The organism is Novosphingobium colocasiae (genome assembly GCF_014652555.1).
In the GTDB taxonomy this organism is placed as follows: domain Bacteria; phylum Pseudomonadota; class Alphaproteobacteria; order Sphingomonadales; family Sphingomonadaceae; genus Novosphingobium; species Novosphingobium colocasiae.
Genome location: NZ_BMZA01000018.1, coordinates 1 through 50,366 on the forward strand (window position 1 = coordinate 1; position 50,366 = coordinate 50,366).

At 66.9% G+C, this 50,366-nt stretch carries 38 protein-coding genes, 1 tRNA gene and 1 pseudogene; 22 read left to right on the forward strand and 18 right to left on the reverse strand.

Features of this window, described 5'->3' with window-relative positions; genetic code table 11:
• Window positions 1–142: 142 nt before the first annotated feature.
• The 6 genes and pseudogenes from IE122_RS16020 to IE122_RS16040 form a co-directional block, all read right to left on the reverse strand.
• Window positions 143–1,672, reverse strand: coding sequence for an efflux transporter outer membrane subunit (locus IE122_RS16020; RefSeq protein WP_229814287.1), 1,530 nt, complete (start codon window positions 1,670–1,672; stop codon window positions 143–145).
• Complete coding sequence (locus tag IE122_RS16025) at window positions 1,669–2,790, reverse strand: ABC transporter permease (RefSeq protein WP_189622264.1); 1,122 nt, start codon at window positions 2,788–2,790, stop codon at window positions 1,669–1,671. Before IE122_RS16025 ends, IE122_RS16020 begins: the two co-directional genes overlap by 4 nt.
• A gap of 4 nt (window positions 2,791–2,794) precedes the next feature.
• Window positions 2,795–3,922 (reverse strand): ABC transporter permease, encoded by a 1,128-nt coding sequence (locus IE122_RS16030; protein WP_229814290.1) that lies wholly within the window; start codon window positions 3,920–3,922, stop codon window positions 2,795–2,797.
• The gene (locus IE122_RS16035) at window positions 3,919–5,082 is read right to left on the reverse strand and encodes an ABC transporter ATP-binding protein (RefSeq protein ID WP_444544223.1); all 1,164 of its coding nucleotides are present in this window, start codon (window positions 5,080–5,082) and stop codon (window positions 3,919–3,921) included. The genes IE122_RS16030 and IE122_RS16035 overlap by 4 nt, the downstream gene beginning before the upstream one ends.
• A gap of 108 nt (window positions 5,083–5,190) precedes the next feature.
• A pseudogene (locus IE122_RS18640) lies at window positions 5,191–5,604 on the reverse strand (ABC transporter ATP-binding protein); the annotation flags it as partial.
• Between the two features lie 83 nt (window positions 5,605–5,687).
• Window positions 5,688–6,698: an HlyD family secretion protein gene (locus tag IE122_RS16040; RefSeq protein WP_229814292.1), complete on the reverse strand. Its 1,011-nt coding sequence runs from the start codon at window positions 6,696–6,698 to the stop codon at window positions 5,688–5,690.
• Window positions 6,699–6,780: 82 nt separating this feature from the next.
• Between IE122_RS16040 and IE122_RS16045 the strand changes: the two genes are divergently transcribed.
• Window positions 6,781–7,461, forward strand: a complete 681-nt coding sequence (locus IE122_RS16045) for a TetR/AcrR family transcriptional regulator (protein ID WP_189622266.1) — start codon at window positions 6,781–6,783, stop codon at window positions 7,459–7,461.
• A gap of 11 nt (window positions 7,462–7,472) precedes the next feature.
• Here IE122_RS16045 and IE122_RS16050 read toward each other — a convergent pair whose 3' ends face one another.
• Window positions 7,473–8,774: a chloride channel protein gene (locus tag IE122_RS16050; RefSeq protein WP_189622301.1), complete on the reverse strand. Its 1,302-nt coding sequence runs from the start codon at window positions 8,772–8,774 to the stop codon at window positions 7,473–7,475.
• A gap of 242 nt (window positions 8,775–9,016) precedes the next feature.
• Entirely contained in the window at window positions 9,017–9,622 is a 606-nt protein-coding gene (locus tag IE122_RS16055) for a hypothetical protein (RefSeq protein WP_189622267.1), read from the reverse strand.
• A gap of 347 nt (window positions 9,623–9,969) precedes the next feature.
• On the opposite strand from IE122_RS16055, the gene IE122_RS16060 reads away from it, so the two are divergent.
• The 3 genes from IE122_RS16060 to IE122_RS16070 all read left to right on the forward strand — a co-directional run bounded on the left by IE122_RS16060 (window position 9,970) and on the right by IE122_RS16070 (window position 13,652).
• Entirely contained in the window at window positions 9,970–11,532 is a 1,563-nt protein-coding gene (locus IE122_RS16060; protein WP_189622268.1) for a phospholipase D-like domain-containing protein, read from the forward strand.
• Window positions 11,529–12,137, forward strand: a complete 609-nt coding sequence (gene folE, locus IE122_RS16065; RefSeq protein WP_189622269.1) for a GTP cyclohydrolase I FolE — start codon at window positions 11,529–11,531, stop codon at window positions 12,135–12,137. Before IE122_RS16060 ends, folE begins: the two co-directional genes overlap by 4 nt.
• A 69-nt stretch (window positions 12,138–12,206) precedes the next feature.
• Window positions 12,207–13,652, forward strand: coding sequence for a hypothetical protein (locus IE122_RS16070; protein ID WP_189622270.1), 1,446 nt, complete (start codon window positions 12,207–12,209; stop codon window positions 13,650–13,652).
• Window positions 13,653–13,808: 156 nt separating this feature from the next.
• Here IE122_RS16070 and IE122_RS16075 read toward each other — a convergent pair whose 3' ends face one another.
• Window positions 13,809–14,288 carry a peroxiredoxin gene (locus IE122_RS16075; protein ID WP_189622271.1) on the reverse strand — a complete coding sequence of 160 codons (480 nt, stop codon included), beginning with the start codon at window positions 14,286–14,288 and terminating at the stop codon, window positions 13,809–13,811.
• Between the two features lie 262 nt (window positions 14,289–14,550).
• Here IE122_RS16075 and ahcY point away from each other — a divergent pair, with 262 nt between their 5' ends.
• The 8 genes from ahcY (at window position 14,551) to trxA (ending at window position 27,550) form a co-directional block, all read left to right on the forward strand.
• Window positions 14,551–15,960 carry an adenosylhomocysteinase gene (gene ahcY / locus IE122_RS16080; protein WP_189622272.1) on the forward strand — a complete coding sequence of 470 codons (1,410 nt, stop codon included), beginning with the start codon at window positions 14,551–14,553 and terminating at the stop codon, window positions 15,958–15,960.
• 88 nt (window positions 15,961–16,048) lie between these two features.
• Entirely contained in the window at window positions 16,049–18,415 is a 2,367-nt protein-coding gene (locus IE122_RS16085; RefSeq protein WP_189622273.1) for a sensor histidine kinase, read from the forward strand.
• The gene (gene tsaE / locus IE122_RS16090) at window positions 18,412–18,870 is read left to right on the forward strand and encodes a tRNA (adenosine(37)-N6)-threonylcarbamoyltransferase complex ATPase subunit type 1 TsaE (RefSeq protein ID WP_189622274.1); all 459 of its coding nucleotides are present in this window, start codon (window positions 18,412–18,414) and stop codon (window positions 18,868–18,870) included. The genes IE122_RS16085 and tsaE overlap by 4 nt, the downstream gene beginning before the upstream one ends.
• Complete coding sequence (locus tag IE122_RS16095) at window positions 18,870–19,868, forward strand: aminoglycoside phosphotransferase family protein (RefSeq protein WP_189622275.1); 999 nt, start codon at window positions 18,870–18,872, stop codon at window positions 19,866–19,868. Before tsaE ends, IE122_RS16095 begins: the two co-directional genes overlap by 1 nt.
• Window positions 19,865–20,620 (forward strand): nucleotidyltransferase family protein, encoded by a 756-nt coding sequence (locus tag IE122_RS16100; RefSeq protein WP_189622276.1) that lies wholly within the window; start codon window positions 19,865–19,867, stop codon window positions 20,618–20,620. The genes IE122_RS16095 and IE122_RS16100 overlap by 4 nt, the downstream gene beginning before the upstream one ends.
• A complete protein-coding gene (gene addB, locus IE122_RS16105; protein WP_189622277.1) occupies window positions 20,613–23,624 on the forward strand; it encodes a double-strand break repair protein AddB in 3,012 nt (1,003 codons plus the stop codon). The genes IE122_RS16100 and addB overlap by 8 nt, the downstream gene beginning before the upstream one ends.
• Window positions 23,621–27,145 carry a double-strand break repair helicase AddA gene (gene addA, locus IE122_RS16110; RefSeq protein WP_189622278.1) on the forward strand — a complete coding sequence of 1,175 codons (3,525 nt, stop codon included), beginning with the start codon at window positions 23,621–23,623 and terminating at the stop codon, window positions 27,143–27,145. Before addB ends, addA begins: the two co-directional genes overlap by 4 nt.
• 84 nt (window positions 27,146–27,229) lie before the next feature.
• Window positions 27,230–27,550, forward strand: coding sequence for a thioredoxin (gene trxA, locus IE122_RS16115; RefSeq protein WP_189622279.1), 321 nt, complete (start codon window positions 27,230–27,232; stop codon window positions 27,548–27,550).
• A 240-nt stretch (window positions 27,551–27,790) separates the two neighbouring features.
• Here trxA and IE122_RS16120 read toward each other — a convergent pair whose 3' ends face one another.
• Genes IE122_RS16120 through argJ form a run of 3 tightly spaced genes read right to left on the reverse strand, consistent with a single transcriptional unit; the run spans window position 27,791 to window position 30,452 of the window.
• Window positions 27,791–28,603 (reverse strand): inositol monophosphatase family protein, encoded by an 813-nt coding sequence (locus tag IE122_RS16120; protein WP_189622280.1) that lies wholly within the window; start codon window positions 28,601–28,603, stop codon window positions 27,791–27,793.
• A complete protein-coding gene (locus IE122_RS16125) occupies window positions 28,600–29,223 on the reverse strand; it encodes a glutathione S-transferase family protein (RefSeq protein WP_189622281.1) in 624 nt (207 codons plus the stop codon). Before IE122_RS16125 ends, IE122_RS16120 begins: the two co-directional genes overlap by 4 nt.
• A gap of 2 nt (window positions 29,224–29,225) precedes the next feature.
• Window positions 29,226–30,452, reverse strand: coding sequence for a bifunctional glutamate N-acetyltransferase/amino-acid acetyltransferase ArgJ (argJ, locus tag IE122_RS16130; protein ID WP_189622282.1), 1,227 nt, complete (start codon window positions 30,450–30,452; stop codon window positions 29,226–29,228).
• 105 nt (window positions 30,453–30,557) lie between these two features.
• Here argJ and IE122_RS16135 point away from each other — a divergent pair, with 105 nt between their 5' ends.
• From IE122_RS16135 to IE122_RS16150, 4 genes are all read left to right on the forward strand, one after another.
• Complete coding sequence (locus IE122_RS16135) at window positions 30,558–30,836, forward strand: hypothetical protein (protein ID WP_189622283.1); 279 nt, start codon at window positions 30,558–30,560, stop codon at window positions 30,834–30,836.
• Window positions 30,837–30,971: 135 nt separating this feature from the next.
• Window positions 30,972–33,710 (forward strand): preprotein translocase subunit SecA, encoded by a 2,739-nt coding sequence (gene secA / locus IE122_RS16140; RefSeq protein WP_189622284.1) that lies wholly within the window; start codon window positions 30,972–30,974, stop codon window positions 33,708–33,710.
• A gap of 308 nt (window positions 33,711–34,018) precedes the next feature.
• Entirely contained in the window at window positions 34,019–36,751 is a 2,733-nt protein-coding gene (locus tag IE122_RS16145; protein WP_189622285.1) for an autotransporter family protein, read from the forward strand.
• Window positions 36,752–36,859: 108 nt separating this feature from the next.
• Window positions 36,860–37,690 carry a DUF2889 domain-containing protein gene (locus tag IE122_RS16150; RefSeq protein ID WP_229814295.1) on the forward strand — a complete coding sequence of 277 codons (831 nt, stop codon included), beginning with the start codon at window positions 36,860–36,862 and terminating at the stop codon, window positions 37,688–37,690.
• Between the two features lie 95 nt (window positions 37,691–37,785).
• On the opposite strand, the gene IE122_RS16155 is transcribed toward IE122_RS16150, so the two are convergent.
• The 3 genes from IE122_RS16155 to IE122_RS16165 form a co-directional block, all read right to left on the reverse strand.
• Window positions 37,786–38,532, reverse strand: a complete 747-nt coding sequence (locus IE122_RS16155) for a GIY-YIG nuclease family protein (RefSeq protein WP_189622287.1) — start codon at window positions 38,530–38,532, stop codon at window positions 37,786–37,788.
• A gap of 12 nt (window positions 38,533–38,544) precedes the next feature.
• Window positions 38,545–39,717 carry a DNA cytosine methyltransferase gene (locus tag IE122_RS16160; protein ID WP_189622288.1) on the reverse strand — a complete coding sequence of 391 codons (1,173 nt, stop codon included), beginning with the start codon at window positions 39,715–39,717 and terminating at the stop codon, window positions 38,545–38,547.
• A 205-nt stretch (window positions 39,718–39,922) separates the two neighbouring features.
• Window positions 39,923–39,999 (reverse strand) — tRNA-Pro (locus IE122_RS16165).
• 288 nt (window positions 40,000–40,287) lie between these two features.
• Here IE122_RS16165 and yajC point away from each other — a divergent pair.
• From yajC to secF, 3 genes are all read left to right on the forward strand, one after another.
• A complete protein-coding gene (yajC, locus tag IE122_RS16170; protein ID WP_189622289.1) occupies window positions 40,288–40,620 on the forward strand; it encodes a preprotein translocase subunit YajC in 333 nt (110 codons plus the stop codon).
• Between the two features lie 79 nt (window positions 40,621–40,699).
• Window positions 40,700–42,313, forward strand: coding sequence for a protein translocase subunit SecD (gene secD / locus IE122_RS16175; protein WP_189622290.1), 1,614 nt, complete (start codon window positions 40,700–40,702; stop codon window positions 42,311–42,313).
• Window positions 42,314–42,325: 12 nt separating this feature from the next.
• Entirely contained in the window at window positions 42,326–43,312 is a 987-nt protein-coding gene (secF, locus tag IE122_RS16180; RefSeq protein WP_189622291.1) for a protein translocase subunit SecF, read from the forward strand.
• A 118-nt stretch (window positions 43,313–43,430) separates the two neighbouring features.
• Here the strand turns inward: secF and IE122_RS16185 are convergent, their stop codons facing one another.
• The 3 genes from IE122_RS16185 to IE122_RS16195 form a co-directional block, all read right to left on the reverse strand.
• Entirely contained in the window at window positions 43,431–44,645 is a 1,215-nt protein-coding gene (locus IE122_RS16185) for a glycosyltransferase (RefSeq protein WP_189622292.1), read from the reverse strand.
• Between the two features lie 24 nt (window positions 44,646–44,669).
• Entirely contained in the window at window positions 44,670–45,242 is a 573-nt protein-coding gene (locus IE122_RS16190; protein ID WP_189622293.1) for a helix-turn-helix domain-containing protein, read from the reverse strand.
• A 279-nt stretch (window positions 45,243–45,521) separates the two neighbouring features.
• Complete coding sequence (locus IE122_RS16195) at window positions 45,522–47,318, reverse strand: ABC-F family ATP-binding cassette domain-containing protein (RefSeq protein ID WP_189622294.1); 1,797 nt, start codon at window positions 47,316–47,318, stop codon at window positions 45,522–45,524.
• A 323-nt stretch (window positions 47,319–47,641) separates the two neighbouring features.
• Between IE122_RS16195 and IE122_RS16200 the strand changes: the two genes are divergently transcribed.
• From IE122_RS16200 to IE122_RS16210, 3 genes are all read left to right on the forward strand, one after another.
• A complete protein-coding gene (locus IE122_RS16200; RefSeq protein ID WP_189622295.1) occupies window positions 47,642–47,974 on the forward strand; it encodes a hypothetical protein in 333 nt (110 codons plus the stop codon).
• Window positions 47,975–48,060: 86 nt separating this feature from the next.
• Window positions 48,061–48,738: a response regulator transcription factor gene (locus tag IE122_RS16205; protein WP_189622296.1), complete on the forward strand. Its 678-nt coding sequence runs from the start codon at window positions 48,061–48,063 to the stop codon at window positions 48,736–48,738.
• A 103-nt stretch (window positions 48,739–48,841) separates the two neighbouring features.
• Window positions 48,842–50,167, forward strand: coding sequence for a sensor histidine kinase (locus IE122_RS16210; protein ID WP_229814297.1), 1,326 nt, complete (start codon window positions 48,842–48,844; stop codon window positions 50,165–50,167).
• The last annotated feature ends 199 nt before the right edge of the window (window positions 50,168–50,366 follow it).

The following is a 50,366-nucleotide window of genomic DNA, read 5'->3' on the forward strand; positions in this document are numbered from 1 at the left end:
GGCAGCACCTGTCTGAGGTGTTGCACTTCGTTTGTGAACTCAGAGGGTCCCGCTTCTTTTCGCGCCCGCACGGGAGAAAAGCGGGATCCCGGGGCAAGCCCGGGATGACGAAATCAATGCCACTTGCTTCAGTTCCAGATGACTAGGGTGAGGGCGCGTTGGCAGTCGTCGGGCCGTTGCCCAGCGCCTTGTTGATCGCGACATATTGCCGGGCCAGGCGGCCGTCGCTTTGCGCCAGATCGGCCTGCGCCTGTAGCCAGGCGGCGTGCGCGCTCCCGACCTCGATCGAACTCACCGCGCCCGCCCGGTTGCGGGCCAGCACCAGCGCATGGGCATCGCCGGTCGCGGCGGCGCGGGCCTTGAGGCTGGCGTTGGTCTGGCGTTCGGCGGCATAGGCGGTCAGCGCGCTGTCGATTTCTCCCCAGGCCTGGAGGACGGTCTTCTGGTAACCGACAGCGGCCTCGCGCTGTTCCAGCTTGCGCAGTTCAACCACCCGCTTGCGCCGCCCGCCATCGAAGATCGGCAGGCTGATCGACGGGCCGATCGCCCATGAGCGGCTGGCCCAGTCGAACAGGCTGGCCTGCCGAAAGCTTTCAAGGCTGAAGCTGCCGCCGATGCGGATCGACGGATAGAGATCGGCCACCGCGACGCCCACTTGCGCGGTCGCGGCGTGAAGCCCCGCTTCGGCGGCGCGGATGTCCGGACGGCGGCGGGCTAGGTCGGACGGTACGCCGAGGGCGAGGGCAGGCGGGGCCAGCTCTGCCGCCGGTCGGGGGCGGAGCAGATCGTCGAGCGCGCCGGGATGCTGGCCGAGCAACAGCGTCAGCCGGTTGCGCCCCGCCGTTTCGGCAGCGATCAGCGCCGGCAACTGCGCTTCGGCCTGCTTCAGCGTGGCGCTCTGCTGGTCGAGGTCGATCCCGTTCTGCGCGCCGCCCTGCATCCGGGCGCGCACGAGCGCGGTCTGATCGGTGAGCGTCGCGATCAGATCGCGGGCGAGGGCGATCCGGCGTTGCTGTTCGCGCAGCTCGAAATAGGTCTGCGCCACATCGCCCACGATGCTGATACGCGCCGCATCGAGCAGCGCTGCCTTGCCCTGCGTCTGCGCCCCGACCGCTTCGATCGAGCGGCTGACGCGGCCCCACAAGTCCGGCTCCCACCCGGCATCGAACCCGCCCTGATAGAGCGTGAAGGGATCGCTGAGGAACTTGGCCAGGGCATCGCGATTACCGCCGGCGATGGCATCGAACAGGCGGGTGGACGCGCCGTTCTCGCTTTGCCGGATGCGGGTGGCACCGGCGCTGGCGTTGACCTGCGGCAGGGCCTGAGAGGAAACTGCGCCCTGTTGCACCCGCGCCTGTGCGAAATGCAGCGCGGCCGTTTCCAGATCGGGACTGCCCGCCAAGGCGCGGGTTTCCAGCTCATCCAGCACCGGATCGCCGAAGTTGCGCCACCAGTCGGGCCTGAGGTCGGTTGCGAGGTCCGCCGGGAGCGGGGTAGCTGCGTCCCCACTGTGCCACTCCGTCCAGTCCTGCGGGGCCGCCGGGGCCGGGGCTTTGAAGTCCGGCCCGACGGTGCAGCCGGCGAGCGCAAGGGCCAGCAGCGATGCGGCCAGCCATAGTGGGGGGGAAGGCGAAGCGATGCGCGCCATGATGGGGGTCCCGTGGTCGATCATGAAAGGCGGTGGCGGAAAAGCCAGGCGGCGAGCGGCAGGGTCACCACCATCACGCCCAGTTGCGGTACGAAGTCCCACGCCACGTCGGAAAGCCCTGCGCCTTCGAGGATCACTCGGCGGACGAGGTCCATGGCGAAGCGCAAGGGGTTGGCATAGGTCGCGATCTGGAGGAATTCGGGCATGTTGCTGACCGGGGTAATCAGCCCGGACAGCAGCATCAGCGGCATCACCACGAAGAAGGTGTACAGCATCGCCTGCTGCATGTTCAGCGCTATGGCGGATATCGCAAGGCCGATCCCCACCGCCGAGGTCATGAAGCTGAGCATGCCGAAATAGAACAGCACCAGCGAGCCGTTGAACGGCAGATGGAACCACAAAGTGTTGATCGCCATCACCAGCGTTGATTGCATCAGCCCGACCAGGATCGATGGCACCGCCTTGCCGATCAGGATCTGCGCCGGGGTCAGCGGGGTCACCAGCAACTGGTCGAACGTGCCCTGTTCCCGCTCGCGCGAGACCGAGAGCGCCGCCACCATCAGCACCTGGATCATCGCCAGCCCGGCGACCATGCCAGTGAGGATGTTCCACCGCGATTCGAGGTTGGGGCTGAACCACGCGCGCCGGACGATCTCGACGCCCCCGGTCGCGCCGGAGCCCGCGTTGTCGCGGTTGAAGCCGTTCACGATCGAGGCCAGGTACGCCCCGGCCATCCCCGCCGTGGTCGAATTGCGGCCATCCAGAATGACTTGCAGCGGGGCGGGCTGCCCCGCTTCCAGCTTGGCGGCGAAATCGGGGGGGATGGTGATCGCCAGCAGCACGTCGCCGCGATCGACCAGCGGGGCGATCTGGCTGGGACTGGCCAGCGTCGCCTCGCGCTGGAACAGCCCCGACCCGTCCAGCCGCGCCAGCAGTTCGCCCGATGCGGCGCTGCGATCGAGATCGACGACGGCATAGGGCACGTCGGCGATGTCGAAGGTGGCGGCGTAGCCGAACAGCATGGTCTGCATGATCGGCGGGGCCAGCAACAGCACGCGAGCCGAAGGGTCCTTGATGAGGGCCATCAGCTCCTTGCGGATGAGCGCGCTGATCTGGCGCCAGAAGAGACGGAATGCGGGCATCGCGTCAGTCCAGCCGTTTGGCGAGGGTGCGCGTGGTGGCGATGCCCAGCACCGCGCCGTAAGCGATCAGGATCAGGCTGTCGCGCGCCAGCATAGTCCAGTTGTTGCCGCCCAGGAACAGCGTCTTGAGCAAGGGCATGAAGTGGGTGGCCGGCACCAGTTGGCTGACGATCCACACCGGCCAGGGCAGGTTGCGCAGATCGAACACGAAGCCGGACAGCATGGTCGCGGGCATGAACGAGGCGAGCAGTGAAATCTGGCTCGCCTCGAACTGGTTGCGCACCTTGCCCGAGATGAACAGTCCCAGCAGCAGCGAGACCGCAAGGTATAGCATCGCCGCGAGAAAGATGACGATCAGCGAGCCCCGGATCGGGACATGGAACAGGAACCGCGCCGCCGCGAGGCAGGTGACGATATCGATCGCGCCGATCACGAGATAGGGCAGCAGCTTGGCGATGAGGATTTCGTGCGGGCGCACCGGCGTCACGAACAGCGATTCCAGCGTCCCGCGTTCCCACTCGCGCGCGATCAGCAGCGACGTCAGCAGCGCCCCGATGAGGGTGATGACGATGACCAGCAGGCCGGGCACGAGGTACCAGGTGCTGTCGCTCGCCTCGTTGAACCAGATGCGCTGGATCACCGTGGCCCCGCCGCGACCGGTGCCGGGCGCGCGGTCGGCGCGGTGCTGCATGGCGGTGCCGATGGCCCCGGCGATGTAGCCTTCCAGCGCATTGGCGGTGGTGGTGTCCGATCCGTTGAGGATGACCTGCACCGCCGCGCTGCCGGCACCGGCGCGGCGGCTGAAATCGGAGGGGACGCGCACGATCGCCACCGCCTCATGCTCGCGCACCAGCCGTTCGGCATCGGCCATGGCATCGACGTGGATCGCGTCGATGTAGGGCGAGCCGTCGAGGCCGCTGGTCACTTCGCGGGCCATTTGCGAGCGGTCCTCCAGCACCACCGCGACCGGCGCATTGCGGACATCGAAAGACAGGCCATAACCGAACAGCAGGTTAAGCACGATCGGCAGCAGCAGGCCGACCATCAGGTTGCTGCGATCGCGCAGCATCTGGCGGGTTTCCTTGCGGATCAGCGCGGTCAGCCGGCGCGTGGTATCGGCCCCGGCCATCATGCCGCCGCCTGGCCCTGCGCTTCGGCCGCCCGCGCCTGTTCGACGATGGCGATGAAAGCCTGGTTCATGTCGATATCGCCGCCGCCGCCTGCCGCGTCGCGCACTTCGCGCGGGGTGCCGACGATCAGCATTCTGCCGGCATCCTGGATCGCGATGCGATCGCAGTATTCGGCTTCTTCCATGAAGTGGGTGGTGACGATCACGGTAACCCCGGCGCGCGCCAGCGATGTGATCGATCGCCAGAAGGCGCGGCGGGCCAGCGGGTCGATGCCGCTGGTCGGTTCATCCAGGAACAGGATCGGCGGGCTGTGGATCAGCCCCGCCGCCATTGCCAGCCGTTGCTTGTAGCCCAGCGGCAGGGTGCGCGCGAGCAGCCCCGGCTCCAGTTCGAACTGGGCCATCACCGCGCGCACCCGGCGGCGGGTCTCCAGGAAGCCGAGGCCATAGGCACCGGCGAAGAATTCGAGGTTCTCGCGCACGGTCAGGTTCTCGTAGAGCGCGAACTTCTGGGCGACATAGCCGATCGCGCTGCGGGCGCGGGCGCGGCCGGTGCGCAAGTTGTGCCCGGCCACTTCCAGCGTGCCGCTGGTGGCGGGCAGCAGGCCGCACAGCATCCGGAACGTGGTGGTCTTGCCCGCGCCGTTGGGGCCGAGCAGGCCGAATATCTCGCCGCGCCGGACATCGAACGAGGTGCTGGCGACGGCGGTGAAATCGCCGAAGCGGCGCACCAGATCGCGCACGCGGATCTCGGGCGCATCATCGGTCTGGCCCGAATTTCCGGTGGGGGCGAGCGCCTCGGCCTCGACCGGAGCAGGGTGGGGCGTGCGCTGGTCCTGGCGCAGCAGCAGCATGAAGGCATCTTCCAGCGCCTCGGACCGGGGGTGCCACGCAGCATCCCCCAGCAGTGCGCCCAATTCGGCTTCCGGCGCTTCGGGCTGGCGCACGAACCAGACATCGCCCCCGCGCGGCACGGCATCGATGATCCGCTCGGGCGCATCAATCAGCCGCGCCTGCAGGAACCGGGCCGGGGTTCCCGGCGGCGGGGTGGCGGTATAGGTCAGCCCTTGCGCCTGGCGGGTCAGTTCGGCCGGCGTGCCCTGCGCCAGCACCCGCCCGCCGTTCAGCACGAAAACGTCATCACAGCGCTCCGCCTCGTCCATGTAGGCGGTGGAGACAATGACCGAGAGATTGTCGTGCGCGATCAGGTCGGCCAGGATCGCCCACAGATCGCGGCGCGAGATCGGGTCCACCCCCACGCTCGGCTCGTCCAGCAGCAGCAGATCGGGCGATCGCACCAGCGTGCAGGCCAGGCCCAGCTTCTGCTTCATCCCGCCCGAAAGCTTGCCTGCCGGTCGCGCCGTGAATCGCGCCATGTCGGTCAGGTCCAGCATGCGCCCGATCCGGTCACGCCGCACATCCTGCGGCACGCCGTGCAGATCGGCGTAAAGATCGAGGTTTTCCTGCACCGTCAGGTCTTCGTAAAGGCCGAAGCGCTGGGGCATGTAGCTGATCCGGTCCTGGATCGCCTGGGGTTCGCGCAGGGCATCGTGGCCCAGCACCCGCACCGATCCCTCGTCCGGGCGCAGCAGGCCGGTCAGGCAGCGCATCAGCGTGGTCTTGCCCGCCCCGTCCGGCCCGACCAGCGCGGTCAGGGTGCCCGCGCGCACGGTCAGGTCCACCGCGTCGAGCGCGCGGAAGGGCTTGCCATCCGGCCCGTCGAACAGCCGGGTCAGGCCTTCGACGATGACGGTGGCGGACGGCGATGTCACCGGGCAGCCCCGGTCGCGAGCCGGACGGTGACCGGCTGGCCGAGGCGCAGCGCATCCTGCGGGTCCTCGACGATCACCCGCACTTCATAGACTAGGCTGGTGCGCAGGTCTTCGGTCTCCACCGACTTGGGGGTGAATTCAGCGACCGAGGCGATGTAGCCGACCCGCCCTTTGACCGGGCGATCGGGGCGGCTGTCGCTCACCACCTGCGCGCCGATGCCTTGCCGCACGCGGCCAAGGTCGGCCTCGCCGACATAGACGCGCACCCATTTGGGGTGGGTGAGGGCGATGCCATAGGCGGGGCGCTGGGGCGATGCCATGTCGCCCGGCTCGATCAGCCGGGCCCGCACCACGCCGTCGACCGGCGCGCGCAGGGTGCCTTGCGCAATGCGGTGGTTAAGCAGGCCCTGCTGGGCATCGGCGGCATCGACTTGCGCGGCGGCGGCGGCGACATCTTCCTTGCGCGCGCCGTTGCGTGCCGATCGCAGCGCCTCGCGCGCGACGCCCGCCTGTGCCGATGCGGCCTGGGCGGCGGCGCGCGCCTGATCCAGCTCGCGCTGGCTGACCCCGCGTCCGTCGGTTGCGCCGGAGATGGATTTCAGGCGGGTGAAATCGGCCCCGGCGCGGGCGGCTTCCGCCTCGGCGGCCGTCAACCGGTCCTGCGCCTGCGCGAGGTCTTCCGGGCGGGTGCCGTTGCGCAGCTTGGCGAGGTTCTGCCGGGCAACGGCGATCTGCGCGCCGGCCTGTTTCGCCTGCAGCGCCATGTCGGTGGTGTCGAGCACGGCGAGAATCTGCCCGGCCCGCACCCGATCGCCTTCCTCGGCGCGCATTTCCAGCACCCGGCCCGAGCCTTCGAAGGCCAGCGAGACCTCGCGGATATCGACGTTGCCGTGCAGGGTCAGTTCGGTCGAGTCGGCGTCCTTGCCGCCGCCCAAGATGAACCACGCGGCCACGATCGCCACGGCCGCGACCAGCGCAATCGGCAGGATTTTCTTCATGTCAGGCATGTCCCTGGCAAAGGGGGAGGGCGGGGGTGGTGCTCTTGAACGGACTGGACACTAAATTTAATTTAATTTAAAGTCCAGCCCCATGAACCGCAGTAGCATTACCGAAACGACGCAGGATGGCGGCGCAGATGCCTCACCGCGCGGGAGGCGTGCGGATGGCGCGGCCACCCGACAGCGCATTCTGGAAGCGGCGGGCGAACTGATCGGCGAACAGGGCTTTGCACAAGTGACGGGCCGGGCCATCGCCGCGCGGGCCGGGGTCGATGTCGCTTCGATCAACTATCACTTCGGCAGCCGCGATCAGCTTTATCGCATGCTCCTGGTCGAAGCGCACACACGGCTTGTCACGGTCGAGGAACTGGAGGCGATCGTCAACGCCGCCGCGCCGCCTGAAGCGCGCCTGCGCCGGCTGATCGACATGGCGGTTGCCCGTGCCATGGGCGAAGACTGGTGGATCGTGCACGTGCTGGCGCGCGAGATCATGGGCCCCACCAGCCATTTCGCGGTTCTGCGGCCGCTGATCGCCCAGAAATTCGGTATCGCCGTCAAGCTCTTCGCCGAGCTTACCGGCTATCGCCAGGGCGACCCGCAACTGGTTCTCAATGCGATTGCCAGCGCCGCGCCATTCGGGGCGATGCTGGTGCTGCGCCGGTCGTTCGGGCAGGAATTGAGCCCGTGGGCGCAGCTTTCGCCTGCGGCGGTGGTCGATCACCTGGCGGCATACGTGCTTGCCGGGCTGCGGGCGGTATCGCGGCCGGGTTAGGCGTCAGGTCCCTAGGCGTTAGCCGCCTTGCCCGCGCGAAACGGGGCGGAGAGCCCGTGGTAGAGCTTGTGCCGGCAGACGAGCGTGCTGGCCCCGTCGGCGATGATCGCGGTCAGGAACAGGGGCAGGATCATCCCCCGGCTGGCGGTGGTTTCCATCAGGATGATGACAGCGGTCAACGGCGCGCGGACCACGCCGACGAAATACCCGGTCATCCCCAGCAGGACGATGGCGGGGAACGGATCTTGCGGGAACAGCAGGCTGAGCAGCCGCCCGAACCCGGCACCCACGGACAGCGATGGCGCGAAGATGCCGCCGGGCGCGCCGGAAATCGCCGTCGCTACCATAACCAGGAACTTGGCGGGCCCGAAATAGAGCGGCGCATCGGTCTGCCCTTCGATCATGCCGCGCGTGGTTTCGTATCCGGTGCCCCAGGTCGCGCCGCCGGATACAAGCCCGGTTACTGCCACGATCACGCCGCAGACCAGCGCGGCGCGCACCGGATGGGCGCGAAACACCTGGATGAGCGGGTGGCTACTGCCGGCAAAGCCCAGCAACATCCGGGAAAAGAGCCCGCCGAGCACGCCGCCCATAATCCCTGCCAGCGGCGCGATCAGCAGCACCGAACTGACCGGCAGCGTTTCGCGCATGACCCCGAAATAGATGTAATCCCCCGAATAGCCGAGGCTGACAAGGCCGGAGACGACGACCGCAGCCATGACCAGCATCGCCACCCGCTGTTCGAATGCCGACGCCAGTTCCTCTATCGCAAAGGCAACCCCGGCGAGTGGGGTGTTGAACGCCGCGGCGACCCCGGCCGCGCCGCCGGCGATCAGGACGCCTGCACCGATAGGCACCCGCAGCACGCGGTGGCAGGCGACCATGATCGCCGCGCTGACCTGGACCGTGGGTCCTTCGCGGCCCACCGATGCGCCGGCCAGCAGCATGATCGCGGTCATCGCCAGCTTGGCGAGAGCGACCGGCAATGACAGCAGCCGCGTTCGCGCCAGTTCGGGGTGCGCCCCGGCCGCGATGACCTGGGGGATGCCCGAGCCGCGCGCTTCGGGCACGAACCGCCGCGTCATCCAGACCACCGCCGCGAAGGTCAGCGGGGTCAGCAGCAGCGGAGCCAGGGGCATCCACGCCACGATGCGCGCGAACCCGCGCTGCGCTTCGTCGCCGAGCCACGCGAAGAGGATCGCGACGATGCCGAGGGCAATTGCCCCGGACAGCGTGGCCAACCGCCTGCGCGCCTGATCCAGCGATTGCGAGAAGCCGGAGCCCGGTTCCGGTCTTGTGCCCAGCAAGGCCATGGCGGTGCGTCGAAGGTTCTCGGAAAACAACACGCAGTCGGCGGTCCTGATGCGGGATAATCGCTCCCCGCAAATGCGGCGCGGCGATACAGACAAGGCCCCTATCGGCCAGGACAGGGCGGCTGTGCAACCCCGATGCAGCGCTTCACCGCGTTTTATGAAACGACAAGGGCGCGGCATTGCGCCGCGCCCTTCCGATTTTTGACCCGGCCGTGCGCCTTTCGAGCGCACGGGGATCGGAGTTATTCTGCCGATGGGCCCGTGGCCTCCGCCGCAGCCGTGGCGGGAGCCCCCGGTGTTGCGGGCGTGGCCGGGGTTGCGGGAGCGGCAGCGGTCATGGCCGACTTGAGCGCAGCGGCCGTCATGCCGATCTTCAGGCCGCCGGTGGCATCGAGACCGAACGACTGCTTCTTGAGCTGAACCATGCCGCCTTCGGACAAGGCCAGGGTCACGTCGTCACCCTCGCGCTTGCTGACGGTGCCGAGCACCACGTCGTCTGCACTCTTCACCGAGGCATCGGCAACCAGCGCCGCATCGAGCTTTGCCCCGGAATCTGCGGCAGCGGCACCCAGCGCGGTTTCGAGCTGGGCCTTGGTGTAACCGATGGTCAGGCCCTTGGCGCGCATCGCGAACGAGGCGATCGGGATGCCGCCTTTGGCGGTGCCGGTGTTGACGACGACTACGCCGTCCTGGACGGCTTCTACCGTCCCGACTTCGTCACCCTGGGGGCCATAGACCTTGGCACCCACCGTCGGGGCGACGGCACCAGCGGTGGTGCCCTGCGCCATGGCGACGCCGGAGGGCAGGGCCACGGCTGCGATCGCGGCGGCGATGAGGGATGCTTTCATTCCAAACTCCTCTACTGTGCGGCGCTTCTTTCGAGCGCCGGAAACGGGCGTGTCGGCGACGACCGGCAGGTCGCACAAACCGAACGGATGATCCCGGACATCAGATCCGGGGCAGGCCGGCCTAGCCGCAACGACGCGGTGAGCCGGCGCGATGCCAAGCGCCGAGGCGCCAGGTGATAAGGGCATCAGATGGGCAAAGGTTGCGCCCGCAGGCAGAACAGCGGATGAACACGAGGCCGATTATGCGCCGACTGACGCCCTGTGCGCGACAGGCCGTGGCGCGCGGCAGCGGAACAACTGCGCGATCGGCGACTTGAACGGCGCATAGGGTAGCACGGGACGGGATAATGCAGGCGGGGGAAAACGACAGCGGCGAACCGGACCGCCCACGGGGCGGGGCACCCGAGCATACGGTATGGCGCTATGCCATGGCACGGCGTGCGCGAGTGGTGGTCGATGCCGCCGATTACTTCGATGTGATGCGCCAGGCGATGGTCGAGGCGCGCCAGCGGATTTTCATGATCGGCTGGGATTTCGATTCCCGCATCCTGCTGTCCTCCGGCCGGCGCTGGTGGCAATTGCCGCGCAAGGGCCGTTTCCCGGCGCGGCTGGGTTCGTTCATCGTCTGGCTGGTGCGGCACAACCGGCGGCTGGAAGTGCTCCTGCTCAAGTGGAACTTCTCGCTGTTCAAGTCGCTGACGCGCGGGACGATGGTGGTCGATCTGATCCGCTGGGCGCTGCGCTCGCGGATCGATTTCAAGTTCGATGCCGCGCATCCGATCGGCTGCAGCCACCATCAGAAAATCGTCGTGATTGACGACGTGTTCGCCGCCTGCGGCGGTATCGACATGACTTCGGATCGCTGGGATACCCCTGAACACCTGCCCGGCGATCCGCGCCGCAAGCTGCCGGGTACCGGCGGGCTCTATGGCCCGTGGCACGATCTGACGATGGTGATGGAAGGCGAGATCGCCGCCGTGCTGGGCGAGTTGGGCCGTGATCGGTGGGAGGTAGCCGGCGGCAGCGAACTGCCCCCGTGCGCGCCGCAGCAGCAGACGCCGTGGCCTGATGAACTGGAAGCCCAGTTCGAAAACGTCGAGATCGGCATCGCCCGCACCCGCGCCGCCTATCGCGATTGCCCGCAAGTGTCCGAGATCGAGGACCTGTTCGTCGATCAGATCCGCCGGGCGCGCCGGTTCGTCTATGTCGAGACGCAGTATTTCGCCTCGCGTCGCATCGCCGAGGCGATCCTGGAGCGGCTGGAACAGCCCGATTGCCCGGAATTCTGCATCATTAACCCGCTGGAGGCCGATGGCTGGCTGGAACAGGTAGCGATGGATACCGCGCGCGTGGAATTGGTGCGCACCCTGGCGGCGGCCGATCCGGAGGGGCGCTTCCGCATCTTCACTCCCTTCGCGGCGGACGGCACGCCGATCTATGTCCACGCCAAGCTGATGATCGTCGATGACGCGATCCTGCGGGTCGGATCGGCGAACATGAACAACCGCTCGATGGGGCTCGACAGCGAGTGCGACGTGTTCATCGACGCCGCGCGTCCGGCCAATGCCCACGTCGGCCCAGCGATCACGGCGCTGCGCCACCAGTTGCTGGCGGAGCATTGCGGGGTGCCGGTGGAACGGGTGGTGGAGGGGCTGGAACGGCACGGGTCGATGGCGGCGATGATCGATGCGCTGAATGAACCCGCGCCGCCCAATCCCAAGCACCTCGCGCCTTTGGCCTTGAAAGATATCTCCGAAGCTGAAAGAGCCGTCGGCAGCAGCGGCGTGCTTGATCCCGAACGGCCCGAGGAAATCTTCGAGCCGATCGACAAGCGCGGGCTGTTCCGCCGCGACGGGCAACTTGTCCGCGTGCGGCTGATGCAGAACTTGAGGAAGAGGATCGCCCGATGACCAGCCCGCAGGGCATCCCGAGCGCCGCCGAGCCCGGCAAGATCGCGGTTCCCGACGATGTGCAGGACGCCATCCGCACGCTGATCCGCTGGGCCGGGGACGATCCGGAGCGGGAAGGGCTGATAGATACCCCGCGCCGGGTGGCGCGGGCGTGGAAGGAATATTGCCAGGGCTATGCCGACGATCCGGCCATCCACCTGTCGCGCATTTTCGAGGAAGTGGGCGGCTATGACGAGGTCGTCCTGCTCAAGGACATTCCGTTCCAGTCGCATTGCGAACACCACATGGCCCCGATCATCGGCAAGGCGGCCATCGCTTACCTGCCGCGCAACCATGTCGTCGGCATCTCCAAGCTGGCGCGCGTGCTGCACGGCTATGCCCGCCGGCTGCAGATCCAGGAGCGGCTGACCGCCGAAGTGGCGCAGTGCATCTGGGACAACCTCAAGCCGCATGGGGTCGCGGTGGTGATCGAGGCAAACCACGCCTGCATGACCGCGCGCGGGGTGCGCACGCCGGGGGTGGGGATGATAACCAGCCGGATGATGGGCACGTTCTTGCAGGACGAGCGCAGCCGCAAGGAAGTGCTGAGCCTGATGGGCTACTGAAACAGCCGCATGCCGGCCGGTCCTCACTGAAAATTAAGCATGTTGGGGCAGGGTTGCGGCACCATGGACATGGCGGCCGACCCACTCCGATCCGATCGCGCGGCAGCGGGCGAAGCCCACCCGCGCGCGGCGATCCACTGGCCGCTGACAGTGCTGCCGGCGGTGATGCTGGGCGTGCTGATGCTGCGGCCGATCTGGGATTTCGATCTGTTCTGGCAATTGCGGCTGGGCCAGATGACGCTGGAGCACGGCGGCCTGCTGACCCGCGAGCCGTTCTCCGCCCCGCATCTGGGCGAGGCTTTGCCGGCATTGTCCTGGCTGGCGCAGATCATCATGGCGACGGTGTTCGAAGCGTTCGGCTGGACCGGCCTGCGGTTGCTCGATGCGCTGGCGTGGCTGGGCGGGCTGTGGATCGTCGCGCTGGCGGCGCGGCGGCGCGGGGCTTGCGCACCGGGGCTGTGCGCCGGGCTCGCCATCGCTTTCATTGCCGCGCACGCCTTTTCCAGCGTGCGCCCGCAAAGCTTCGCGGTGCTGGCGTTCGGCGCGCTGCTGGCGCTGGTGCGGATGGACTGGCCGCTGCGCCGCACACTGGTGCCGGGCGCGATCGTGCTGGTGTTGTGGCAGAACCTGCACCCGTCGGTGTCGATCGCGGCCATCGCCATGGCGGCGATGGTGCTGCCGGGCTGGCTGGCCTGGCTGCGCGATCGCCGGGCCCCGCTGCCGCTTGCCCCCAGCGCGCTGGCGGTGCTGGCGCTCCTTGCCGTGTTCGCAACGCCCGACGGCGCGTCGCTGCTGGCGATTTCGGCCCGCAACGCGGCAGAGGCGCGCGGCATCGGCGTTGCCGAGTGGCTGCCGCTGTGGTCGCCGCTCAATGCCCAGTTCGCGCCTCTGGTGGTGGTCGCAGGGATTGCTGCTGCCGTCCTTTTGGTGCGCGGTCGTGCCCGGCTTGATGCGGGCGAAGTCATGGTGGCGCTGGTGCTGGGGGCAATGACGCTGCTGGCGATCCGTTTCGCGGTGTTCTGGGCGGTCGCGCTCGTCGCGCCGATCGCACGCGCGGTACCGGGCCCCGTCGCATCGTCGTCGCGGGTGAGTCCCGCAGGCACGATCGGGCTCGGGGTCATTGCGGTGGCACTCGCACAGGCTGCGCTGCCGTCACCGTTTGCCGACCAGATCCCGCAGCGGGCGATCGCCGCGCTGAAACGCGCGCATGTTGCGGGGACGCTGTTCACCGACAATTACGGCGGGCCGCTGATCCACGCCGGTGCTCCCGGATGGCGGGTGGCTTACGATGGTCGTTTCTGGCGTTATACGAGCGCGGAGTGGGACCGCTTCCGCGCCATCCAGCACGGCCGTCTGGGGCTGGCCGAGGTGGAGCGGATGTATGCGCCTGCCGGGTTCCTTGTCAGCAAGGCGCTCAATCCCGGCCTTGTCGCGCAACTGGATGCTGCCGCCACCCGCTGGCGACCGGTCTATGCCGACGATCAGGTCGCGGCGTTTGTGAGGGTGGTGCCCTGAAGCCCAATAGCCCTCTCCCATTCAGGGGAGAGGGTTGGGAGAGGGGGCGGGCCGAATCCCCTCTCAACTGCGGCTAGCGAGCAAGCTCGCAAGCCTTCGTATCTCTCCCCTGAAGGGGAGAGAGCGGTAAGCCCGTTTGCCGTAAGGCGGTTCGGCTCAGAGCTGGCCGAGCATGTAGTCAGCCGAGCTGACTTCGAAAGTGCCCGGCGCTTCGACGTTGAGCTGTTCGACGACGCCGTCGTTGACGACCATCGAGAAGCGCTGGCCGCGCTGGCCCATGCCGAAGCCGCTGCCGTCCATGGTCAGCCCCAGAGCCCCGGCGAATTCGGCGTTGCCGTCGGCCAGCATGGTGATGTCGTCCGATCCCGAAGCCTTGTTCCACGCGCCCATCACGAAAGCGTCGTTGACGGCGGTGGCGACGATCTCGTCCACGCCCTTGGACTTGAGATCACCGGCCTTCTCGACGAACCCGGGCAGGTGCTTTGCCGAGCAAGTGGGGGTGAAGGCACCCGGAACCGAGAACAGCGCCACCTTCTTGCCGGCGAAATATTCGGACGACTGAACCGGCTCGGGGCCGTTTGCGCCGGCTTTCACCAGCTTGACGTCAGGCAGCTTGTCACCAACGGCGATGGTCATCGAAAAAGTCCTCTCTGATGCAAATGAAACGCAAGGGCCCTGATATAGGCGCTGCACGCGATCCGGCAACGCCTTGTGATGCGCGGTATCGGCGATAGTCGCCGCATCGCACGGGAAGGGCATATAAAGCATTCTTTATATTTGCCATCGAAGGCGGGAAACGGTAGGGACGCGGCCAGCATGCGGCACCTGATGTGCCGCCCGGCCCCGGCTGCCTATGCCGGACACCCGGACCAGACCGATCGCAGGAGCTGACATCCCCATGTCCCACGCCGCCACGCTTGAGCACGATTACGCCATCGCCGATATTTCGCTGGCCGATTATGGCCGCACCGAAATCCTGATCGCCGAAACCGAGATGCCGGGCCTGATGGCGCTGCGCGCCGAATTCGGGCCGAGCCAGCCGCTCAAGGGGGCGCGCATCACCGGTTCGCTGCACATGACCATCCAGACCGCCGTACTGATCGAGACGCTGGTGGCGCTGGGCGCGGAAGTGCGCTGGGCGACCTGCAACATCTTCTCCACCCAGGACCACGCCGCGGCCGCCATCGCCGCCAAGGGCATTCCGGTCTATGCGATCAAGGGCGAAAGCCTGGCCGAATATTGGGACTATGTCGGCTCCATCTTCGATTGGGGCGAAGAGCATACCGCCAACATGATCCTCGATGACGGTGGCGATGCCACCATGTTCGCGCTGTGGGGTGCCCGCGTCGAAGCCGGTGAAGCGCTGTTCGAACCTTCGAACGCCGAGGAAATCGAATTCGTCCGCGCGCTCAAGGAATTCCTGAAGCGCAAGCCGGGATACCTGTCGCGCTCGGTCAACGCGATCAAGGGCGTTTCGGAAGAGACCACCACCGGCGTTCACCGGCTGTACCAGATCGCCAAGGACGGCAAGCTGCCGTTCCCGGCGATCAACGTGAACGACAGCGTCACCAAGTCCAAGTTCGACAACCTCTATGGCTGCCGGGAATCGCTGGTCGACGCGATCCGCCGCGCCACCGACGTGATGCTGGCCGGCAAGGTTGCCTGCGTTGCCGGCTTCGGCGATGTCGGCAAGGGCTCCGCCGCTTCGCTGCGCCAGGGCGGCGCGCGGGTGATGGTGACCGAAGTCGATCCGATCTGCGCGCTGCAGGCCGCCATGGAGGGCTACGAAGTGGTCACCATGGAAGAAGCGGTGACCCGCTGCGACATCTTCGTTACCGCCACCGGCAACGAAGGCGTCATCACCGGCGCGCACATGGAGGCGATGAAGGACAAGGCGATCGTCTGCAACATCGGCCACTTCGACAGCGAAATCCAGATCGCGGCACTGTCCAACTATCAGTGGCACGAAGTGAAGCCGGGCACCGACCTGGTGACTTTCCCGGACGGCAAGCAGATCCTGGTCCTCGCCAAGGGCCGTCTGGTGAACCTGGGCTGCGCCACCGGCCACCCCAGCTTCGTGATGTCGTCCAGCTTCACCAACCAGGTGCTGGCGCAGATCGAACTGTTCACGAAGTCGAACGACTATGACAACCGCGTCTACGTCCTGCCCAAGCACCTCGACGAAAAGGTCGCCGCGCTGCATCTTGAAAAGCTGGGCGTGAAGCTGACCAAGCTGTCGGACCGCCAGGCATCGTACATCGGCGTCCCGGTCGAAGGGCCGTTCAAGCCGGACCACTATCGCTACTGATCCAGACCGATAACTTGTGGGGGATTGCGCCGTTGCTGCGCAGTCCCCCCATTGTCTTCGCGCGCACCCACACCCATAGCTGGGCGCGATGAACCCCGATCGTCTTTCCATCCTGCTGATCGGCCTGCTGCTTGCCGCCTGGACGATCGGCGCGGCCTGGGCGGTGCTGTCGGCGCGGGCGCGGCAGGTCAAGGCCGAGGCGCAGATGCGTTCTGCCCGGCGGCTTTCGCGCATGGTCGAGGAATCGCCGGCGCTGCCGCTGCTGGTGCGGGTGGACGGGAGGATCGAGGCGAGCCCGCGATTGGCGTTGTGGCTGGGGCTCGATGCGGTGCCGCAGTTCCTGTCCGAACTCGACAAGGGCAATCGCGGGCTGACGGCGGAATGCCTGGCCGAGCTGACCGAGAATGTGCGGCGCACCCAGAAGACGGCGGCACCGTTCCGCATGGCGGTGACCCCGCGCAACTCCACCCGGGCGCTGGCGCTGCGCGGGCATCTTGCCGATCCGCAGGTGTCGCCCGGCGGCGCGGCGCTCGTATGGGTGTTCGATTTCAGCGAGAGCGAGAGCGAGCTGACCCGCTTGCGCGACGAGGCGGAGCGGGCGCGCGGCGATTTCCATGCGCTGGTCTCGCTGATCGAAGCCGCGCCGATGCCGATGTGGTTCCGCCGCCCGGACGGGGCGTTGCAGCTCGTCAATTCCGCCTATGTCGCGGCGGTGGGCGGGGGCGATGCACAAGGCGTGGTGGCCGCCGGGACCGAACTGGTCGAGGCGATCGAAGGCGTCTCACCGGGGCAGGTGGCGCTGGAGGCGACGCGGCGCGGCGCTCCGGTCGAACGGGTGGTATCGACCACGATCAACGGCCAGCGCCGCACCATGCGCGTCAGCGACCTGCCGCTGGGCGAGGACGGCGTGGCCGGTTATGCGATCGACATCGAGGACATGGAGGAGATGTCCCGCTCGTTCCGGGCCTTCCGCGAGGCGCAGCGGGCATTGCTGGATCAGCTTTCCGCCGGGGTTGCCCAGTTCGATGCGCGGCGGCGGCTGGCGTTTGCCAACCAGCCGTTCCAGCGCCTGTTCCGCCTGACCCCCGCCGACATGAAGGACCCGCCGCTGTTCGAGCGCCTGCTCGATGCTGCGCGCAACCTGGGCCGGGTGCCCGAAGTGCGCGATTTCCCCGCCTGGCGGCGCGAGAAGGCGGCATGGTTCGCCAGCGGATCGACGCAGGAGGAAGCCTGGTCGTTGGCGGACGGCACACATTTGCGCATCGTTGCCCAGCCGCTGCCCGATGGCGGGCTGCTGCTGATCGTCGAGGACCGGACCGAGCAACTGCGCCTGTCGGCGATGCGCGATACGCTGCTGCGCACCCGCACCGCCACGTTCGACAGCCTGTTCGAATCGGTTGCGGTGTTCGCGCCGGACGGGCGGATGCAGTTGTGGAACCGGCGCTTTGCGGCCGACTGGGGCCTTGATGCCGATTTCCTCGATACCCATCCGCACATCGCCGAGCTGCTGCGCAAGATCGCGGTGCGGCTGAAAGTGCCGGCGCAGGCCGAGCAGGTGGGTACGGTCGTGCGCTCCGCCACGCTCGATCGCGCGCAGACCGGCGGGCGCATCGCGCTGGCAGACGGGCGGATGCTGGAATACGCCGGGGTGCCGCTGCCCGACGGCAACGGCCTCTTGGCGGTGCTCGACATCACCGACAGCCAGCGCGCCGAAGAAGCGCTGCGCGAAAGCAACGCGGCGCTCAAGGAAGCCGATGCGATCAAGACCCGGTTCCTCGCCAACATGAGCAAGGAACTGCGCACGCCGCTGACCTCGATCGGCGGTTTTGCGGAACTGCTGCAAACCGGCCTTGGCGGCGAGCTGAACGAGAGCGGGCGCGAATATCTCGGCGCGATCCTGTCCGCCACCGGCCAACTGGGCGAGAATATCGACAGCCTGCTGGACCTTTCGCAAAGCGAGGCGGGCCTGCTGCCGCTGCGCAAGGAAGAGGTCGATCTGATGGACTTCCTGCGCACGGTGGCCGAGGAACGCGCCGAGCGGCTGGCCAAGCGCGGGTTGACGCTGGACTTGCAGGCGGGCGGGGTGCTGCGCCCGGTCATGGCGGACCGGCGGCGGCTGGCCCGCGCTGTGGGCCACCTCATCGATAACGCGATCGATGCCAGCAAGCGCGGCCAGCGGGTGCTGGTCCAGGCCCAGCAGCGCAAGGGTGCGGATGGCGAAGTGACCCAGATCGTGGTGCAGGATCGCGGGGCCGGGATGGACGGGCGCAGCCTCGCCCGCGCGCTCGAAGGCGTGCGGGTCGGCCCGGAAGGCGGGGCGATGCAGACTTCGGCCGAACGCGGGCAGGGGCTGGGCCTGCCGCTGGCGCGCCGGTTGATCGAGGCGCATGGCGGCACGCTCAAGCTCGAATCCGAACCCGGACGCGGCACGGCGGCGCGGATCGAGCTGCCATGACCGGCCCGGCCCGGCGGCTGCCGCTGCCCGATCTGGCGGCGATGGAGCGGCTGGGGCAGGCGATCGCCGCAGCGGTGCAGCCGGGCGATGTCATCGCCCTGTCGGGCAGTCTTGGCGCGGGCAAGACCACGCTGGCGCGGGCGATCATCCGCGCGCTGGGCCATGCGGGCGAAGTGCCTTCCCCCAGTTTTGCGATCATCGAGGTGTACGATCCGCCATCGGTGCGCCTGCCGCTGGTCCACGCCGATTTCTACCGGCTGAAAAGGCCGGAAGAGGTGGAGGAGATCGGCCTTGACGACTATCGCGAGGGTGCGGTGCTGATCGCCGAGTGGCCGGACCATGCCGGCGGTTTCGCGCATGAGGCAGGCTGCCTTGCGATCACGCTGGAATTTGCGGACGAAGGCAGGATCGCCATTGTCGAGGAGGGCTCCCTTTGGCTAGGCCGGATGCCGTGATGACAACGAGTCTCGACATTGTGCCCCCCGCGATCGCGGCGTTTCTGCAGGCGGCCGGCTGGTCCAGCGCGGCAGTGGAGCCGCTGCCGGGCGACGCATCGTTCCGCCGCTATTTCCGGGTCCGCAATACCGACGGCCGCAGCGCCATGCTGATGGACGCGCCCCCGCCGAACGAGGACCCGGGCCCGTTCCTGCGCGCCGCCCGCTGGCTGGATGCCAACGGCATGCGACCGCCGCGCATCCTGGCGGAAAAGCCGGAGCAGGGGCTGGTGCTGCTGGAGGACTTCGGCAACGCACGGATGCGCGATTATCTGGACCAGTGGCCTGACGACGAAGATGCGGTCTATCGCGCCGCTATCGATGCGCTGGTGCAGTTGCACGAGCTGCCGCCGGGGCCGTTCCTCGATTATTCGATGAGCGAATATCTGCGCGAGGCGAAGCTGTTCGTGGACTGGTACTGCACGGCGCAGAACCTCTATGTCGACGGGCCCGGTTTCGTCACCGCCTGGGAACAGGTGCTGGGCGATCTGCTGCCGCGCCAGCGGCCGGGGGTGACCGTGCTGCGCGATTATCACGCCGAGAACATCATGCTGCTGGGTTCGCTTGAAGCGCAGGGGTGGCTGGATTTCCAGGACGCGTTGAACGGGCATCCGGCCTACGACCTCGTCTCGCTGCTGCAGGACGCGCGGCGCGACGTTTCGCCCGAGCTGGAGGTGGCGATGTTCGATCACTACGTCCGCCGGACCGGCACCGATCCCGAGCTGCTGCTCGCCGATTACGCCCGCCTCGGCGCGCAGCGCAACACCAAGATCGTCGGTATCTTCGTGCGGCTGTGGCGGCGCGATGGCAAGGCCCGCTACCTTGATCTCATCCCCCGCGTCTGGGCGCTGCTGGAGCGCGATCTGGCGCATCCGGCGCTGGAGCCGGTGGCGCGCTGGTTCGAGGCGAACATTCCCCACGATCTGCGCGTCAGCGGCGGCGGCAGGTTCCCGTCATGAGCGATGGTCTGACTGAAGCGGCTGCTGTGGCTGCACCGGCACTCGCCAGCGATACCGCGATGGTGCTGGCGGCCGGGCTCGGCAAGCGGATGCGCCCGCTGACCGCGACCCAGCCCAAGCCGCTGGTGCGGGTGGCCGGCAAGTCGCTGGTCGATCACGCGCTCGACAAGCTGGACGCGGCCGGCGTCGCCAAGGCGGTCGTCAATGTCCACTACCTGGCGGATGCGCTGGAAGGCCATTTCAAGGTGCGCCGCCAGGGTCCGGCGGTCACCATCTCGGACGAGCGCGCGCTGCTGCTGGAAACCGGCGGCGGCATGGTGGCGGCGCAGGCGCTGTTGCCCGATCCGTTCTTCTGCCTCAACAGCGACAATATCTGGCTCGATGGTCCGCGCGATGTCTTTGCCGAACTGTCATCGGCGTGGGATGCGGAGCGGATGGACGCGCTGCTGCTGATGGTGCCGCATCCGCGTGCGGTCAGCTATCGCGGCAAGGGCGATTTCCACCTCGACAGCCTGGGCCGCGTGCGGCGGCGGCGCAGCGGGCGAGTGGCCCCGTTCATATTCACCGGCATCCAGCTCGTTTCGCACCGCCTGCTGCGCGATGCGCCCGAAGGGCCGTTTTCCACTAACGTGCTGTGGGATCGCGCGATCGACGAAGGGCGGCTTTACGGGATCTGCCATCAGGGCATCTGGCTGGAAGTGGGCGAACCGTCCGCGATCGCCCCCGCCGAAGCCTGGCTGACCGGTGCCTGACAGTGCTCGCGCCGGCCTGACGGGGCGGCCGCGCGTCTATTCCATCGCCGCCCACCGCGGATTTGCCGATGCCCTGGCGGCGGGGCTTGCCGCGCGCTTTGCCGAACCCGAGCTGGGCCTTGCGCGGTTGACGCTGCTGCTGCCCAGCCGCCGCGCCGCGCGCACGGTGACCGAAGCGTTCGTGCGCACGGCGGGCGACGCGAGGGGCACCGGTTCCGGCCTGCTGCTGCCGCGCATGGCGGTGGTGGGTGACCTTGATCTGGACGAGACGCTGGGGCCGCTGCTCGATCCGCTGGGCGCGGCTGACGTGCCGCCCGCCGCCGATCCGGTCCGCCGCTGGTTGCGGCTGGCGCATTACCTGCGCGAGGTGGAGGGAGAACGCGCCGGCCATGGCCCGGCGGTGCTGCGCCGCGCCTTCGATCTGGGCCGGACGATGGATCGGCTGCTGGTGGAAGGCATCGCCCCGGTCGAGGTGTTTGAAAAAGCGCTGGGGGTGATCGACGAGGTGGCCGGGCACTGGCGCGCCAACACCCGCACCTTCCTCATGGTGCAGCAACTGTGGCTGGCCGAACTGGCCGCGCGGGGAGAGACTGACGCGGCCGACCGGCGCAACCGCCTGTTCGATCACGCCGCGCAAGGCTGGCGCGAGGCCCCGCCGCAATCGCCGGTGGTTGCCGCCGGGGTGACCAGCGCATCGCCGGCGCTGGCGCGGCTACTGCGGGTGGTGAGCGAACTGCCGCAGGGCCGTGTGGTGCTGCCCGATCTCGACCTGTCGCTCGATGACGCGGTGTGGGAGGAACTGGGCACCGCCGGCGCGCCCGCCACGCCCGACGGTCCCCCGTTCGGCAAGCACGACGCGGTGACGCACCCGCAGTATCACCTCAAGCTGCTGCTCCACCGCATGGGGGTGGCGCGCGGCGAAGTGCGCGCCTGGCATCGCTCGGGGATGACCGCCGCCCCGCCCGAGCGCAGCCATGCGATCTCGAACCTGTTCCTGCCCCCGCAGGCTTCGGCTGCCTGGGCCAATCTGCCGGCGCGGGCGCGGCGGCTGGCCGGGGTGCGGCTGATGGAAACGGCGCACCCGGCGATGGAAGCGCAGGCGATCGCGGTGCTGATCCGGCAGGCGTTGGAAGTGCCCGAGCGGCGGGTGGCGCTGGTCACGCCTGACCGTGCGCTGGCGGCGCGGGTCGTCGCGCACCTGAAGCGCTGGGACATCGTGGCGGACGATACCGCCGGACAGCCGCTGGGGCAGAGCGCGGCGGGGCGGCTGTTTCTGCTGCTGGCGCAAGTCATGGCCGAACAGGCCGCGCCGGTGCCGCTGATCGCGCTGCTGACGCATCCGCTGGCGAACGGTGGCGGCGATCGGGCTGACTGGCTGGATCATGCCCGTATTCTGGACCGTGCGCTGCGCGGGCCGCGACCGGGCATCGGGCTGGAGCCCTTGCGGGCGCTGGTACAGCAGCGCGGGATCGGCGGGTGGTGGGAACGGGTGGAAGCGATCCTGTCGCCGCTGTTTTCGCTTTCGGCGGACGAACCGCTCGACCGGCTGGTGGCGCTGCTGGCCGAAGCGGTCGAGGCGCTGGCCGGGGAGGGGGCGTGGGCCCGCGCCGATGGCCGCGCGCTCGCCGCTTTCGTGGAGGAATTGCGTGCCGCCGCAGCGGACGCCGGGACGCTGATCGCCCCACGTGATGCCCACGCGGTGCTGCGCGATGCGATGGAGCGGCAGGCGGTGCGGCCACCGTGGGGCGGGCATCCGCGCGTGGCGGTCTACGGCCTGCTCGAAGCGCGGATGAGCCGGGCCGATCTCGTCATCTGTGGCGGGCTGGTAGAGGGCAAGTGGCCGGGAGCGCCCGCCGTCGAGCCGTTGCTGCCGCCGCCGGTGCTGCGCGCGCTGGGGGTGCCGGGCGGCGATTTCCGCATCGGTCTGGCCGCGCACGATCTGGCAGGAGCGCTGGGTGCCCCCGAAGTCGTGCTCAGCTATGCGCAGCGCGATGAGGGCGCGCCGGTCAACCCGTCGCGCTTCGTCATGCGGGTGCGGGCGATGCTGGGTGACCAGATCGATCGGCATCTGGAAACCGAAGCGCCGCGCCTGGCCGCGCTGTTGCGCAGCGCTCCCCAAGCCCCCGTTTACCGACGCCCGCAGCCCCGGCCCACCCCGGAACAGCGGCGCGTGGCGGTTTCGGTTACCGGGCTTGATCGGCTGCGCGGCGATCCGTTCCAGTTCTATGCCGGCTCGATTCTGCGGCTGGCCCGACTCGATTCGCTGGACGCCGAGCCGAGCGCGGCGTGGAAGGGCGATGTCGCGCACCTGATTCTGCAACGCTGGCACGATGCCGGCGAGCCCGAAGGCGGGTTGCCCGCTATCGCCCAGACGGTGTTCGACGAGAAGAGCGCCCACCCGTTGATGCGCGCGCTGTGGCGGCCGCGCCTGATCGCGGCGTTCGATACGTTCGATGCGCTGGTGCGGGCGGGCAAGGCCGAAGGCCGTGCGCCGGTGCTGTGGGAGGCCAAGGGCGACATGCTGCGCAAGGGCGTGCGCATCCACGGGCGGGCCGATCGCATCGACCGGCTGGCCGACGGCAGCCTGGCGATCGTCGATTACAAGACCGGCAAACCCCCTTCGCGCAAGCGCGTGGAGGAAGGCTTCGCGCTGCAACTGGGCGTGCTGGGGCTGATCGCCGAAGGCGGCGGCTTTGCGGACGCGCATGGCGATGTGACGGGGTTCGAATACTGGTCGTTCGGCAAGAGCGGCGAGACGCTGGGCTATGTCGATTATCCGGTGAAGGTGAAGGGCAAGCGTTCCGGCCTCGATCCTGAGGACTTCCTGCCGGAAACCGCGCGGTTCCTCGACCACGCGCTCGATACCTGGATTCTGGGCGACGCGCCGTTCACCGCCCGGCTCAACCCCGATCTGGCGAACTACGGCGATTACGATCAGTTGATGCGGCTGGACGAATGGATCGCCACCCTGGGCGCTGCCGATGGCACGGAGGACGCGGCATGAGCGGCAAGGCGGGCGTCCATCCCTTGCGCGGCAACCAGTTGGCGGCGGTCGATCCGCGCGAGACGGTGTGGCTTTCGGCTTCGGCCGGGACGGGCAAGACGCAAGTGCTGTCCTCGCGCGTGCTGCGGCTTTTGCTGCAGGACGATGTCGGCCCATCGCAGATCCTGTGCCTGACGTTCACCAAGGCCGGGGCCACCGAAATGGCGGCGCGGATCAACGATACGCTGGCGCAATGGGTGCGCCTGCCGGAAACCGAGCTTGGCCAGTGGCTGGAGGCGATCGGGGCGGACAGCGGCCCGGCCACGCGGGCGCGGGCGCGCACGCTGTTCGCCTCGGTGCTCGATTGCCCGGGCGGCGGCTTGCGGATCGATACGATCCACGCCTTTTCGCAGTGGCTGCTGGCGACCTTCCCGGAAGAGGCGGAGCTGATCCCCGGTGCTCGGCCGATGGAGGATCGCGAGCGGGTGCTGCTGGCGCGGCAGGTGCTGGCCGACCTGCTGGCAGCGGCGGAGGACGATCCGTTGGGTGATCCGTCGCTGCTGCAGGCGGTGGCCGAGCTGTCGCTGCGCTATGGCCCCGAAGCGGTTGAAGGGTACCTGCTGCGCTGCGCTTCAGCGCGGGAGGCGTGGTTCGGGCGCGGCAGTTGGCAGGCGGCGGATATGCGCAGCCACGTTTTGCGGCTGCTGGGCCTGCCCGCCGATGCCGGGCCGGACACACTGGCCGCCTTGTGCGCTGACGACGCATTCGATGTTCGCTCGCTGCGGCGGTGCATGGACGTCAACCACCAGTGGGGCACCAAGACCGGGCTGGCGGCCGTTGACGCGATCAGCGAATGGCTGCTGGGCACCCCGGCACAGCGGGCGGCGGGGATCGGGGCGCTGGCGGGCGTATTCCTCACCGCCAAGGGCGAGCCGAAGGCCAGCACGGCGCAGACCAAGCTCGATCCGGGCTATCCCGATGACTGCGCGCGGGTGATCGAGGCGATCAGGCGCGTCGATGCCATGGCCGCGCTGCTCGGCCTGGCGGAGCGGTTGGTGCCGGCGCTGCGGCTGGGCCGCGCCTTCGCGCTGGCCTGGGAAGAGGCCAAGCTGCGCGAGGGGCTAATCGATTTCGACGACCAGATCCGCCGCGCCGCTGCGTTGCTGGCGGACAAGGACCAGTCGGCCTGGATCCGCTACAAGCTGGACCGCCAGTTCGATCATATCCTGGTGGACGAGGCGCAGGACACCAACCGGGCGCAGTGGGACATCATCCTTGCCATGGCCGAGGAGTTCTGGGCCGGGCTCGGCCAGCACGAACAGGGCCGCTTCGGCCCGGCCTTGCGCACGCTGTTCGTGGTCGGCGATTACAAGCAGGCGATCTTCCGCTTTCAGGGCACCAGCCCGGAAAACTTCGCCGCCGCCGGCCGGCTGGTGCGCAAGGCGATGGACGATGCGGCGCGCAACGCCGAACAGCAGCGTGTGCCCGATGCCCCGCGCGGCTTGCGCGACCTTGGGCTGGAACAGAGCTTCCGCACCGCCAGCGACGTGCTGCACTTCGTCGATGCCGCGATCGCTGCGATCGGCCACGCCGGGTTCGGGCTGGATACGCCGCCCGATCCGCACAAGGGCCAGCCGCGCCCCGGGTATGTCGCGCTGTGGCGTCCGGTTCCCGCGTTGGCGGAGGACGAGGGGGATGATGAGGGCGGCGAGGGCGGCGACGAGGAGGGCACCACCGCCACTTGGCTGTCGCGCTCCGATCGCCGGATGGCGGAGAAGATCGCCCGGCAAGTGGCCGAATGGCTCGACCCGACGGGGCCGGGCTTCGCCCTCCACAAGGGCGGCGTGCGCCGGGCCGGGGCGGGTGATATCATGGTGCTGGTGCGCCAGCGCAAGGAACTGGCGGCGCTGATCGTCGCCCGGCTGCATGCGATGCGGGTGCCGGTGGCGGGGGTCGACCGGTTGCGGCTGGGCGCGCCGCTGGCGGTCAAGGATCTGGTTGCCGCGCTGCGCTTTGCCGTGCAGCCGCTGGACGATCTGACGCTGGCTGCGCTGCTGGTCTCGCCGCTGGTCGGCTGGACGCAGGAGCAACTGCTCGAACACGCATGGCGGGGCGCTAACGTCCGATTGTGGGAGCACTTGCGCAGCCGTTCGGGTGAGCCGCTGGTGGGTGCCGCGCTGGACCGGCTGGGCGATCTTCTGGCGCGTGCCGATTACGATACGCCGCAGGCCTTGCTGCACTGGCTGCTGGTGGGGCCGTGGGACGGGCGGCGGCGCCTGGTCGCCCGGCTGGGCCGGGAAGCCAACGATCCGATCGATGAATTGCTGAACGCCGCCCAAGCCTATGTCCAGACCGATTCCCCTAGCCTGGCGGGCTTCCTCGCCTGGTTCGACGCCGGTGATGGCGAACTGAAGCGCGAGCCGGACAACGCCGCCGGGCTGGTCCGGGTGATGACCGCGCACGGCTCCAAGGGGCTGCAGGCACCGATCGTGATCCTGGCCGATGCTTGCGGCGACCCGGAAAGCGCGCGGGACCGGGGGATCGATCTGGATGATCCCGACACCCCGGACCGCCGCATCCCGCTGCCGCCGCTGGCCAAGGCCGAAAAGCAGGGCCGCATTGCTGCTATGATCGAGGCCAACCGCGCAGGCGACGAGCAGGAGCACTGGCGGCTGCTCTATGTCGCGATGACCCGGGCCGAGGAGGCGCTGTTCGTCGGCGGGGCGCTGAACCGCCGGGCCAAGGACGGCCCGCCGCCGAAAAGCTGGTACGCGCAGTTGCTGCGGCTGTTTCCCGAAGGCGCGGCGCTGGCCGATCCGATCTGGGGCGAGCGCCATGAAACCGGAACCCCGCCGCAGCCATTGCCCGCGGTGCGAAGTTCGCCGCAGCTTCCTTTCGATGAACCGCTGCCGCCGTGGCTGGACCGTGCGCCCCCCGCCGAGCCGCGCCCGCCGCGCCCGCTCGCCCCTTCTGCGCTGGGCGAGGAGGACGAAGCGCCGGACCCGCCGTTTCCGCCCGGTGCCGGCAGCGATGCGGCGCGGCGCGGGACGCTGGTTCACCGGCTGCTCGAACGCCTGCCCGATATCGCAGTGCCGCTGCGGTTGGAGGCAGCCGGGCGCTGGCTGGCGCGCCATGCCGGCGACCTGGGCGAGGCTGACCGCGCGCGACTGGTGCACGATGCGCTGGCGGTGCTGGAGCACCCGGACTGGGCGGACCTGTTCGCCCCCGGCAGTCTGGCCGAAGTGCCGGTGGCGGCGGTGGTGGGCGGACAGGTGGTGGCCGGGGTGATCGACCGGCTGGTGATCGAGCCGGATCGCGTGCGGCTTGTCGATTACAAGACCGCCCGCCGCCCGCCCGCTGATCTGGCCGGAGTGCCGCGCCCGATCCTGCGCCAGATGGCCGCTTACGCCGCCGCGCTCGAAGCGACCTTTCCGGGGCGCACCGTGGAGGTGGCGCTGCTCTACACCGCGACGCCCCGCCTGATCGCGCTGCCAGAAGCGGTTTTGGCCCCGCTCAAGGCGGGCTTGGGCGCGGTGGAGTAAAGCTATTGCCGCACAGGCGTTGCGTGCCGGCGTTTCTTCCCTAGATTGTGCCCCAAGATTGAAAAGTTCACGGAGATTGAGACCATGTCGACCATTGCCGTCACCGATGCCAGCTTCGAAGACGACGTCCTCAAGTCCGACAAGCCGGTGCTCGTCGATTTCTGGGCCGACTGGTGCGGCCCGTGCAAGATGATCGGCCCGGCGCTGGAAGAAATCAGCGAGGAACTGGCGGACAAGGTGACCATCGCCAAGATGGATATCATGCAGAACACCGACATCCCCGGCCAGATCGGCGTCAAGTCGATCCCGCTGATGGTGCTGTTCAAGGACGGCAAGCCGGTGGCGCAGAAGCTGGGTGCGGCGCCCAAGAGCGCGCTCAAGGGCTGGATCGAAGGGGCGCTGTAAGCTTCCTTTCCGACGCCACGCAAAGCCCCGCTGGTATGAACCGGCGGGGTTTTTGTTGCGTACCCCTCTATTTTCGTCATTCCCGCGCACGCGGGAACCCATCTCTCGCCGTCGCAAATTGCTCCAATGGTTGCTGGGCGGGCAACGGACAGGCCGGGAGCGATCGATATGAGGTCGCCTGCGCGGCACGTTCACCAGCTGGGTTCCCGCGTTCGCGGGAATGACGAAAGCAGAAGATGTTCAACCGCCCATCACCGCCAGCCTTGCGGCAAGATCATCGAACAGCGCCGGGCTTGCCGCGCCGATCAGGCCGCGGCGGTCGTATTCGTCCACGCGATAGGGGCTGCCGTCGGGGCGGGCGGCGCGGCCGCCGGCTTCGTTGAGGAACAGCGCACCGGCGGCATGGTCCCACGGCAGCGTCCGTTCGAAGATCGACACGTCGTTCGTTCCCAGCACCAGCCGGGGATACTGCTCGGCGGCGCAGCGCGGGATATCGACCAAAGTGTAGTGCGGGGCGATGCGCGCACGCACCGCTTCGCGGTGGGCCGGGTCCATGAATATCATCGATATCGCTGCCACGGGCGGCGTTGTGCCGGTGGTGCGCGCGTTGATCCGCTCGTCGTCGATCCATGCCCCTTGGCCGGCGGCGGCGTGGCAGAAGCGTCCGGTCAGGCAGTCGAGGATCCAGCCGCCCAGGATCGTGCCCTGATCGGCCAAGGCCACCAGCACGCCGAACGGCGGCTGGCCGGCGGCGAAGTTGTTCGTGCCGTCAAGCGGATCGACGATCCAGCACAGCCGGTCCTTCAGCGCCGCCATCACGCCGGGGTCGGCGTCCACCGCTTCCTCGCCCACCACCGCCGCTTCGGGGAGCAGGGCGGCCAGCCGATCGGTCAGGATCGCCTCGCTCTCCCGATCGGCGACTGTCACGACGTCGTCCGCCGCCTTGGCGAACACCTCGTTCGCCGCCAGCGAGCGATAGCGCGGCAGGATCGCGGTCTCGCTCGCCCCGCGCATGATCGCCTCGACCGATGCGGTAAGCGCCGGGCCGATCACGTCAGCGGGATCATGACGTTGGCGGCGTAGCCGGGGCGGTCTTTCAACTGGCCGTACCAGTCTGCCAGCCGGGGGAACTCCGGCTTGTCGAACGGCAGGTGGAACCAGGTGTTGATGTAGACCCCCATCGGCACGTCGGCCACGCCGAACTCGCCGCCTGACAGCCACAGGGTGCGAGTGAGCTGTTCCTCCAGGATCGCGAGCTGGCGGGCGCAGCGGTCAACATCGCGGGCGATCGCCGCCACGTCCCACTCCTCGCGCGGGGTACGGGCCATCGAGAGGAACGGCAGCCTCTGGCAATCGGCATACGTGAACTGCCAGTCCATCCAGCGATCGGCCAGCGCGCGATCGATGGGATCGTGCGGAAACCAGCGCGGGCCACCGTATTCGGCCGCCATATAGCGCAGGATCGCGTTCGATTCCCACAGCACCAGCTTGCCGTCTTCGATCGTGGGGACCAGGCGGTTCGGGTTCATCGCCAGATATTCGTCGGTATAGCCGAACTGCCCGCCGATATCGTGGCGGACATAGGCCAGCCCCAGCTCTTCGGCGAACCACGCCACTTTCTTGACGTTGTGGGAGTTGAGCCGCCCCCAGATGGTGAATGCAGGGCCTGCCATGGTCAGCTCCGGTAATCCGCGTTGATCGAGATGTACCCGTGCGTGAGATCGCAGGTCCACACCGTGGCCCGGCCTTGCCCCAGCCCCAGGTCGACCGCGATGTCGATGTCCTGGCCCTTGAGGTGGGCGGCAACCGGGGCCTCGTCGTAATCGGCGAGCGGCAGGCCTTCGCGGGCGCACCACACGCCGCCGAAGCCGATCGACAGGCGGTCGCGGTCAGCCGGTTCGCCGGCCTTGCCGACTGCCATGACCACGCGGCCCCAGTTGGCATCCTCGCCGGCGATGGCGGTCTTGACCAGCGGCGAATTGGCGATGGCAAGGCCGACGCGGTGCGCGCTTTCGTCCGAGACCGCGCCGGTAACGCTGACGGCGATGAACTTGCTCGCCCCTTCGCCATCGCGCACCACAAGATGGGCAAGCTGGCGGCAGACGTCCTCTATCGCGGCGGCAAAAGCATCGGCACCGGCGCTGTCGAACGAGGCGAGGGGGGCGTTGCCGGCCTTGCCGGTGGCGAAGGCCAGCACAGTATCACTGGTGGAAGTGTCGCTATCGACGGTGATGCACGAGAACGTGCGGCGGTTGGCGGCAGACAGGCATTCCTGCAGGAACGCGGATTCCACCGCTGCATCGGTGAACAGGTAGCCCAGCATCGTCGCCATGTCCGGCGCGATCATGCCTGAACCCTTGATGATGGCGCTGATGGTGATGCGGGTATCGCCGATCATCGCGGTGGCAGTGGCCCCCTTGGCGAAGGTATCGGTGGTGGAAATGGTCTCAGCCGCCTGTTCCCAGGAACAGGGCGCGGCGGACAGCGCGGCGGCCACGCCTTCGCGCGCCTTGTCCTTGGGCAGCGGCATGCCGATGACCCCGGTGGAGGAGACGAACACCTGCTCCCGCGCGCAGCCGAGGTGGGCGGCGACCTGGTCCATGATCTGTTCCACCGCCTCGCGGCCGCGATAGCCGGTGAAGGCGTTGGAGTTGCCGGCATTCACCACCAGCGCGCGCGCCATGCCGCCCGCCACGTTTGCGCGCCCCAGTTCCACTTCGCTCGAACAGCACACGTTGCGGGTGAACACGCCTGCGACCGCCGTGCCTTTCGCCAGTTCCACATAGGTCAGATCGCAGCGGCCCCAGTCCTTGTAGCCCGCGCGCACGACGCGCAGCGTGACCCCGGCGATGGCGGGGAGGTTAGGGAAAGGCCGGGCGAGCGGGGATACGGTGTCGGACATGGCGCAAGCGGTTAGCGCATGGCGGGGGCAGGTCAAGCGGTCGCAGTGGACGATGAAGCGGTTGTGGCAGTGGACAGCGGGCAAGGTCCATCCTATCTGCGTGCGATGGCCCATCGCCTGCTTCTGACCCTGTTCGCCCTGTTGACGGGCCTTGCCGCGCAAATCGGCCCGGTCGAAGCGTGCGTCCGGCAGCCGCAAAGCGTGGCGGTCGCACCGCTGCTCGAAGCGACTGCCCCCCGCGCTCCGCGTGCGCCGGTGGCGCTGGCGCGGCTTCCCGAGCCGGGGCTGCGCAATGCCCGGCTGATGGCATTGCCCCGCCCGGCACAGCAGTTCGCCTTGCCCCGCGTCGGCTTTCGTCCCGGGATAGAGCGCGCGCACGAATAGGCCGAAACAGGCCCGCCGGTTTTCCGGCCGCGCGCGACGCAACCGTTGCGCGCATCCTCACGTTATCCCGTCCGGCGCGAGCGCGCAGCGCAGCGACCGGCCTTTTCAGCACCAGATTGTCAGGAATTCCCCGCCATGCTCGGCGCCCTCGTAAAATCCCTCCTCGGCTCGTCGAACGAGCGTTATGTCAAGTCGCTCGGCAAGATAGTCGATCAGATCAACGGTCTCGAATCGCAGATCGAGGCGCTGTCCGACGAAGAGCTTCAGGCGCAGACGCCGCGCCTGCGCGCGCTGCTCGACAAGGGCCACAGTCTGGACGACATCCTGCCCGAAGCGTTCGCGACGGTGCGCGAGGCTTCGCGCCGGGTGTTCGGCATGCGCCACTTCGACGTGCAGATGATCGGCGGCATCGTCCTCCACCGCGGCGAGATCGCCGAGATGCGCACGGGTGAGGGCAAGACCCTCGTCGCCACCACCGCTACGTACCTGAACGCGCTGGAGGGCAAGGGCGTCCACGTCGTCACCGTCAACGATTACCTCGCCAAGCGCGATGCCGAGCATATGGGCCGGCTGCACAACTTCCTTGGCCTGACCGTGGGCGTGATCGTGCCCAACCTCAACGAGTACGAACGCCGCGATGCCTATGCGGCCGATATCACCTATGGCACGAACAACGAGTTCGGCTTCGATTACCTGCGCGACAACATGAAGCATGAGCGCAGCCAGATGGTGCAGCGCCCCTTCAACTTTGCCATCGTCGACGAAGTGGACTCGATCCTCATCGACGAGGCGCGCACGCCGCTGATTATCTCGGGGCCGACCGACGACAAGTCCGAACTCTATATCGCCGTCGATGCGGTGGTGAAGCAGATCACGCCCGACCTCTACGAGGCGGACGAGAAGACCAAGAACATCACCCTTACCGAAGACGGCGTGGAATGGGTGGAGCGCACGCTGGAAACGGCCGGGCTGCTGGTCGGCTCGAACCTCTACGATGTCGAGAACACCCAGGTCGTCCACCACCTTGACCAGTCGCTGAAGGCGGTGGTGATGTTCAAGCGCGACATCGATTATATCGTCAAGGACGAGAAGGTCGTCATCATCGACGAGTTCACCGGCCGCATGATGGACGGCCGGCGCTGGTCGAACGGCCTTCACCAGGCGGTGGAAGCCAAGGAGGGCGTGCGGATCGAGCCTGAGAACCAGACGCTCGCCTCGATCACCTTCCAGAACTATTTCCGCATGTATCCCAAGCTTTCGGGCATGACCGGTACAGCGGCGACCGAAGCGGCCGAGTTCTACGACATCTACAAGATGAACGTCGTTGAAATCCCGACCAACGTGCCGGTGATGCGGGTGGACGAGGAGGACGAGTTCTACAAGAACACGCTCGACAAGTTCGGGGCCATCGCCAAGCTGATCCGGACCAAGTACGAGACCGGCCAGCCGGTGCTGGTGGGCACGGTTTCGATCGAGAAGTCCGAACTGCTGTCAGACTTCCTGACCAAGGAGGGCGTGAAGCACTCGGTCCTCAACGCCCGCTTCCACGAGATGGAAGCGCATATCGTGGCGCAGGCGGGCCGGCTGGGCGCGGTGACGATCGCCACCAACATGGCCGGGCGCGGCACCGACATCCAGCTTGGCGGCAATGTGGATTTTCGCATCGACGACGAGCTTTCGGAGATGCCCGAAGGCCCCGAACGCGATGCCGCGATCGCCGCTATCCGCGCCGAGGTCGCCGCCGACAAGGCGAAGGTGCTGGCCGCCGGCGGCTTGTGCGTGATCGGCACCGAGCGCCACGAAAGCCGCCGCATCGACAACCAGTTGCGCGGCCGTTCGGGCCGGCAGGGCGATCCGGGGCTGTCGAAGTTCTATCTGTGCCTTGAGGATGACCTGCTGCGCATCTTCGGCCCCGATACGCTGTTCTCCAAGATGATGAACTCCAACCTTGCCGACGGCGAGGCGATCGGTTCGCGCTGGCTGTCGAAGGCGATCGAGACGGCGCAGAAGAAGGTCGAGGCGCGCAACTACGAAGTGCGCAAGCAGGTCGTCGAATACGATGACGTGATGAACGACCAGCGCAAGGTGATCTACGAACAGCGTTCGGACATCATGGATGCCGAAGCGGTGGACGAGGTGGTGGTCGACATGCGCCACGACACGATCAACGTGCTGGTCGCCGATGCCTGCCCCGCCGGCTCCTATCCCGAACACTGGAACGTCGCCGGGCTCAAGGAGAAGGTGCAGGAGATCCTCGCCATCGAACTGCCCATTGAGGCCTGGCTGGAAGAGGACGGCATCGAGCCCGAAATCGTCGAGGAGCGCATCACTGCGCTGGCGGACGGCCACATGGCGCAGAAGATGGGTCAGGACGACCCGGCGATCTGGCGGCAGGTCGAAAAGTCGATCCTGCTCGACCGGCTGGATCATTACTGGAAGGAACACCTCGCCACGCTCGACGCGCTGCGCCAGGTGGTGTTCCTGCGGGCCTATGCCCAGAAGACGCCGATCAACGAATACAAGCAGGAAGCTTTCAGCCTGTTCGAACGGATGCTGGAAACCATCCGCGAGGACGTGACCCGCATCCTGTCGGTCAGCGAACTGCGCATGCCCGAGCCGGCCCAGCTTCCCGAACTGCCCGATTTCCTCACCGGGCACATCGAGCCGCTGACCGGGCTGGAAAATTCGTACGACGGCGATGGGTCGGCGCGGGTGCCGGAACTGTTCGGCAGCTTCGCGGGCAGTCCGCAGGCGGGCGTCGGCTCCGGTGCTGCCGGGGAAGACCCCTATGCCGGCCTGGCGATCAGCCGCAATGCGCCGTGCCCGTGCGGTTCCGGCAACAAGTACAAGCACTGCCACGGCGCGCTCGTCTGACGGGCGAAGACTTCGGAAGCGCTGCAAAAGGCGCGGGCGGATCACACTGCCCGCGCCTTTTTTGTTATCCGGCCCGGCCCGACTTGAACTGAAAATGCGAGTTGTGTGCAGCAGTGGAAATAACGGAAGGCGATGTTTCGTCGATTTACAGCGGATTGTCGCATTTTTACAGGAACTCTCGTGCAGTTCCGTTCTACGTATCCCCTAACGGAAGTTGTCATGATGATGACGACTTTGCTCAGTGTTTAAGCGCTTCACCCGCGTCTATGGCGGGCGTGAAATTGCCAGTACCAACATGAGGGGGTTTTATGTTCCGGAAATTTGCGTCCGCCACGGCTGTGCGGGCCATCGCGGCCAGCACGGTGGCTATGGGGATTGCCCTTGCCGCCGCACCAGCCCATGCCGACACCTTCGACAACGACGGTTTCGAAACCGGTGACGCCACCGGCTGGACGCTGACGGGCGGCTATTGGCACTCCACCGATCCCAGCACCGGCCTGCCGAGCTGGCCGCCGCCAGTGACCGATTACAACGGTCCCGCCACCCAGTGGGAAATCCAGAATGCCGGCAACTTCGATCCCAATACCGGTGCGGCGGTGGTGTTTGCCGGCCAGCATTCGATGCGGCTGAACGATCTGAACAACGACTATTCGATCACCGCCATGTCGCAGAGCGTCAACAACTACCTCGGCAACAAGCTGTACTACTCGTGGAATGCGGTGCTCGAACCCTCGCACGGGGCGACCGACAGTCCCTCGTTCATCATCAAGGTGACCGACAAGACCACCGGCACCACTATCAACTACATCTCGTACAGCGCCTATACCGCGCAGCAGACGACGATCTTCCGCCAGGCCGGCAACTACGTCACCAGCGACTGGAAGGTCGAGGACATCGACATGGTCAACGGCCATGACTACGAGATGATCTTCATCGCGCTCGACTGCCCCTATGGCGGCCACCGCGGCTACGTCTATGTCGACACCTTCGGTAACGCGATTCCGACGCCCAACGCCGACGTCGATTTCGATCCCAATACCGACATCACGCGCGGTTCGGACGTGCTGATCCCGATCGGCGGCACGCACGATATCGATCCTTCCGTGCCGTTCTACACGATCACCGATCTGATCAACCAGGTCGTCAACCCGAACTTCGTCGGCGGCAAGATCCAGTTCGATCAGGACGAATTCGTAATGCCGCTGTCGTTCACGGTTCTGTCGCAGGGCGGCTCGTTCGATCTCAACGGTCGTCGCGGCACGTTCTCCGGCGGGCTGACCGGTACGGGTTCGATCTATGTTTCGGGCCTCGGCGTGCTGAACGTGACGGTTGCGCCGTGGATCATCGATAGCGGTATCACCGTCGATGGTTCGACGCTGCTGATCAACTCCTCGCTCATCACCTCCAATGTCAACGTCATCAACGGCGGCGTGCTGGGCGGGCGGGGCTCGATCGCGGCCGACATTCACATCGGGGCGGGCAGCCGCCTCGCGCCGGGCAACAGCCCCGGCACGCTGGTGGTGGTCGGCGGCGACGTGACGCTGGACGACGCTGCTACTTTCGACGTCGATGTCGACGGCAGAAATTACACCGTTGCCGGCGGCGCGGGCTCGTATGACCGCGTGGTGCTGATGACCGGTGCCACGTTCACCCCAAACGGCATCCTGGCACCCACGCTGCGTGGCATCACTGGCGATGCGACCAATACCTTCACCCCGACCGTCGGCGATACCTTTGCGATTGTCACCGGTGGTACGATCAACGCAGGTGCCTTCGACTCCGTCACCCAGCCCGCCACCGGGCTGGCCGCGAACACCCGCTTCGACGTGCTCTATCGACCGACCTCGGTGGCGCTCGCCGTTACCCCGATCAACATGGCCGCATGGGGCGCGGACAACGGGTGGAGCGGCAACGCGATCCGCGCCGCTGGTGGGCTTTCGGTCCTGCGGCCGACTGCGGGCGCGCGCAGCGGTGCGGGCTACAACCTGTATGACGGCCTCTATGGCCTGACCAGCGACGGTTATGGTGCCGCCTTCTCGCAGTTGAGCGGTGAAATCCACGCCGACGCGCTGCAGGCGGCCCGCGACAGCGCGCGCAGCTTCGGCGGCATCGTCCTGAACCAGGCGATGCGTCCCTGGGGTTGCACGCCCGAGCAGCAGAGCATGGGGCCGTTCTCCGGCGAAACCGCGCCTTCGGGTGAGGAGTGCGGCGTCACCACGTCCAGCAAGGGCGCGACGGTGTGGGGCCAGTTCATCGGCCTGCGCAACAGTGCCGATGCCGATGGCCAGTCGAACGGCTATCGCCAGACCGGGCGCGGGCTGATCGCCGGTGCCAGCGTGATCAACACCAACGGCACCCGCCTCGGCTTCGGCGGCGGCTTCACCGATGGCAAGATCAACGATCGCAACGGCGGCTCGGCCGATTTCGATACGGTGTCGGGCTTTATCTACGGCTCGAAGGCGTTCGGCCCGCTGTCGATCGGCGCGCGCGCCGGCTATGACAAGGCGAGCGTCGATACCACCCGCACTGTCAACCTCACCACCGGCGGGCAGACCAACAAGTCGAGCTATCACGTCGAGACCTGGGGCGCGGCGCTCGAAGCGCAGTACAACCTCGAAGTGGGCAAGCGCACCGTGCTGCGCCCGGTCGCGGGCATCGAATGGGCGCGCAGCTCGGCCGATGGCCTGACTGAAACCGGTTCGGCCACCACCGGCCTCGCCTTCGGCAAGGACAAGTGGACATCGGCCCGCACCAAGCTGGGTGCGGAACTCGCGGTCGGCGTCGGCAACCCGGTCGAGGCGCAAGTGTTCGGCAACTGGAAGCACGAACTCAAGGACCCGACCGCCGTGCGCGTGGCATCGCTGGGGGCGGCCCAGTGGGCGGTGTCGAGCGTGGACGTCGACAAGGACGGTTTCGAAGCCGGCGGACGCCTGTCGATCAAGGCCAGCAATGCCATCCGTTTCGATTTCCAGTACTCGCTGGAACGCAACGGCGGCATCGACAGCAGCCAGGGTCTGGCCGGCGTCGCGGTCAAGTTCTGACCTGACGACGACTGACGTGAACGGGACGGGGTGCGGCAGGGCCGCGCCCCGCTCTGTTGTTGAGGTTGGCTCATTAATTCAGCCGGACGGATTGACGCGCCCGGTCCGGTGGCGCAAGGATCGGCAGCAGCAGGCATCATGCCGCTGCCAGGGAGAACCAAGGTCGTTCCGGATCTGCCCAGACCGCTCAATCCCGATTACGGCAGCGGGACATTCCGTCGCCGCCTGACGTATCGGGTGAAGGCGGGGCCGGGCGGTGTCACGGCGCGGATGCACCTGCTCGACGTGTTCCATGACATGCAGGTGGTCATCCGGGTCGAAGCGGGCAGGGTGGCCGCTGTCGATGGCGCGATGGCCCGTCATCCCAATACCACGTGTCCCGGCGCGATCGCCGCCTTGCAAGACCTCGTCGGCCTGCCGTTGGTCGGCGCGGCGCAGACCCTGCGCCAGGCGGCGATGAGCCGCCATTGCACGCATTTGCGCGATGCCGCCAGTTGGGTGCTTGGCGCGCTGGAGCGGGGCGAGCCGGATTTCATCACCGAATTCGCGATCACCGACGCCGACGCTGCTGACCGACAGCACCTGACGATGACGACCAACGGCGTGGTCCGCCTCGCCCTCGACCTTGAAGCGATGGTCATCACCGCTCCGGCGGCCCTGGCGGGAAGGGCGATGTTCGGGGGCTTCGGCCGCTGGGTCGATGAAACCTATGCCGGGCGGGAGGCGGATGACTGGCGCATGACCCAGATCGCCTTCTTCGTCGCGCGCGGCCGGCGCTGGCGGGTCGACGGCGACCCCGGCATCGCCGTCGGCGTGGAACACTCGCGCGAAGGCGTCTGCCACGCCTTCACCCGCCCCTCGTTCCCCGACGCGCTGAGCATCGTCGGCTTCACCCGGGACTTTTCCGCTGGGCTGCCGCCGGTTGAGGAAGTCGAGTGATGCGGTTGAGGTAGGGGCGCGGAAGGCACCTGGCGGTCGCCCGTCATCGTCAACTGGTTCCAGGATGCATGGTGCCGTTGCGCGAGCGCACAGGGTCAGGAGTCTTCGTCGTCACCTTCCCGCTCCACCGAGGCTGCACCGCCAAGCGCGTTATAGCGGCGCTCAGCTAGCCATTGGAGGCGCTTTGCTTGCGTCAGGAGAACGCGGCGCAAGCCGCCTTGCACCTTCCGCTCTGAGATAACTTGCGCAAGCCGGGAAATGATCAGCGCCCGGCGCGCATTGCGAAAGTCAGGGTGCGACCTGATCGCATAAACCTCTGGTGAGACCACGCAGGCTCGCATCGACGGTGGAAGGGTGAGTGATGTTTTCGCTCGCGGCGGGTCTTTCTCGTTGAGAACGGCATGAAACTCGCTCGCCTCGATGGCGCGGTCGTAGACGATGCGTTCAAGCGCATTCAGCTTATCGATGGCGGCAAGCCATGCATCCCAGCGATCCCCGCTTCGTTCTCGTGGCTTGGAAACTCCCTGTAGGTCGGGAAGGGGCCACACTTCAATTTCATACACCTCGAACGGGTCGAGGACCGACATAGCAACGGCGTCCGTGCGCTGGTTCGTCAGGTGCCGGCGAATGCGTGTCCGAAGCATTTCGTTGGTCTGCCCAACATAGATCGGCTCGCCATCGTAATCGAAGAAGGCGTAAACGCCCCACTTGTAGTTCCCGATCTTTCGTGTGCCACCTGCTGGGTCGCTAAAGTCCGTGTCGAGGAAGCGAGTGAGATTAGTCCGCAGGTCTTCAGTTTCAAACGGCGGAAAGTTAATAGAATCAGGGTCGCGGTCTGGCATACCCGATGGCTATCAGGCGCGACGTTTTCCCGCCATCGCAGAATCTTGCACGGAGGAAATGCCGAGTAACGGCTCAAATAGATTGGTTGCGATGTGGCGAACGACCGGCACAGCGACGCCATCTCCTGTAAGGTGATAGGCTTCATTATAGTTCTTGGGCAGTACGTATTCGTCAGGAAGCCCCATAAGTCGTGCTGTCTCGCGTGCCGAGATTAGGCGAGAGCGGACTGTGTTGCCGTCTATGACAACAATGGTCTGCCGGCTCGACCCGCCACTCGGCGTGCGAAGGCAGCCAGCTATATCGTCGAACCGAACTTCGGCACGTTGAACTTTCACGCCATTCTCGTTCAATCTGGTTCGCCGATACACGCCGCCGACCATCCTGCGCTTGGCGCGTTTAGCGGCTGTCACTTTCGCAAGGTTGATAGGCGACATGAGACTGACAAGTCGCTGAGTTTCGGCATGTGAATGCCAAACTACGCTCGCCGGGTTTTCCTCGATAATGTCGGCGAACGTGGAGTTGCGACGCGGTGGGGTCGGAATGTTCCACCACAGCCAAGAATCTCGGGAAGCCTGGTCCAAGCTATTCGCGGCGCTGCAAAGCCGACGAGTATGAAAAGGCTCAATCGGACCCGGTGCGAGGAGTGCAGGGTCGATTTCAACCTCACGATGGACACCGATCACAAACAGCCGGGGCCGAGACTGGGGCACGAATAGCGAAGCGTCGATTACCAGCGCACCGACGCGATAGCCCGAAGCAGTCAAAGTATGGCAGATGGCTCGGAAGTCTTTGCCATCGTGCGAGGTCAGTGTGCCGCAGACGTTTTCCAGCGCTATGAGTTTGGGCGCGCGGCCATCAGCAATCAGACCCTTGATGACGTTCCAGAAGGGATAGAAGGTCCCCGACCTGTTACCTTGCAGACCTGCGCCGCCACCGGCAAGCGAAAGGTCTTGGCACGGGAATGATCCCCACACGAGATCGGCGCGGCCGGGCAAATCGGCGGGGCGGACAAGGTTGACGTCCCCGACTTTCAGTTCTCCGTCGGTGCCCCAATTCGCTTGATATGAAAGACCTTTTTTGGCGTCAAAGTCATTGGCGAAAACGCAGCGCCAACCATCGCCCAGGCCCGCCCGTGCCATTCCGCCACCTGCGAAGAATTCGTAGAATGTCGGCAGTTCTTGCACGAATCTGTCTCCCTCGGACCGTGTGTATCGCGTCGGTCGCATCTGTGCAGCGGCTTTCTCAATCCATACCGTGATATCGCATAAGTTCTCTATTTGTTCCAATGAAAACTGGGCCAGGAATCTTATGGCATGCTTTTGCGTGGCATACATATGGAAACGGGCAGCTATCGCTGCCCGCATAACCCATTGCAAATTTTGGAAATATTGGTCGGGACGAGAGGATTCGAACCTCCGACCCCCACACCCCCAGTGTGATGCGCTACCAGGCTGCGCTACGTCCCGACCGGAGCGCGGCCTATAGGCACCTCGTCGCGGGGATGCAAGCGTCGGGTGGCGCTATTTTCGGCAGGGGTAATGTTGACGAAGCGTTGCGCGGTGGCACGCATCGACCCCGCGCGCGTTGCCAGCATCCCGCTTTATTGCTAACCGCGCGCAAACCGCGTGGCTGCTGTTCGCAGGCGCGGGTCGAACAGGTGCGGTTGATCGATGGCAGCTTCATCGATAACCGGGCATCGGCCCGTCCGGCGATGCGTCCCCGCGCAACGGATCACGAAAAGGCATTTGAAGTTCATGGCATCCTCCACCCTTTCGATTCTTGCTTCCGCCTCCGCCGGCTCGCCGCCGGCCTGGGTGCAGTTCGCGCCGCTGCTGGCGATGGGCGTGATCTTCTTCTTCCTCATCCTGCGCCCGCAGATGAAGCAGCAGAAGGATCACAAGGCCAAGCTCGAAGCGCTCAAGAAGGGCGATGAGGTGCTGACCGGTGGCGGCCTGATCGGCAGGGTCATCAAGGTGGATGAAAACTACGCCGAGGTCGAACTGGCGCAGGGCGTGCGGGTCAAGGCGCTGAAGAGCACCATCTCCGACGTGATCCCGCCCGCCGGCTCGAAGCCCGCGAACGACTGAACCGCCGGATACCCCGCGCGGCAGGGCAGGGACGATGCGCCCGGTTGCCCCTGTGGCGGAATACAGAAAGCCTTAGGCGATGCTTGAATTCTCGCTCTGGAAGAAGATCTGGCTGTGGGGGCTGACGCTGGCGCTGTGCGTGTGCGCGCTGCCTTCGCTGTTCTCGGTATCCGGGCTGTCGTGGCCCGCGGCGCTGCCCGATCCCAAGATCAACCTCGGGCTCGATCTTGCCGGCGGCAGCCACATCCTGCTCGAAGCGGATGAGAAGCAGGTTGCCCAGCAGCGCATCGAGGCGATGGACGAAAGCGTCCGTGCCCGGCTCAAGCAGGCTACCCCGACGATCCAGATCGGCGACGTGTCGAGCGCCAACGGCCACCTGACCTTCATGCTCAAGGACCCCGGCCAGGTCGATGCCGCGCGCGAGGCGATCCTGCCGCTGACCAGCGGGGCCGGGCTGACGGGCCAGAGGGATTGGGATATCCAGGTCCAGAACGGCAGCCAGTTCGTGCTCACCCCCACCAAGGAAGGGGTGGATCAGGCTATCTCCGCGGCAATGGACACCGCGATCGAAGTGGTGCGCAAACGCATCGACGCGCTGGGGACGCGCGAACCCACCATCATCCGCCAGGGCCAGAACCGCATCGTCGTTCAGGTTCCGGGGCTTCAGGACCCGCAGGCGCTCAAGAGCCTGCTGGGCCAGACCGCCAAGCTTGAATTCAAGATGGTCGACGATGCGGCGTCCCCCGCCGATATCGTCGCCGGGATCGTCCCCCCGGGCGACGAGATCCTGCCTTATGCCGATGCGCCGGCGGCCGGCGGTGCGGCCGCTCCGAAGATCGCGGTGAAGCGGCTCGGCGGCATCAAGGGCGATCAGCTCACTGATGCCAAGCAGGGCTTCGAGCACAACAGCAACCAGCCGGTCGTCTCGATCACCTTCAACCAGGCCGGGGGCGAGAAGTTCGCGCAGTTGACCAGCGAGAACGTGGGCAAGCGCTTCGCCATCATCCTGGACGGCAAGGTGCTTTCGGCCCCCAGCATCAACGAGCCGATCCTGGGCGGCAGCGCCCAGATTTCCGGCAGCTTCTCGGTGCAAAGCGCCACCCAACTGGCGATCGCGCTGCGTTCGGGCGCGCTGCCGGTGGACCTCACGGTGATCGAGGAACGCACCGTCGGGCCCGACCTTGGTGCGGATTCGATCCGCAAGGGCCTGATCGCGATGACCATCGGCTCGCTGTTGGTGGTGGCGCTGATGGTGCTGACCTATGGCCGCTTCGGCATCTATGCGACGATCGCGCTGGTGTTCAACGTGCTGATGATCCTGGGGATCATGGCGCTGATGGGCACCACGCTGACGCTGCCGGGTATCGGCGGTTTCGTGCTGACGATCGGCGCGGCGGTGGACGCGAACGTGCTGATCTACGAGCGCATGAGAGAAGAACGCAAGAAAGGCCGGCGGGTCGTGTCGGCGGTGGAGAACGGCTACAAGGAAGCCAGCCGCGCCATCTATGACGCCAACGTCACCAACGCGATCGCCGGTGTACTGCTGTTCGCCTTCGGCTCAGGCCCGGTGCGCGGTTTTGCGGTGGTTCTCATCATCGGCCTGTTCACTTCGGTGTTCACCGGCGTCACCCTGACCCGCATGTGGGTCGCCGATTGGCTGCGCCGCGCGCGGCCGACCGAACTGAACGTGTAAGGGAGAGCCGATATGCGTCTTCTCAAGCTCATCCCGGACAATACCAACATCCATTTCCTGCGCTGGCGGGTGCCGTTCTACGCGGTCAGCCTCGTGCTGGTCGTCGCAAGCTGGACGCTGGTGATGGTCAAAGGCCTGAACTACGGCGTCGATTTCGCCGGCGGCCAGGAAATCACCGCCACCTTCGTCGGCGATGCCGAAGCGCCGGTAGCGGCGCTTCGCGAAGAGGTGGGCAAGCTGGGCTATGGCGAACCGGTGATCCAGCGTTTCGGCAAGCCGAACGAAGTGTCGATCCGCACCAAGCTCCCCCCGGAGGCGGAAAGCAATCCCGGCGCGGCGCAGGCGATCGCCAAGAAGATCACGTCCACTATCAAGGCCGCGCATCCCGAAGTGCGCATCGATGGCGTCGATACGGTTTCGGGCAAGGTTTCGAGCGAGTTCCGCGACAAGGCGATCTACGCGCTGCTGGCGGCGATGGTGGCGATCTCGATCTACATCTGGATCCGCTTCGAATGGCAGTTCGGCGTCGGTGCGCTGTTCTCGCTGTTCCACGACGTATCGCTGACGCTGGGCATGTTCGCGCTGTTCCAGATGGAGTTCAGCCTGCAGATCATTGCCGCGCTGCTGGCGCTGATCGGCTATTCGTTGAACGACACCATCGTCGTCTATGACCGCATTCGCGAGGATCTGAAAAAGTTCCGCAAGATGCCGCTGCCCGAACTGCTCGACATGTCGGTCAACGAAACGCTGGCGCGCACGGTGATGACATCGGCATCAATGCTGGTGGCGCTGATCCCGCTGCTGCTGTTCGGGCCGGAAAGCCTGTTCGGCATGGTCGCCGCGATCACGCTGGGCATCTTCGTCGGCACCTACTCGTCGATCTACATGGCCGCGCCGATCCTCATCTGGCTGGGCGTCAGCGGCGACAGTTTCGTCAAGACCGAGAGTGAGATCGACCGGCAGGAACGCCTGGCACGGGAGCGCTCGGCGCGGCCGTGAGCGGGGGGGGGGCACGGGTGGCCCACCCCGCTGCGGCCCAAGCAGCGCGCGCTCGACACGAACGGAACATTGGATGCTGATTAAACGCGCGGTTCTATAGCGGGTAAGGCCGCAGAATTTAATCGCAGCGGCGTGGGCTGTCGCCATCCACGCCTAGCACTTCGCCCCAGAATCGCACGATATTCTCGGCATTGACGCCCCAACTGAAGCGGGCGGCATTGGCGGCGACCTGTTCCTGGGTGGGCGGATCGGCGAGCAGTTCGGCCACACCTTCGGCAATCGCGGCGGCGTTGCGTTCGACCAGCCGGCCGGCGGTGGCGTCCTTCACCACTTCGCGCGCGCCGCCGATATCGGGGATAACGATCGGGGTGCCGCAGGCCAGCCCCTCCACCCACACGTTGGCCAGCCCCTCGCTGGCCGAGGGCAGCACCAGCACATCGGCGGCGCACAGCAGGTGGGGCAGCAGTTCGTGGTTGACGATGCCGAGGAAGTGGACGCGATCGGCGACGCCCAGCCGCGCTGCCAGCGCTTCCAGCCGCGCCCGGTCCTCTCCCGCCCCCGCCAGCGCCAGTTGCGCTTCGGGCAGGCGGTGCAACGCTTCGATCACCAGCGCCTGACCCTTGCGCGGGATCAGCGCGCCGGGCGTGACCAGCAGCGGGCCATCGGGATCGATGTTGAGATCGGGCAGGGCCGAGACCAGCGCCCGCGCCGCGCCGCGTTCGACCGGGCGGAAGGCCTCGCGATCGAGCCCGGTGTAATGGACCGAGATGCGATCCGGCGGCATGCCGAGCGCGATCATGTCCGCCTTCAGCGCCTCGCTCACCGCCAGCAGACCCGCCGCCTGATCCGCCGCCTGCAGCATCTGGCGCAGCGCCGCCGGGCGCTTGCCCCAGTAATGGATATCGGCCCCGCGAGACTTGATCGTCAGCGGCAGGCCGAGTTCCCGCGCGACGATGGCGGCGGCGGGGCCATCGGGGAAGAAGAACTGCGCATCGACCAGGTCGAACGGCTGCTCGGCGTGAAGGCCGCGCACCAGCGGCAGCACCGCATCGGCGATGCGCCCGGGATTGCTGTCACCGCCAACGCGGGGGATCACCGTGAATTGCGGATAGTGGACGAGGAGCCCGACGGCATCGCTGGCCGGGGGCAGGTCTTTGAGCCGAGCGTAGGGCTCGCGGCGCGAGAGCGGCCAGGGCGGGATGCCGAGCGGGCTGACCATGGTCAGGTCGACCTCGCCGCGCGCGGTGACGGCGCGCATCTGGTTGCCGACGAAGACGCCGAAGCTGGGTTTGACCGGGTTGGGGAACAGCGTGGATAGGGAAAGAACGCGCATGAGAGGTGCAATATCCCCGCCGGGTTAGAGGTTCCTTACGAGCAGGTCAGCGCTGGCGATCCAGGCCGGATGGTCGATCACCACCTGCGGCCTGCCGGTGGCGGGCGGCAGCAGGGCGACGCGCTGGCCATCCGCATCGATCAGCCGCCCGAACCCGAACCGCCCGCCCGGCCGGGGCACCAGCACATCGCGGTTCATCAACCGGCCCGCGTGCTCGGGAGAATGGCGGCGCAGCCAGATCTGGTCCCCGGCGCGATATTCGCCGCAAGGCCCGCTGACCGTGACGACCAGCCAGGCATCGCCCGCACCGATCTCGGTTGGCGGCACCGCATCGCGCGGATTTGCCAGCGCCTCCGCGCCGCCGTCATCAAGGGTGGCGACGATGCGGGCTGGCTGTGCGCCTTCGCTTTTGAGCAGCAACTCCGGCTCAACCCCCAGCGCGGCGGCGATGCGGTTCATCCATGCCAGCGACAGGTTGCGCATCCCGGTTTCAAGCCGGCCGATCGTCTGCGCCGTCGTCGCCGGTTCACAGCGCGCCGCGACATCGGCGAGAGTGAGCCCTTGCTGAACGCGGATATCGCGGATGCGGTTGATCATCGCGTGGATCCTTAACCGTTTTGGTTTTCAGACTTTCGTTCAGTTCGTTCGTTTTGGCAAGTCTACGCTGCTGTTTCCGTTCGTGTCGAGCGAAGTCGAGACGCGCGCGCGACCTGGCGTAGACGTCGGAAGATATCACGCGGAGACGCGGAGGCGCAGAGATGGTCGTTTGTGGTACCGCAGGCGTTCATGAAGCGGTACCGAAACTGCGGCTCCGCCGCGAGGGACGGTGGAGTGAAGGCTTTTCTCCGCGTCTCTGCGTGCCCAATTTTTCGAAGCCTACCCCTCGACCTGCTCCGCCAGTTCCAGCCACCGCTCTTCCGCAGCCTCCTTCTCGGCGCGCGCCTTGTCGATCGCGGCGCTGAGGGCGGCGAACTTCCTGGCATCGCGGGTGAACAGGTCGGGATCGGACAGCGCCGCCTCGTCGCGGGCGATGTCCGTTTCCAGGGCTTCGATCCGGGCCGGCAGCAGGTCGTAATCGCGCTGGTCCTTGTAGGACAGCTTGGTCGACTTTGGTTTGGCCGGAGCCGGCGCGGCGGCATCGCCTTTCGGCTTGTCGGCGCGGCCTTGGGTGGTGCGTTGCCGGCGCTTCGCCTCCCAGTCGGCGTAGCCGCCGGCGATCACGTCGATATGCCCCGAGCCGTCGAGCCCTAGCGTCACGTTGACGGTGCGATCGAGGAAATCGCGATCGTGGCTGACGATCAGGACCGTGCCGTCGTAATCGGCGATCACTTCCTGCAGCAGGTCGAGCGTTTCGAGATCGAGGTCGTTGGTCGGCTCGTCCAGCACCAGCAGGTTGGACAGGCGGGCGAATTCGCGCGCCAGCAACAGCCGCGAGCGCTCCCCGCCCGACAGCGTCCCCACCTTCACCTCGACCATGCCGGGATCGAACAGGAAGTCCTTCAGATAGCCCTGGACATGCTTGCGCACGCCGCGCACGTCGATCCAGTCACCCCCTTCGGCGATGACATCGCGGACGCGCTTGTCCGGGGCCATCAGGCTGCGCTGCTGGTCTATCACGGTTTTGTTGAGGGTGTTGGCCAGCACGATGCGCCCGGAATCGGGCTCCAGTTCACCGGTCAGCAGCTTGAGCAGGGTGGATTTGCCGGAGCCGTTGGCCCCGACCACACCGATGCGATCGCCGCGCTGGATGCGCAGGCTGAAGTCCTTGATGATCGTGCGCTGGGCATCGCCTTCGCCAAAGCGCTTGGTGACGTGTTCGGCGACGATGACCGATTTGGTCTTGCTGTCGTCCGACCCTACCGCCAGCTTGGCGGCCCCCTGCGGCCCCATCATCGCCGCGCGCTGGGCCCGCATTTCCCACAGCTTGGCCAGCCGCCCCTGATTGCGCTTGCGCCGGGCGGTGACGCCGCGTTCCAGCCAGTGCGCCTCGATCTTGAGCTTGGCGTCCAGCTTCTGCGCGGCGCGCTCCTCCTCGGCGTAGACCTCGTTTTCCCACGCCTCATAGCCGCCGAACCCGACTTCGCGGCGGCGCAGTGATCCGCGATCCAGCCACAGGGTGGCGTTTGTCAGCCGGGTCAGGAAGGTGCGATCGTGGCTGATGACCACGAAGGCACCGTTGTAGCGTTGCAGCCAGCTTTCGAGCCAGTCGATCGCCGCCAGATCGAGGTGGTTGGTCGGCTCGTCCAGCAGCAGCAGATCGGGTTCGGAGGCCAGCGCCCGGCACAGCGCGGCGCGGCGGCGCTCGCCGCCGCTGGCGCTGTTCGCATCGCGCGACAGATCGATGCCGAGCTGATCGGCGATCGCCTCCACCTCGTGGCGCGGCGGCGCATCCTCGCCGTGGATGGCGAAATCGAGAAGGGTATCGAACCCGGTGAAGAACGGGTCCTGCTCCAGCGTGACGACCCGCGTGCCGGGCTGGACCGAACGGATGCCGCGATCCGCCTCCACAGTGCCGGCGATGAGGCGCAGCAAGGTGGACTTGCCCGCGCCGTTGCGGCCGATCAGCGCCAGCCGGTCACGCGGCGCGATGGTCAGGTCAAGGTCCTGGAACAGCCAGCCGGAGCTCTGGATGAGCCCCAGGCTTTCCCAGCTTAGGATCGGTGCAAGTGCCATGGCTGCGCGCCCTACAGGGGGGGCGGGGATGCGGCAAGGGCGCGTGTCGTGACGGTCGATACCAACTCTCGCCCAGGTGCCTTATCCCGCTCCGCTTTATCGTTGCGAGCGACCGAAGGTCGCGCGGCAACCCAGGGGCGTTTTGTGCCGCCCTGGATGGCTTCACCCGCCTCGCGGGTTCGCAATGACGATCGGAAGGCGTGGGTTCAGGTCGTGCGGCTTGGTATTGGCCGACGCATTCCCCGGCATCGCGGCCCTGAATGCCGCCTTCGGCCTGCATTCACGGCTTGTTCAACGCGCCGGGCTTAGGCACCTAAGGCACGATGACGCAGCAAAACCGCCTTTCCGCCTTTCGTCCCGCCGCCTTGGCCGCAACGCTTGCCGTCCTGGCGGCGGCCACCACTGCCGTCCTGCCTGCTTTCGCCGAACCGGGCAACGAACAGGCGAGCGCGCGCAGCAACGTCAAGAGCGGTGGCGCCATGAAGATCGGCCAGATCGAGAGCGTCGTCCTGCCCAAGATGAAGGGCTACAACTATATCGGGTTCACCTATTTTCCGATCGAGAACATCTACCGGCTGCGCTTCCTCAACGGCATCCGCGCGGTGGACGTGGATGTGGATGCCCGCAACGGCCGCATCCTTTCGCGCTCCAACTGATGGGGGCTTCGCTTGACGGGTGCGGGCTTTGCCACCATGTCAGGCGCAATTGAAACGGCCCAATCCATAACGGGGAGAGACCGACCTTGCGCATTCTGATCGTCGAGGACGAACCGACACTCGGCAACCAGCTCAAGACGACGCTGGAGCAGAACGGCTATGCCGTCGATCTGTCAACCGATGGCGAAGACGGCCACTTCCTCGGCTCGACCGAGGAGTACGACGCGGTGATCCTCGACCTCGGCCTGCCCGAGATCGACGGCCTGACCGTGCTGGGCATGTGGCGGCGCGAAGGCCGGCATTTCCCGGTGCTGGTGCTGACCGCGCGCGATAGCTGGTCGGACAAGGTGGCCGGGCTCGATGCCGGAGCTGACGATTACCTCGCCAAGCCGTTCCAGACCGAGGAACTGATCGCCCGCCTGCGCGCGCTGATCCGCCGCGCTTCGGGCAATACCAGCAGCGAACTGACCGCCGGCGACGTGCGGCTCGATACCCGTTCGGGGCGGGTCACGCTGGCCGGCGAGCCGGTGAAGCTGACGGCGCAGGAATACAAGCTGCTGTCCTATCTCATGCACCACAAGGGCAAGGTCGTCAGCCGCACCGAACTGATCGAGCACATCTACGATCAGGATTTCGATCGCGATTCGAACACCATCGAAGTGTTCGTGACCCGCATCCGCAAGAAGCTGGGTGCCGATGTCATCACCACCATCCGCGGCCTTGGCTACAGCCTCGACGATCCCGCCGAAGCACCGCGCGGCTGACGTGACGGCGGGCGCACCGGCCGCCGAAGAGGCCGGAGGCGCGCCGGGCCACGCCGCATCCGGTCACGGGCGCGACGATCACACCGGCTCGCTCGGCCGGCGCATGATGCTGATCGCGGCGGGCTGGATTTCGGTGCTGCTGCTGGTCGGCGGTCTGGCGCTCGATCGCACGCTGACCTCGATGATCACCCGCAATTTCGATGAGCAACTGGGCTACATGCTGACCGGCATGATCGGCTCGGCCGAAATCGGGCCCGATGGCGAGGTGTTTTTCGTCAGGCCGCTGGGCGACCAGCGTTTCCTTGAGCCCAATTCGGGCCTTTACTGGCAGATCAGGGGCAAGGGGCACGAGGACTTCCCGTCACGCTCCTTGTGGGATCGCAGCCTCGATGCGCCGCTCGATCACTTCGACGCGAACCCGCATGTCTACGATAGCGACCAGTTCAGCGGTGAGCCGCTGCGCGTCATGGAACGCTCGATCATGCTGCCGGGCAGCGATACGAAATGGATGTTCACCGTTGCCGCCAGCCGCGAGGACCTGAACGACCAGATCCGCAAGATTCGCCTGATCCTGGTCTACAGCTTCGTCGCGCTCGGCTTCGGGCTGCTGCTGATGGCGGGATTGCAGACCTGGTACGGCCTGTTCCCGCTGCGCCATGTCCGCCGGGCGATCTTCCGCATGCGCCAGACCGGTGCGAGCCGGCTGACCGACCCGCTGCCGCGCGAAGTGGCCCCTCTGGTCGAGGAACTGAACGCGCTGCTGGCGCACACCGACCGGCAGGCGGAAGAGGCGCGCACGCACGCGGGCAACCTTGCCCATGCGCTCAAGACCCCGCTGACCGTGCTGATGAACGCCGCCACCGCCCGCGCGCCGGACCTGTCGGACGCGGTCATCCGCGAAACGGCGGTGATGCGCCGGCAGGTGGACCACCACCTGGCCCGCGCCCGGGCTGTGGGGCGGCGCGCCGCCGGCATGTCGCGCGCCAGCGTGTGGGTCAGTCTGGAAGCCGTGCTGCGCGCGGTGGAGCGGCTCTACGAGCATGCGCGCTTCGATCTGGACGGCAACCGCGACGTGCAAGTGGCGATGGAAAAGCAGGACCTTGAGGAGATCCTGGGCAACCTTATCGAGAACGCCGCAAAGTACGGCGGCGGCAGCGTGTTCGTCACTGTGGACGCGGGCTCGGACCCGGCCTTGTGCGAGGTTTGGGTAGAGGATGACGGCATGGGCATCCCCGAAGCCGAACGCATCCGCATCTTCGATCGCGGTGCCCGGCTCGATACCGGCAAGCCGGGCACAGGCCTGGGCCTCGCGATCGTACGCGACGTGGTCGAGCTTTACGGCGGGCACGTGGAACTGGCGGAGAGCGAGGATCTGGGCGGGCTGCTGGTCAAGCTGTTCATCCCGCGCGCGGCGGCGTTGCCAGTTTGAATTTTAGAGCATCGCGCGTTTAATTAGCACCACAAGTTCCGTTCGTATCGAGCGAAGTCGAGATACGGATAACACAGCGCCAGAGAGTCTCGACTTCGCTCGACACGAACGGAGAATGCTTCAGATTTCACGCGCTTGGCTCTAGGGGTTGTGGGGATTTAGGATTCCCATTTTGTCGGAGATGTGATTCACGCTCTGG

What these genes read in the sequence shown, in the direction of transcription:
- trxA (WP_189622279.1), top strand. Translation starts at nt 27,230, where the DNA reads ATGTCGACCATTGCCGTCACCGATGCCAGCTTCGAAGACGACGTCCTC.
- IE122_RS16070 (WP_189622270.1), top strand. Translation starts at nt 12,207, where the DNA reads ATGGCGGCCGACCCACTCCGATCCGATCGCGCGGCAGCGGGCGAAGCC.
- argJ (WP_189622282.1), bottom strand. Translation starts at nt 30,452, where the DNA reads ATGTCCGACACCGTATCCCCGCTCGCCCGGCCTTTCCCTAACCTCCCC.
- IE122_RS16085 (WP_189622273.1), top strand. Translation starts at nt 16,049, where the DNA reads ATGAACCCCGATCGTCTTTCCATCCTGCTGATCGGCCTGCTGCTTGCC.
- IE122_RS16095 (WP_189622275.1), top strand. Translation starts at nt 18,870, where the DNA reads ATGACAACGAGTCTCGACATTGTGCCCCCCGCGATCGCGGCGTTTCTG.
- IE122_RS16020 (WP_229814287.1), bottom strand. Translation starts at nt 1,672, where the DNA reads ATGATCGACCACGGGACCCCCATCATGGCGCGCATCGCTTCGCCTTCC.
- addA (WP_189622278.1), top strand. Translation starts at nt 23,621, where the DNA reads ATGAGCGGCAAGGCGGGCGTCCATCCCTTGCGCGGCAACCAGTTGGCG.
- secF (WP_189622291.1), top strand. Translation starts at nt 42,326, where the DNA reads ATGCGTCTTCTCAAGCTCATCCCGGACAATACCAACATCCATTTCCTG.
- IE122_RS16195 (WP_189622294.1), bottom strand. Translation starts at nt 47,318, where the DNA reads ATGGCACTTGCACCGATCCTAAGCTGGGAAAGCCTGGGGCTCATCCAG.
- IE122_RS16045 (WP_189622266.1), top strand. Translation starts at nt 6,781, where the DNA reads ATGAACCGCAGTAGCATTACCGAAACGACGCAGGATGGCGGCGCAGAT.
- secD (WP_189622290.1), top strand. Translation starts at nt 40,700, where the DNA reads ATGCTTGAATTCTCGCTCTGGAAGAAGATCTGGCTGTGGGGGCTGACG.
- IE122_RS16125 (WP_189622281.1), bottom strand. Translation starts at nt 29,223, where the DNA reads ATGGCAGGCCCTGCATTCACCATCTGGGGGCGGCTCAACTCCCACAAC.
- IE122_RS16040 (WP_229814292.1), bottom strand. Translation starts at nt 6,698, where the DNA reads ATGCCTGACATGAAGAAAATCCTGCCGATTGCGCTGGTCGCGGCCGTG.
- secA (WP_189622284.1), top strand. Translation starts at nt 30,972, where the DNA reads ATGCTCGGCGCCCTCGTAAAATCCCTCCTCGGCTCGTCGAACGAGCGT.
- IE122_RS16185 (WP_189622292.1), bottom strand. Translation starts at nt 44,645, where the DNA reads ATGCGCGTTCTTTCCCTATCCACGCTGTTCCCCAACCCGGTCAAACCC.
- IE122_RS16055 (WP_189622267.1), bottom strand. Translation starts at nt 9,622, where the DNA reads ATGAAAGCATCCCTCATCGCCGCCGCGATCGCAGCCGTGGCCCTGCCC.
- folE (WP_189622269.1), top strand. Translation starts at nt 11,529, where the DNA reads ATGACCAGCCCGCAGGGCATCCCGAGCGCCGCCGAGCCCGGCAAGATC.
- IE122_RS16100 (WP_189622276.1), top strand. Translation starts at nt 19,865, where the DNA reads ATGAGCGATGGTCTGACTGAAGCGGCTGCTGTGGCTGCACCGGCACTC.
- IE122_RS16030 (WP_229814290.1), bottom strand. Translation starts at nt 3,922, where the DNA reads ATGATGGCCGGGGCCGATACCACGCGCCGGCTGACCGCGCTGATCCGC.
- IE122_RS16025 (WP_189622264.1), bottom strand. Translation starts at nt 2,790, where the DNA reads ATGCCCGCATTCCGTCTCTTCTGGCGCCAGATCAGCGCGCTCATCCGC.
- IE122_RS16145 (WP_189622285.1), top strand. Translation starts at nt 34,019, where the DNA reads ATGTTCCGGAAATTTGCGTCCGCCACGGCTGTGCGGGCCATCGCGGCC.
- tsaE (WP_189622274.1), top strand. Translation starts at nt 18,412, where the DNA reads ATGACCGGCCCGGCCCGGCGGCTGCCGCTGCCCGATCTGGCGGCGATG.
- IE122_RS16210 (WP_229814297.1), top strand. Translation starts at nt 48,842, where the DNA reads ATGATGCTGATCGCGGCGGGCTGGATTTCGGTGCTGCTGCTGGTCGGC.
- IE122_RS16075 (WP_189622271.1), bottom strand. Translation starts at nt 14,288, where the DNA reads ATGACCATCGCCGTTGGTGACAAGCTGCCTGACGTCAAGCTGGTGAAA.
- IE122_RS16200 (WP_189622295.1), top strand. Translation starts at nt 47,642, where the DNA reads ATGACGCAGCAAAACCGCCTTTCCGCCTTTCGTCCCGCCGCCTTGGCC.
- IE122_RS16060 (WP_189622268.1), top strand. Translation starts at nt 9,970, where the DNA reads ATGCAGGCGGGGGAAAACGACAGCGGCGAACCGGACCGCCCACGGGGC.
- IE122_RS16050 (WP_189622301.1), bottom strand. Translation starts at nt 8,774, where the DNA reads ATGGCCTTGCTGGGCACAAGACCGGAACCGGGCTCCGGCTTCTCGCAA.
- ahcY (WP_189622272.1), top strand. Translation starts at nt 14,551, where the DNA reads ATGTCCCACGCCGCCACGCTTGAGCACGATTACGCCATCGCCGATATT.
- IE122_RS16155 (WP_189622287.1), bottom strand. Translation starts at nt 38,532, where the DNA reads ATGCCAGACCGCGACCCTGATTCTATTAACTTTCCGCCGTTTGAAACT.
- IE122_RS16190 (WP_189622293.1), bottom strand. Translation starts at nt 45,242, where the DNA reads ATGATCAACCGCATCCGCGATATCCGCGTTCAGCAAGGGCTCACTCTC.
- yajC (WP_189622289.1), top strand. Translation starts at nt 40,288, where the DNA reads ATGGCATCCTCCACCCTTTCGATTCTTGCTTCCGCCTCCGCCGGCTCG.
- IE122_RS16035 (WP_444544223.1), bottom strand. Translation starts at nt 5,082, where the DNA reads ATGGACGAGGCGGAGCGCTGTGATGACGTTTTCGTGCTGAACGGCGGG.
- IE122_RS16135 (WP_189622283.1), top strand. Translation starts at nt 30,558, where the DNA reads ATGGCCCATCGCCTGCTTCTGACCCTGTTCGCCCTGTTGACGGGCCTT.